52 protein-coding genes and 2 pseudogenes (2 of these 54 cut by a window edge) are annotated in these 57304 nt (G+C 69.4%); 34 read left to right on the top strand and 20 right to left on the bottom strand.

The genetic code is table 11. The features are described from left to right. Positions 1-1196: the 5' portion of a DEAD/DEAH box helicase gene (locus NRF20_RS07705; RefSeq protein ID WP_398630727.1), read on the bottom strand. 1018 nt of this gene lie to the left of the window's left edge; the window shows 1196 of its 2214 coding nt (coding positions 1-1196); its start codon is at positions 1194-1196; the stop codon falls past the left edge of the window. Between the two features lie 97 nt (positions 1197-1293). Continuing rightward, a pseudogene (locus NRF20_RS07700) lies at positions 1294-1437 on the bottom strand (IclR family transcriptional regulator); the annotation flags it as partial. Positions 1438-1876: 439 nt separating this feature from the next. Here NRF20_RS07700 and NRF20_RS07695 point away from each other — a divergent pair. The 3 genes from NRF20_RS07695 (at position 1877) to NRF20_RS07685 (ending at position 3619) form a co-directional block, all read left to right on the top strand. After that, on the top strand, positions 1877-2677 hold the full coding sequence (locus tag NRF20_RS07695) for a VOC family protein (protein ID WP_398630728.1): 801 nt from the start codon (positions 1877-1879) through the stop codon (positions 2675-2677). Positions 2678-2750: 73 nt separating this feature from the next. Then, positions 2751-3005, top strand: a complete 255-nt coding sequence (locus tag NRF20_RS07690; protein ID WP_266355898.1) for a WhiB family transcriptional regulator — start codon at positions 2751-2753, stop codon at positions 3003-3005. A 113-nt stretch (positions 3006-3118) separates the two neighbouring features. Continuing rightward, positions 3119-3619, top strand: coding sequence for a tetratricopeptide repeat protein (locus tag NRF20_RS07685; protein WP_398630729.1), 501 nt, complete (start codon positions 3119-3121; stop codon positions 3617-3619). A gap of 129 nt (positions 3620-3748) precedes the next feature. Here the strand turns inward: NRF20_RS07685 and NRF20_RS07680 are convergent, their stop codons facing one another. From NRF20_RS07680 to NRF20_RS07665, 4 genes are all read right to left on the bottom strand, one after another. Continuing rightward, the gene (locus NRF20_RS07680; protein WP_398630730.1) at positions 3749-4723 is read right to left on the bottom strand and encodes an acyl-ACP desaturase; all 975 of its coding nucleotides are present in this window, start codon (positions 4721-4723) and stop codon (positions 3749-3751) included. A 237-nt stretch (positions 4724-4960) separates the two neighbouring features. Next, positions 4961-7252 (bottom strand): ATP-binding cassette domain-containing protein, encoded by a 2292-nt coding sequence (locus tag NRF20_RS07675; RefSeq protein ID WP_398630731.1) that lies wholly within the window; start codon positions 7250-7252, stop codon positions 4961-4963. 157 nt (positions 7253-7409) lie between these two features. Beyond that, positions 7410-7601, bottom strand: coding sequence for a hypothetical protein (locus NRF20_RS07670; RefSeq protein ID WP_398630732.1), 192 nt, complete (start codon positions 7599-7601; stop codon positions 7410-7412). 11 nt (positions 7602-7612) lie between these two features. Continuing rightward, positions 7613-8464 carry a Scr1 family TA system antitoxin-like transcriptional regulator gene (locus tag NRF20_RS07665; RefSeq protein ID WP_398630733.1) on the bottom strand — a complete coding sequence of 284 codons (852 nt, stop codon included), beginning with the start codon at positions 8462-8464 and terminating at the stop codon, positions 7613-7615. 152 nt (positions 8465-8616) lie between these two features. Here NRF20_RS07665 and NRF20_RS07660 point away from each other — a divergent pair, with 152 nt between their 5' ends. Then, positions 8617-9090, top strand: a complete 474-nt coding sequence (locus tag NRF20_RS07660) for an ATP-binding protein (protein WP_398630734.1) — start codon at positions 8617-8619, stop codon at positions 9088-9090. Between the two features lie 130 nt (positions 9091-9220). Here NRF20_RS07660 and NRF20_RS07655 read toward each other — a convergent pair whose 3' ends face one another. Next, a complete protein-coding gene (locus NRF20_RS07655) occupies positions 9221-9637 on the bottom strand; it encodes an SsgA family sporulation/cell division regulator (protein ID WP_266355886.1) in 417 nt (138 codons plus the stop codon). 185 nt (positions 9638-9822) lie between these two features. On the opposite strand from NRF20_RS07655, the gene NRF20_RS07650 reads away from it, so the two are divergent. Further along, a complete protein-coding gene (locus NRF20_RS07650; RefSeq protein ID WP_398630735.1) occupies positions 9823-10923 on the top strand; it encodes a WD40/YVTN/BNR-like repeat-containing protein in 1101 nt (366 codons plus the stop codon). Between the two features lie 90 nt (positions 10924-11013). Here the strand turns inward: NRF20_RS07650 and NRF20_RS07645 are convergent, their stop codons facing one another. Beyond that, positions 11014-11313 carry a YciI family protein gene (locus NRF20_RS07645; protein ID WP_266355882.1) on the bottom strand — a complete coding sequence of 100 codons (300 nt, stop codon included), beginning with the start codon at positions 11311-11313 and terminating at the stop codon, positions 11014-11016. A 112-nt stretch (positions 11314-11425) separates the two neighbouring features. On the opposite strand from NRF20_RS07645, the gene NRF20_RS07640 reads away from it, so the two are divergent. Together NRF20_RS07640 and mmpA are read left to right on the top strand one after the other, a co-directional pair. Beyond that, positions 11426-12103, top strand: a complete 678-nt coding sequence (locus NRF20_RS07640) for an endonuclease V (protein ID WP_398630736.1) — start codon at positions 11426-11428, stop codon at positions 12101-12103. Between the two features lie 49 nt (positions 12104-12152). After that, positions 12153-12296: a morphogenic membrane protein MmpA gene (mmpA, locus tag NRF20_RS07635; protein WP_189279381.1), complete on the top strand. Its 144-nt coding sequence runs from the start codon at positions 12153-12155 to the stop codon at positions 12294-12296. A 31-nt stretch (positions 12297-12327) separates the two neighbouring features. Here mmpA and NRF20_RS07630 read toward each other — a convergent pair whose 3' ends face one another. Then, positions 12328-12441 carry a peptidoglycan-binding protein gene (locus tag NRF20_RS07630; RefSeq protein ID WP_398630737.1) on the bottom strand — a complete coding sequence of 38 codons (114 nt, stop codon included), beginning with the start codon at positions 12439-12441 and terminating at the stop codon, positions 12328-12330. Beyond that, positions 12429-12902, bottom strand: coding sequence for a helix-turn-helix domain-containing protein (locus NRF20_RS07625; protein WP_398630738.1), 474 nt, complete (start codon positions 12900-12902; stop codon positions 12429-12431). The genes NRF20_RS07630 and NRF20_RS07625 overlap by 13 nt, the downstream gene beginning before the upstream one ends. 303 nt (positions 12903-13205) lie before the next feature. Between NRF20_RS07625 and NRF20_RS07620 the strand changes: the two genes are divergently transcribed. The 7 genes from NRF20_RS07620 to NRF20_RS07590 all read left to right on the top strand — a co-directional run bounded on the left by NRF20_RS07620 (position 13206) and on the right by NRF20_RS07590 (position 17898). Further along, a complete protein-coding gene (locus NRF20_RS07620) occupies positions 13206-13433 on the top strand; it encodes a hypothetical protein (RefSeq protein WP_398630739.1) in 228 nt (75 codons plus the stop codon). After that, positions 13430-13783, top strand: coding sequence for a hypothetical protein (locus NRF20_RS07615; protein WP_398630740.1), 354 nt, complete (start codon positions 13430-13432; stop codon positions 13781-13783). Before NRF20_RS07620 ends, NRF20_RS07615 begins: the two co-directional genes overlap by 4 nt. Before the next feature lie 339 nt (positions 13784-14122). Next, positions 14123-14593 (top strand): hypothetical protein, encoded by a 471-nt coding sequence (locus tag NRF20_RS07610; protein WP_266355875.1) that lies wholly within the window; start codon positions 14123-14125, stop codon positions 14591-14593. Positions 14594-14847: 254 nt separating this feature from the next. Beyond that, positions 14848-15927, top strand: coding sequence for a tyrosine-type recombinase/integrase (locus NRF20_RS07605; RefSeq protein ID WP_398630741.1), 1080 nt, complete (start codon positions 14848-14850; stop codon positions 15925-15927). Further along, entirely contained in the window at positions 15924-16250 is a 327-nt protein-coding gene (locus tag NRF20_RS07600; RefSeq protein ID WP_398630742.1) for a helix-turn-helix domain-containing protein, read from the top strand. The genes NRF20_RS07605 and NRF20_RS07600 overlap by 4 nt, the downstream gene beginning before the upstream one ends. A gap of 458 nt (positions 16251-16708) precedes the next feature. After that, positions 16709-17611 (top strand): hypothetical protein, encoded by a 903-nt coding sequence (locus NRF20_RS07595; RefSeq protein ID WP_398630743.1) that lies wholly within the window; start codon positions 16709-16711, stop codon positions 17609-17611. Next, entirely contained in the window at positions 17608-17898 is a 291-nt protein-coding gene (locus tag NRF20_RS07590) for a hypothetical protein (protein WP_398630744.1), read from the top strand. The genes NRF20_RS07595 and NRF20_RS07590 overlap by 4 nt, the downstream gene beginning before the upstream one ends. A 90-nt stretch (positions 17899-17988) precedes the next feature. Here the strand turns inward: NRF20_RS07590 and NRF20_RS07585 are convergent, their stop codons facing one another. Further along, a complete protein-coding gene (locus NRF20_RS07585) occupies positions 17989-18378 on the bottom strand; it encodes a VOC family protein (RefSeq protein ID WP_331724135.1) in 390 nt (129 codons plus the stop codon). Between the two features lie 87 nt (positions 18379-18465). On the opposite strand from NRF20_RS07585, the gene NRF20_RS07580 reads away from it, so the two are divergent. Beyond that, positions 18466-19278, top strand: coding sequence for a TetR/AcrR family transcriptional regulator (locus NRF20_RS07580; RefSeq protein ID WP_072488693.1), 813 nt, complete (start codon positions 18466-18468; stop codon positions 19276-19278). A 298-nt stretch (positions 19279-19576) separates the two neighbouring features. After that, a complete protein-coding gene (locus NRF20_RS07575; RefSeq protein ID WP_413752272.1) occupies positions 19577-19816 on the top strand; it encodes a DUF6207 family protein in 240 nt (79 codons plus the stop codon). A 149-nt stretch (positions 19817-19965) separates the two neighbouring features. Here the strand turns inward: NRF20_RS07575 and NRF20_RS07570 are convergent, their stop codons facing one another. Then, a complete protein-coding gene (locus NRF20_RS07570; RefSeq protein WP_398635306.1) occupies positions 19966-20796 on the bottom strand; it encodes a M55 family metallopeptidase in 831 nt (276 codons plus the stop codon). 326 nt (positions 20797-21122) lie between these two features. On the opposite strand from NRF20_RS07570, the gene NRF20_RS07565 reads away from it, so the two are divergent. After that, positions 21123-21671 (top strand): GNAT family N-acetyltransferase, encoded by a 549-nt coding sequence (locus tag NRF20_RS07565; protein ID WP_398635305.1) that lies wholly within the window; start codon positions 21123-21125, stop codon positions 21669-21671. A 130-nt stretch (positions 21672-21801) separates the two neighbouring features. On the opposite strand, the pseudogene NRF20_RS07560 reads toward NRF20_RS07565, so the two are convergent. Both NRF20_RS07560 and NRF20_RS07555 read right to left on the bottom strand, forming a co-directional pair. Beyond that, positions 21802-23019, bottom strand: a pseudogene (locus NRF20_RS07560) (DUF4158 domain-containing protein); the annotation flags it as partial. Between the two features lie 241 nt (positions 23020-23260). After that, complete coding sequence (locus tag NRF20_RS07555; RefSeq protein ID WP_398633782.1) at positions 23261-23908, bottom strand: TetR/AcrR family transcriptional regulator; 648 nt, start codon at positions 23906-23908, stop codon at positions 23261-23263. Between the two features lie 155 nt (positions 23909-24063). On the opposite strand from NRF20_RS07555, the gene abc-f reads away from it, so the two are divergent. From abc-f to NRF20_RS07540, 3 genes are all read left to right on the top strand, one after another. Next, positions 24064-25683: a ribosomal protection-like ABC-F family protein gene (gene abc-f, locus NRF20_RS07550; protein WP_398633781.1), complete on the top strand. Its 1620-nt coding sequence runs from the start codon at positions 24064-24066 to the stop codon at positions 25681-25683. A gap of 46 nt (positions 25684-25729) precedes the next feature. Beyond that, the gene (locus NRF20_RS07545; protein WP_398633780.1) at positions 25730-26410 is read left to right on the top strand and encodes a CatB-related O-acetyltransferase; all 681 of its coding nucleotides are present in this window, start codon (positions 25730-25732) and stop codon (positions 26408-26410) included. A 185-nt stretch (positions 26411-26595) separates the two neighbouring features. Next, positions 26596-27894, top strand: coding sequence for an erythromycin esterase family protein (locus NRF20_RS07540; RefSeq protein ID WP_398633779.1), 1299 nt, complete (start codon positions 26596-26598; stop codon positions 27892-27894). Positions 27895-28174: 280 nt separating this feature from the next. Here NRF20_RS07540 and NRF20_RS07535 read toward each other — a convergent pair whose 3' ends face one another. Then, the gene (locus tag NRF20_RS07535; RefSeq protein ID WP_398633778.1) at positions 28175-29365 is read right to left on the bottom strand and encodes a saccharopine dehydrogenase family protein; all 1191 of its coding nucleotides are present in this window, start codon (positions 29363-29365) and stop codon (positions 28175-28177) included. 204 nt (positions 29366-29569) lie between these two features. Here NRF20_RS07535 and NRF20_RS07530 point away from each other — a divergent pair, with 204 nt between their 5' ends. The 5 genes from NRF20_RS07530 to NRF20_RS07510 are packed head-to-tail and all read left to right on the top strand — an operon-like array spanning position 29570 to position 36351. Further along, entirely contained in the window at positions 29570-30712 is a 1143-nt protein-coding gene (locus tag NRF20_RS07530; RefSeq protein WP_398633777.1) for a CaiB/BaiF CoA transferase family protein, read from the top strand. Further along, the gene (locus NRF20_RS07525; protein ID WP_398633776.1) at positions 30712-31737 is read left to right on the top strand and encodes an LLM class F420-dependent oxidoreductase; all 1026 of its coding nucleotides are present in this window, start codon (positions 30712-30714) and stop codon (positions 31735-31737) included. Before NRF20_RS07530 ends, NRF20_RS07525 begins: the two co-directional genes overlap by 1 nt. Positions 31738-31747: 10 nt before the next feature. Further along, entirely contained in the window at positions 31748-32890 is a 1143-nt protein-coding gene (locus tag NRF20_RS07520) for an acyl-CoA dehydrogenase family protein (protein WP_413752270.1), read from the top strand. A 36-nt stretch (positions 32891-32926) separates the two neighbouring features. Then, a complete protein-coding gene (locus NRF20_RS07515; protein WP_413752269.1) occupies positions 32927-34141 on the top strand; it encodes an acetyl-CoA C-acetyltransferase in 1215 nt (404 codons plus the stop codon). 38 nt (positions 34142-34179) lie between these two features. Beyond that, positions 34180-36351, top strand: a complete 2172-nt coding sequence (locus NRF20_RS07510) for a 3-hydroxyacyl-CoA dehydrogenase NAD-binding domain-containing protein (protein WP_413752268.1) — start codon at positions 34180-34182, stop codon at positions 36349-36351. A 21-nt stretch (positions 36352-36372) separates the two neighbouring features. On the opposite strand, the gene NRF20_RS07505 is transcribed toward NRF20_RS07510, so the two are convergent. Then, entirely contained in the window at positions 36373-37104 is a 732-nt protein-coding gene (locus tag NRF20_RS07505) for a MerR family transcriptional regulator (RefSeq protein WP_398633773.1), read from the bottom strand. A gap of 167 nt (positions 37105-37271) precedes the next feature. Between NRF20_RS07505 and NRF20_RS07500 the strand changes: the two genes are divergently transcribed. From NRF20_RS07500 to NRF20_RS07485, 4 genes are all read left to right on the top strand, one after another. Then, entirely contained in the window at positions 37272-39107 is a 1836-nt protein-coding gene (locus NRF20_RS07500; RefSeq protein ID WP_413752267.1) for an AMP-dependent synthetase/ligase, read from the top strand. A gap of 44 nt (positions 39108-39151) precedes the next feature. Further along, complete coding sequence (locus NRF20_RS07495) at positions 39152-39628, top strand: macro domain-containing protein (protein WP_413752266.1); 477 nt, start codon at positions 39152-39154, stop codon at positions 39626-39628. A 547-nt stretch (positions 39629-40175) separates the two neighbouring features. Then, positions 40176-41492, top strand: coding sequence for an MFS transporter (locus NRF20_RS07490; protein WP_413752265.1), 1317 nt, complete (start codon positions 40176-40178; stop codon positions 41490-41492). Between the two features lie 631 nt (positions 41493-42123). Further along, entirely contained in the window at positions 42124-42756 is a 633-nt protein-coding gene (locus NRF20_RS07485) for a TetR/AcrR family transcriptional regulator (RefSeq protein WP_398633768.1), read from the top strand. Positions 42757-42919: 163 nt separating this feature from the next. On the opposite strand, the gene NRF20_RS07480 is transcribed toward NRF20_RS07485, so the two are convergent. Next, positions 42920-43870, bottom strand: a complete 951-nt coding sequence (locus tag NRF20_RS07480; protein WP_413752264.1) for an oxygenase MpaB family protein — start codon at positions 43868-43870, stop codon at positions 42920-42922. A gap of 290 nt (positions 43871-44160) precedes the next feature. Between NRF20_RS07480 and NRF20_RS07475 the strand changes: the two genes are divergently transcribed. Further along, entirely contained in the window at positions 44161-45078 is a 918-nt protein-coding gene (locus NRF20_RS07475) for an oxygenase MpaB family protein (RefSeq protein WP_398633766.1), read from the top strand. Here NRF20_RS07475 and NRF20_RS07470 read toward each other — a convergent pair. Then, positions 45041-46090 carry a LacI family DNA-binding transcriptional regulator gene (locus tag NRF20_RS07470; protein WP_413752263.1) on the bottom strand — a complete coding sequence of 350 codons (1050 nt, stop codon included), beginning with the start codon at positions 46088-46090 and terminating at the stop codon, positions 45041-45043. The genes NRF20_RS07475 and NRF20_RS07470 overlap by 38 nt on opposite strands. 160 nt (positions 46091-46250) lie before the next feature. Continuing rightward, positions 46251-47753: a M1 family metallopeptidase gene (locus NRF20_RS07465; RefSeq protein WP_413752261.1), complete on the bottom strand. Its 1503-nt coding sequence runs from the start codon at positions 47751-47753 to the stop codon at positions 46251-46253. 211 nt (positions 47754-47964) lie between these two features. Between NRF20_RS07465 and NRF20_RS07460 the strand changes: the two genes are divergently transcribed. From NRF20_RS07460 to NRF20_RS07445, 4 genes are all read left to right on the top strand, one after another. Next, a complete protein-coding gene (locus NRF20_RS07460; RefSeq protein WP_398633763.1) occupies positions 47965-49977 on the top strand; it encodes a Xaa-Pro dipeptidyl-peptidase in 2013 nt (670 codons plus the stop codon). Next, positions 49974-51281, top strand: coding sequence for a M14 family metallocarboxypeptidase (locus NRF20_RS07455; RefSeq protein ID WP_413752260.1), 1308 nt, complete (start codon positions 49974-49976; stop codon positions 51279-51281). The genes NRF20_RS07460 and NRF20_RS07455 overlap by 4 nt, the downstream gene beginning before the upstream one ends. Before the next feature lie 74 nt (positions 51282-51355). Next, a complete protein-coding gene (locus NRF20_RS07450) occupies positions 51356-53122 on the top strand; it encodes a BCCT family transporter (RefSeq protein ID WP_413752259.1) in 1767 nt (588 codons plus the stop codon). 142 nt (positions 53123-53264) lie between these two features. Continuing rightward, positions 53265-54902 (top strand): ABC-F family ATP-binding cassette domain-containing protein, encoded by a 1638-nt coding sequence (locus tag NRF20_RS07445; RefSeq protein WP_413752258.1) that lies wholly within the window; start codon positions 53265-53267, stop codon positions 54900-54902. A gap of 186 nt (positions 54903-55088) precedes the next feature. Here NRF20_RS07445 and NRF20_RS07440 read toward each other — a convergent pair whose 3' ends face one another. After that, on the bottom strand, positions 55089-57304 hold the 3' portion of the coding sequence (locus NRF20_RS07440; RefSeq protein WP_413752257.1) for a Tex family protein. The gene runs 205 nt beyond the window's last position; 2216 of the gene's 2421 nt are visible here — the last part of the coding sequence; the start codon falls outside the window, past its right edge; its stop codon occupies positions 55089-55091.

Below are 57304 nucleotides of genomic sequence, written 5' to 3'. Positions count from 1 at the left end.
GCCGGCAGGGTGTGCAGGGCATCGAACGTGGTGAGGGCGACCCCGCCGGTCTCGCGCCACTCGGCGAAGGCGCCGTGCCGCTCGGGGCCGTGCACCGGCAGCGCGCGCAGGGTGGAGCGGGAACGGACCTCGCGCGCCCAGTTGATGAGCACGCTCGCCGGGCAGACCACCAGGAAGTGTGTCTCGCCCCGCGCCGAGAGGTGCGCGAGCGCGGCAATGGCCTGGACGGTCTTGCCGAGCCCCATCTCGTCGCCGAGGATCACCCGCTTCTGCGCGAGCGCGAACCGGGCGCCGAACGACTGGTAGCCGCGCAGGGAGACGCGCAGATGGGCGTCGTCCAGCCGCAGACCGCGTACCCGGTGCGCGATTCCGGACGGGAGGAACCCCTCGGCCGCGTCCCGGTCGGGGTTGGTGCCCGACATCTCGGCGAGCAGGCTGTAGTACTCGGCGGACCGCAGCTCGAAGTCGACCCACGCCGCGACGTCCGACTCCGTGTCCCGCAGCAGATCGACCGACACCTGCCCGAACAGCAGGGGAAACCCGCGCGCAGCCGCTTCGGCGACGGCGGCCCGTACCGAGGCGACGGCCTCCAGTGCCTGGGCGCGGGCGTGGCGCCGGGTGAACAGCATGCGCAGCCGCCCCCGCGCAGGCCCGGCCGCGGCGAGCAAGGGCTCAAGACGCCCGATGAGCCGGCCCGCCGCATCGACGGCCCGGCGGACGTCCGGACCGGCCTCGACCAGCCGGTGCAGTGCGGTGACCAGCGCGGTCGTGGATTCGTCCGGGGTGTCCACGTCTATCCGGACCGCGACGGTGTCCCGCACCGCGTGGGCGATCTGCCCGGCCGCGGCCAACGCCTGGTCGGCGGTCTGAGCACCGACCCCGGGGATCTGGCGGAGCTCGTAACGGTTCGCCTCGTGGACCTGGCCGACGGTCGTGAAGCCGGCCTGTTCGACCGCGCCGAGCCGCAGTCTGCCCTCGGTGACGTCCTTGAGTCTGGACACCGGGATGGCCGACAGTTCGCGACGGATGAGCGAGTCGAGCAGCGGAGTGAGCGCTGTGTGCACCGCATCGACGGCGCGGGCATGATCGGCCAGCACCGCGCGCGCCGTGTCCAGCAGCCGCTCGGCCTGCGCCAGCAGCTCCCGGGCGTCCCTTCCCGCGGGCGCCCCCGCCTCCGTCGGTCCGGCCTCTGTCATGTACGTTCCTCTGTCCGCGCAGCCCGGCTGCCGTCCTGCCCGGCACCTGCCCCGAGCGATTCATATCGTGCCACGCGGCGCCGACAGTGCCTTCGGTTCAGGGCGTGGGCGGTCGGCGTTCCGCCGGGGACAGCAGCAGGATCTCCAGGGCCCGCGCACAGGAGCGGGCCTGCGACAGGAACAACTCGGTGCGCGCTTTTGTGATCACCGACGGCGTGGCCCGGACCGCGAGAGCGAAGCGAGGTCTTCGATGCCGATGGCGGTGACACCGGCCTGTTTGGCCCAGTTGATGGGGCGGGTCAGGGCGTGGCGGATCTGTGCGTCGCGGTGCGTCCTCGGTCAGACGGACGGACTCCATGGTGCTCCTCGGCAGATTGCGTGAACGGAAGGCTGCGGACATCCGCAGGGACCGGCGGCGCGTTGGCCGAGGACCGGAGGAAGGGCCGCCTACGCGGCATGAGCCTTTCTGGTGGTCATGACGGAGATCATCCATGGGGGCCTGTGCTCGTACGCAATGCGGCGGCGGATACGGGCCATCCGTGTGCCGCCGTTGTACGGCGTACGGCAGCGCGGCCCGCCCGCAGGCCGCGGGCTGCGGTTGTCAGTGCCCGGTGCAAGACTCGGAACGTCAGGAAGGATCGCTGCCACCGCAAGAACGGGCCTCATCGAAGGAGCTCGCCATGCTCACCACCCGTTTTGCCACCGGAGCGCCCAACTGGATCGATCTGGGCACGCCCGACCTCGACGGGGCCATCGCGTTCTACACCGGTCTCTTCGGCTGGGAGTACCTGGCCGGAGGCCCGGAGTCCGGCGGCTACGGCATGTTCACGCTGGACGGGAAGACGGCCGGGGGCGCGATGACGGTCACCGAGGAGCAGGCGAAGCCGTCCTGGTCGGTGTACTTCCAGTCGCCGGACGCCGATGCCACGGCGAGGGCGGTCGAGCTGGCCGGCGGCAGTGTGCCGTTCGCCCCGATGGATGTCCTGGAGTTCGGCAGGATGGCCGGTTTCAAGGACCGGGCGGGGGCGTTCTTCGGCATCTGGGAGCCGAAGGAGAAACCGGGCCTCGGCGTGGTGGGAGTCGCGGGCTCCCTGTGCTGGGCCGAGTTGTACACCCCGGACGTCCCGGCGGCCGCCGCGTTCTACGACTCCGTATTCGGTTGGGAGACCGCGCAGACGCCGTTCCCGGGAGGCGGTGGGTCCTATACCGTGATCCGGACCAGGGACGGTGGCGAGGACGCGAGCTTCGGCGGTCTGGTGCCGCTCAACGCCGTTGCCACACGAGCGGTCGCCGGGCCGCACTGGCTGCCCTACTTCGAGGTCGACGACTGTGACGCCGCCGTCGCGGACGTGGAGCGGCTGGGCGGCAAACTGACGCTGGAACCGATGGAGATGGAAGGCGTGGGCAAGTTCGCCGACGTCGCCGATCCGGACGGGGCGGAATTTGCTCTGATCAAGAGCGCGCAGACGCCGGAAGGCTGACCGGAAGTTTTCGGCGCGCCGCATTGATGAGGCGTTGATCAGTCGTTTATCGCGACCGGGCACTGTGACTTCCATGCTGATCAACACCGCGGCCGACCCCGCGCTCGCCTGGCAGGAGACGGCGCTGTGCGCGCAGGCGGGGCCCGAGTTCTTCTTTCCTGCTCCCGGCAGCTCCACCCGTGAGGCCAAGCAGCTCTGCAACGCCTGCGAAGGGCGCGAGGCCTGCCTGGAGTACGCCCTCGCCAACGACGAGCGCTTCGGCGTATGGGGCGGCCTCTCCGAAAAGGAGCGGGACCGGTTGCGCAGAACCGGTCGCGAGCGGGCCTGAACTCACCCTGCCCGCAGGGCGATCCGGCCTGCCCGGGGCACCGGCCGCCCCCGCATCACCAGGCCGGAGCCCCCACGGCCGGACGGGCACTGCCGGCCTGGGACGATGTCCGCATGAATGATCACGACAGGGACGCTCTGCTCGCAGCGGCGGTGCGGCTGCGCACCGACGGACGGCCCGAGGAAGCCCGACAGCAGCTGCTGTCCCTCTCCGCCGCCTTCCCCGCCGATGCCGAAGTGGCCTACCAGACCGCCCGGGTCCACGATGTGCTCGGTCTGGAAGCCGAGGCCGTGCCGTTCTACGAACGCTGCCTGGACGGGACGGGGCTGACGGAGGAGGACCGCCGGGGTGCGCTGCTCGGCCTCGGAAGCACCCATCGGGTGCTCGGACAGTACGAGAGAGCCGTCGAGGTCCTGCGCAGCGGTGTCGAGCGGTTCCCCGATGACGGCGCACTGCGGACGTTCCTCGCCATGGCGCTCTTCAACACCGGCGAGCACTATGAATCCATGCAGCTGCTGCTGAGACTGCTCGCCGCCACCAGCGAGGACCCGCATGTGCGGGAGTATCGACGGGCGATCGAGCACTACGCTCAGGACCTGCACGAAACGATGTGAGCCCGGCGCGGGGCGCTGTGGCCCCGCCCCCGGCCCTTCCGGCGGATCAGGGTCGGACAGGCCCTCGGCCGCCGGACAGGACTGCGGAGCAGTGGCCCGGCCGGCGGCCGATGACAGCCGTGCGGGCCGTCAGGCCAGGGCGCGCGCCGCCAGCCGTGCCTTGCGGGCCGCCAGCTTCTCGTCGAACTTGGCAGCCTCGCTGTCCAGGCCGCCCATGTACAGGCCCAGCTCCTCCTGCGCCTTCAGGCCGTCGGGACCCAGGCCGTCGATGTCGAGGACCTTCAGGTAGCGCAGCACGGGCTGGATCACGTCGTCGTGGTGGATGCGCATGTTGTAGATCTCGCCGATCGCCATCTGCGCGGCGGCGCGCTCGAAGCCCGGCATGCCGTGACCAGGCATCCGGAAGTTGACGACGACATCGCGCACGGCCTGCATCGTCAGGTCCGGAGCGAGCTCGAAGGCCGCACCGAGGAGGTTGCGGTAGAAGATCATGTGCAGGTTCTCGTCGGTCGCGATCCGTGCCAGCATGCGGTCGCAGACCGGGTCGCCCGACTGGTGGCCGGTGTTGCGGTGCGAGACACGGGTGGCCAGCTCCTGGAAGGCGACGTACGCCACGGAGTGCAGCATCGAGTGACGGTTGTCGGACTCGAAGCCCTCCGCCATGTGCGCCATCCGGAACTGCTCCAGCTTGTCCGGGTCGACGGCGCGCGAGGTGAGCAGGTAGTCACGCATCACGATGCCGTGCCGCCCCTCCTCCGCGGTCCAGCGGTGCACCCAGGTGCCCCACGCGCCGTCGCGGCCGAAGAGGGATGCGATCTCGTGGTGGTAGCTGGGGAGGTTGTCCTCGGTCAGAAGATTCACGACCAGCGCGACCTTGCCGATGTCGGTGACCTTGGACTGATCGGCCTGCCAGGCCTCACCGTCCTCGAAGATGCCGGGGAAGTTCCGCCCGTCGGAGAACGGCACGTATTCGTGGGGCATCCAGTCCTTGGCGACCTTGAGATGGCGGTTGAGCTCCTTCTCCACCACCTCTTCCAGGGCGTACAGCAGTTGGGCGTCGGTCCACGCCTTCGGGCTGCCGAGGTGGGGAGCGCTGATCGTCACGGGGACTCCTGGGGACGGGAGAATTACCTACGGACACGTAGGTTACGAGACCGTAGGTTAAAGCGGCGGTAAGGCCATCGCCAAGCCCGCCCCCGCGATGCCCGATTACGTAACGTTATGTGCGCAGGTCGCGGGGGGTGGGGCGTCCAGAAGCCCGCTCGGCTGCCGGGTGTACCGAACTCGCTCATATCCACCAATACGTGGCTGTGTCGTGCTCTGTGGACTCGGAAAGTGCCCTCAAGTCCCGGCGCCGGGGCGCTCCAGGCCCAGATCCCGGCGCAGATACTCGGCCGTGAACGATGTGCGATGGCCGAGCAGCGCCGCCGGGGTCCCCTCGAAGACCAGCTCGCCGCCGTTTCTGCCGCCCTCGGGGCCGAGGTCGACCACCCAGTCTGCGCGCTTGAGCACCTCGAGGTTGTGCTCCACGCAGATCACACTGTTGCCCGCGTCGACCAGCCGGTCCAGCAGATCGACGAGCGTGCCGGTGTCCGCCATGTGCAGTCCGGTGGTCGGCTCGTCCAGCACGTACACGCTGCCTGTCCGGTGCAGCCGGGTGGCGAGCTTGATGCGCTGACGCTCACCACCGGAGAGCGTGCTGAGCGGTTGCCCCAGTGTCAGATAGGTCAGGCCGACGTCGTCGAGCGTGTGCAGCTTCCGCAGCAGTGCCCGGTCGTCGAAGAGCTCGGCCGCCTGAGTGGCCGTCATCTCCAGTACGTCGGCGATCGAGGCGCCACCCACTCGGTGCTTCAGCACGTCGTCGTGGAAGCGTCGCCCCTCGCACACCTGGCAGGTGGTGGTCACCGGGTCCATGAATGCGAGATCGGTGCAAATGATGCCGCGGCCCGAGCAATGCCCGCACGCCCCCGATGAGTTGAAGCTGAACAGGCCGGGCTCGACGCCGTTCTCCCTGGCGAAGGCCTTGCGGATGGAGTCCAGTGCACCGAGGTACGAGGCCGGGGTGGAGCGGGACGACGCGGTGATCGCCCCTTGGTCGATGACCACCGCGTCCGGGTACGCCGCCGTGAACACCTTGGAGACCAGCGTCGACTTGCCGGATCCGGCCACCCCGGTCACGACCGTCAGTACACCTTCGGGGAACGCCACGTCCACGCCCTTGAGGTTGTGCAGCGCGGCGCCCGTCACCGGCAGCTGCCCGGTGGGGGAGCGGAAGGTCTCCTTGAGCGGTGTCCGGTGGCGCAGGCATTGGCCGGTGAGGGTGTTCGCCTCGCGCAACCGGTCCACCGGGCCTTCGAACACGACATGTCCGCCGTCGGTGCCCGCTCTCGGGCCCATGTCGACGATGTGGTCCGCGACAGCCATCACATCCGGGTCGTGCTCGACGACGATGACGGTGTTGCCCCGGTCGCGCAGCCTTACCAGAAGATCGTTCAGCCTGCTGACATCACGCGGATGCAGGCCCACGCTCGGCTCGTCGAAGATGAACGTCAGCCCGGTCAGTGAACTGCCCAGATGCCGGACCATCTTGAGCCGCTGCCCTTCGCCGCCCGACAGCGTTGTGGTCTCCCGGTCCAGGCTGAGATAGCCGAGCCCGATGCCCACCAGGCGCTCCAGCCGTTCGCGGGCGGCCGAGGCGATCGGACCGGCCACCGGATCGTCGATCCCGGCCAGGACGCCCGCCAGATCGGCCACCTCCATCCGCCCGTAGTCGGCCACGGAGAGCCCGCCGACACGGGTGGCGAGCGCGGCCGCGTTCAGCCGGGCGCCGCCGCAGGACGCGCACACCGTTTCGGTCGTGAAACGCCGGGCGGCCTCGCGCCGCCGCTCGGAGAGCGCCTCGGTGTCCCGCTTCAGGAAGAGCCGGGTGAACCGCTCGGCGATCCCCTCGAACCGCATGTCCGCAGAGGTCGACTTCAGCTCCAGACGGACGGTGAACCCACCGCCGTACAGCAGGAGCTGGAGCTCTTCCTCGGTGAACTCCGCGAGCGGCTTGTCGTTGTCGAAGCGTCCCGAACCGGCGTACAGCTGCCACTCCCAGCTGCCCACCGAGAGCCCCGGCAGCAGCAGCGCACCCTCGTTGAGCGACTTCGTGACGTCGATCGCCCGGTCGATGTCGAGGCGGACCGTGCGCCCCACACCGTCGCACTCCGGACACATCCCGCCGGGGTCGTTGAAGGAGTACGAGGTCGCCGGGCCGGCACTCGGTGTCCCGTATCGCGAGAACAGCACCCGGATCACCGACCAGATGTCGGTCATCGTGCCGACGGTGGAGCGGGCATTGCCGCCCAGCGGCTTCTGGTCGACGACGATTGCGACGGAGAGGTCGTCGATGGCGTCGGCATGGGGCCGTTCGTACTTCGGCAGCCTGTTCCGGATGAACCAGGTGAAGGTCTCATTCAGCTGCCGCTGCGATTCCACGGCGATGGTGTCGAAGACGATCGACGACTTGCCCGACCCGGAGACTCCGGTGAAGACGGTGATCCGCCCCTTGGGGACGGTGAGGGAGACATCACGCAGATTGTTCGCGCGTGCCCCGGTGATGACGATGTTCCGGTCCGTGTTCCGATCCATGCCGCCGAAGCTAACCGCGATACCGGACAGCTTCTGTCTGGATTTTCCGGGCGATCGGGATCTTCTGCGGGGCCGGGCCGGCCCCCGTCGGCGGAGCACTCGGAGCTGTCGGCGTACTCGGAGCGGACGCGTACGGGGGCGCGGTGCGGTCGGGCGGTCAGAGCAGATGGTCCGCCGCGCCGGACTTCACCGCGGAGATCAGCGCCCGCAGCGCCTCGATGGAGTCGCTGACGTAGGCGGCGGTGTCCGTGGTGGAGCCGATGTACGCCCTGCCCTGGTCGTCGAGTCCGAAACGGAAGCAGTTGGCGCCCTCGCTGCAGAAGGCCTCGTCCCAGCAGATGTCGGTCATGATCTCTCTCCTCAGAGGTCCTGGGCTATGGCTCGGATGAAGTCGCGCGATTCCTCGACCGGCAGTGCGAGCGTGCGCAGACGCTCCAACAGGCCTCGGTACCGGCGCAGTTGCATATCGGAATCCAAAAGCATCGAGCCGTGCGAGGAATCGAGCTGCACGGTGTCGAGCTGGGGTACCGCAGCGCCCACATAGGTGAACGACTGTCCGGCGCCCGGGAAACCGCCGGCGGCGAACGGGATCACCAGGACCGTGATCCGGTCCCGCTCGGACTGGCCGACGATGTGGTCCAGTTGCGCCCTGGCCACCTTGGGGCCGCCGAACTGCATGCGCAGAGCCGCCTCGTGGATCACCGACTCGTAATGTGGTGGGCGGTCCCGGTTCAACACCTCCTGGCGGCGCAGCCGCAGGGAGAGCCTGGCCACCAGATCGGGCCCGGGCAGTTGCGGATCGGCGGTGTCGAAAACCGCCCGCGCATGCTCCTCGGTCTGCAGCAGGCCGGGGATGTGCGTGGTGGTCGCCGTTATCAACTCCAGTGCGTGGTACTCCAGTTCGGCGATGTCGAGCAGTCCCGGCAGCAGTAGTCCGCGATGTTCCTCCCACCAGCCCCTGGCCCGCTCCTGGGTCATCTCGGCGAGCAGATCGACCAGGCCGGTGTCCGGACAGCCGTAGTTGAAGGCAAGGGTGCGAACCCGCTCGGCGCTGATGCCGAACCGGCCCGACTCGATGTTCGGGATGCGGGTGCGGTCGACGCCCAGCAGCGCGGCGGCCTGCTGCGTCGACATCCCCGACTGCTTACGCAGCTTGCGCAGTTCGTACCCGAGACGCTGCTGCCGGGCGGTCGGGGTGCTTCTGGGCGGCACGGCAAATGTCCTTCCGAGGGCGGAGGTTGAGTGAAATGACCGGAACCACACAAGTAGTAGCACTGTGCTCCAGTATGCGCTACGGTCGGTAGCGCAAGTCTCACACGGGGCGACCGCGCCTTTGTGTGATCATTAACGCAATTACCGGAAATGTGAGCATCTTGATGAAGGGCGCACCGCGTTGTCTCCCGGCTCTCGCACCAGCCGGACCCCACCCGCCGGCGGCGGACAACCTCAGTTATTCGTTCGCACTGCCGGGCGGCGCCTTCTGCGCCAGCCTCGCGCGCAGCGCCGTGGGTGAACTCCTCACCCGGCACGGCCTCGCGGAACTCCGTGAAACAGCCGTACTCGCCGCCTCCGAACTGGTCGCGGCCGCCTACCGGTTCACCCCGGACCGGGAAATGCTGCTGCGGGTCCACTGGCAGTTCGATGCGCTGCGCATCATCCTCTACGACCAGCACCCGTCCCACGGCTCGGCCGAGAAGTCCGAGGAATGCCGCGAACGCCGTAGCGAAAGTATGTGGCTGCTGGCAGCAGCGGTCGATTCGCGCGGCGGGGACTGGGGGCTGACCCCCGCGCTGACCCAGTCCGGCGGCTGCAAGGCCTGGGCCTTACTCCACCGGTGACCCCGCACCGACCTCGTCCCCCACCGATCACACTCCCGCGCGTCCTTCCTCGGCCGCGATGTCACTCAATTCCCTGCCGGGCAACAGCGTCACCTGCGCCGTACGAAATCGCCTCCCGCCCGACGCGGGGTCAGCAGGCCCCGCCGAGCAGATCGGTCAGGCTCCGGTCGAGATCCAGGAACCGGTGCTCGTCGCCGGCCGGCACCAATTCCTGCGCCCGCTCGAGAAAACGGCGCAGCTCCGCGGTGCGGACGTGCACCATCGCGATTCCCTCGGTGGCATGGAACTCCAGGACAGTGCGGTCATATCCGAACGGCCTGATGCGCACGTCCCCGACACCGGCGGCCGAGTCCACTCCCGCCGCGAGCAACTCGCGGGAGAACTCCCAGGAGACATCGGTGCCTTCCAGGGTCGCCGTCGCGGGGAACGCCATGCGTACGGCGAACGGATCCCTCCGGTCATACTGCAGGGTGGCGGGAAGGGTCTCCATCCGCGGTGCGGATGCGACCATGCGGGCCTGCACGGACTGCTCGATAACGGTGGACAAGACCTGCTCCCTTTCTCGGCCAGATGAACGGTTCCCGGCACTGATGTAGACGACGGAACTGCCTCATCCGTGCATCGGAAGGTGGCGTGAGCTGTATCACCGCACGCCGCCGGTACCGATCGAGTGCCCACTTACCGCCGATGCGCCCTGGACGGAGCGCAGCTCGTGGGCTAGCTTCCAGCGCCATGAGGGCCAAGGGGAAGATGAGACGACTGATGTCATGGGGGCTCTGTGCGGCGGCGCTGACCGCAACACTGGCCACACCGGCAGCCGCGGCTGCACCGGGGGAGTGGCACCGGCCCGGCGAACGGCCGGCCTGGACGCTCACCGAGACAGGGGCCGACGCCCGCTTCCGCGGCCTTGCCGCCGTCAGCCGTCGCACCGCCTGGGTCGCGGGTTCGAAGGGCATGGTGCTGCGCACCTCGGACGGCGGCCGTCACTGGCGCGATGTGTCACCGCCCGGTGCGGCTCAGGAGGCGCTGGAGTTCCGTGACATCGAGGCATTCGACGCCCGGCGCGCGGTGGCACTGGCCATCGGGGAGGGCGAGGCCTCCAGGGTGTTCCGCACGGACGACGGGGGAGCGACCTGGACGGAGTCGTTCCGCAACACCGATGCCCGCGCCTTCTACGACTGCCTCACCTTCTTCGACAGCCGGCACGGACTTGCGATGAGCGATCCCGTCGACGGGAAGTACCGCATCCTGTCGACCGCTGACGGCGGCCGGAGCTGGCGGGTGCTGCCCAGTGCGGGCATGCCGGATGCCCTGGCCGGTGAGGCGGGGTTCGCCGCCAGCGGTCAGTGCCTGGTCGCATCGGGTCCCGAGGACGTATGGCTGGCGACCGGGGGCGCCGCCACCGCACGGGTGCTGCACTCCGCCGACCGAGGGCTGACCTGGACCGCGGCCGAATCCACGATCCCGGCCGGCGACCCGGCACGCGGCGTCTTCGGTCTGGCCTTCCGCGACCGCCACCACGGCATCGCGGTCGGCGGCGACTACCGGGCCGGCCTGCCGTCGCCGAACGCCGCGGCGGTGACGGGCAATGCCGGCCGCAGCTGGAAGCAGTCCGCCACCCCGCCGACCGCCTACCGCTCGGGCGTCGCCTGGCTCCCGCACAGCAGGTCGGGTGCGCTGGCGGTCGGCCCGACCGGCACGGACCTCACCGTGGACGGCGGCCGAACCTGGCGCACGGTCGACACGGGGTCGTACGACACGGTCCACTGCACACCGGACGGCGGCTGCTGGGCCGCGGGCGAGAAGGGACGAGTGGCGCGCGCGGGGTTCTAGCGCCCGGTGGATCAGGGCCGGGTGGGTCACCGCTCCGGCCCGTCCGGCGATCGAGGAGCGGTGCCTGGGTACCCGGGTGGCGGATACCCGCTACCCGGGCAACTGCTGCCGGTGCGGGGCGAGTTCGTCCGAGGTCTTCGTCGCGATGAACTCCGTGATCCGGTACGTGCACACGCCCTGTGCCGTGAACGGATCCTCCGCCGCGATCTTCTCGACCTGTGCGCGGTCGTCCCCGACGGCCAGGATCACCCCGCCGTCGCGCGGGTTCTTGCGGCCCGACGCGATGAACACCCCGGCCGCGTACTGCGTGTCCAGCCAGGCGACATGGTCCTGCAGCAGCGCGTCGATACGCTCGACCGGCGCGGTGTAGGTCAACTCGAGTACGAACATGATCTCCAGGCTACGGGACGAGGGCGCGCCGGCCCCGGGCCGTGTCCGCGAAGTCCCGACCGGCCCGCTGCCGAGCCGCCCGCCGTGCCCGTTGCCTAGACTCGACAGCACTATGACAACGCTCCCGATGCCCGCCGACGAGGCCGAAGCCCGAGCCCTTCAGGACGCCCTGCGCCCCCGGGTGGTGCTCGACGAACCCGGCCCGCCGCCCGGCAACGGCCGGGTCACGGGGGTCGACGTGGCCTACGACGACGAGCGCGATGTCGTCGTGGCGGCAGCGGTCGTCCTCGACGAGGCGACGCTCGACGTGGTCGCCGAGGCCACTGCCGTCGGCCGGGTCACCTTCCCGTACATCCCCGGACTGCTCGCCTTCCGGGAGATCCCGACCGTGCTGGCCGCGCTGGAATCCCTGCCGACCGACCCGGGACTCGTGGTCTGTGACGGCTACGGCCTGGCGCACCCGCGCCGCTTCGGACTCGCCAGTCACCTCGGGGTTCTCACCGGACTACCGGTGATCGGCGTCGCCAAGAACCCGTTCACCTTCTCGTACGAGCAACCGGGCCCCCGCCGGGGTGACTGGTCGCCGCTGCTCGACGGCGAGGAGGAGGTGGGCCGGGCGCTGCGCACCCAGGACGGCATCAAGCCGGTCTTCGTCTCTGTCGGGCACCGGATCGGCCTGGACAACGCGTGCGCCCACACCCTGCTGCTGGCCCGCGACTTCCGTCAGCCGGAGACCACCCGCAGGGCCGACGCGCTCTGCCGTCAGGCCCTGCGGGAAGCGACTGCCTGAGTATGTGTACGGATAACGTCCGTCGATCACGACGGGCAGACTGGTACGTATGACCGAACATCGAACGTCCACACGACCGGGAACCGTCTATCTTGCTCAGCGCCGGGTCGCGGTGGGGATGACTCTCGGCATTCTCGCGGGAGCGGTCTGGGCCGTCTCGATGGTCTGCACGCTGGTGTCCTGGGCACTCTGACCCGAGAGGGCGCGCCGCCCCGCCGCCGCGGCTACTTGTGCTGGTCCGGGCCCTGGGCGTTGAGCAGCGCGCGCCAGGTGTCCTCGTCCCCGATGCCTGTCACGGGCAGGTCCCGGGATGCCTGGAACTTCTTCAGCGACCGCATGGTCGAGGGGGTGTACGCGCCGGTGGGGAGTGGTCCCACCAACGGGCCGCCGGATTCGGCCCTGCGGTCGGATCTGCCGATACGGGCGTGCCGGTGACCGCCTCCACCGAATCGGTTGCGGCGGACGCCCGATCCGGCGACGCCGTGGGCGCCGGGCGGTTCCTGGCCGGCGGTGCCCCGGCTGCCGCATCGGCCAGGGCGCACGCCCGGACCAGGTCGTCGGCCGGCGCCCGCAGCACCGCGTGCAGCTGCTCGACGATCCTGCGCGGTGCGTTGGAGGCGTGAGCGGGATTCAGATAGCGCGACAGGGTGGTCTGGTCGACCCGCAGCCGTTTCGCGAGGGAATTCTGAGTGGGTTTCTCGCGGCCGCCGCGCACGGACGACTCCCACCAGTTCCTCAGCAACTCGGCCAGAGCCCGCCCCGGATGGTCCTCCCGGCTCGCCACAGTGCTGTCCGTCATCGTTGCTCCGCGACGACGGGGAACCAGCGGGAGGCGGCGATCGACTGGAACCGCGTGGCCGCCTCGAACAGCTTTGCCTTCCTCAAGGCCACGCAAGGGGTGCCCGGCAAGGACGGCTGGTTCGCCCGCGAGCAGGTGCCCGGCGCCTGGGCGGCACTGCTCTCCCGCCGATGAAGCCCGCACAGCCCGCACGGCCCGCACAGCTCATGTAGCTCATGAGGTTCATGGAGCTCATGTGCGAAACCCGCCCGCATTCCTCTTCCCAGCGGAATGATCACCACCACTCATGACGCGGAGTCACCCATGTCCGCATTGCCCACCCAGCCCCGCCGCTCCGCAGTCCGCCTCCTCGCCGGCATCGTCGCCTTCGGCGCACTGACCGGCCCGGCGGCCTCCCTCGCCGCCGCCGGTGAAATCCGGACGGCGGCCCCGACCACCGTCGAGCGGACTGCCCGGTACGTCGCAGCGGGCTGGCCGACCTTGGCGGCTACGCCCTTCAGTACGGGACGGGTGCGGACGCCGGGTGGGTGAGCATCCAGGCCGTTTTGAACCAGTCGTACGGACTTGGAGGGGAGTGCCCACTCGTCGCGGGCGCGGGCGGCTACCGGATCTCGTTCGATATGAAATTCAAGGCGTTGCCCTCAACGCTGACCGAGCACGCGGGCGTCTACCTCGGTAAGACCTCAGACGACGTGTACCGGTCCGGTACCGCGAACACCTCGGGCGGGTACCACGTCGTGATCAGGGCGAACGGGCAGATGCAGCTGAACCGCCACACAGCTGGTTACGCAGCTGTAGGCGACGACTGCGCCTCTGGATTCGCAGTCGGCGCGATCTCCTTGAGCGTCTCGATCAGGATCACCAGGGGGTGTGTCCTATAGAAATCCGTCGAAAGCAACGTGATCCAGCTCGCTGTGTGCGCCCCGAAGCCGTCACAGCCGCGCACACCGACTTCGCCGCCCTCCAGGCCGCCGGGGGCCTTCCGGGACAGGCGCCGGGAAGCGCGAAGGAGTCGGCCGGCCTCCACGGGCCAGTTCAGAGACCCTGATCAATCTCAGCGCTGCATCCTGTACCGCAACTACTCGCACCCGTGATCCTTCCCGTGCCGAGATCCGTGGAGCTCCGGCAGAAGCAGGTTCCCACCCTGCGCGAGGAGCCCAAGCGGCACCGAATCATCGGAAGGAATCCCTCCGCGGCGAACAGTGGTTAGTGTCCGTCGCATGACACATATGAGGAAGATCCAGGCGCGACGGATGACGGTGGCGCTGGTCGGCGCGGCCGCCGCGATGGTGCTGGGTGTGGGTGGGGCGATTGCCGTGGCCGACCAGGACGGCGGAGCGTCCGGCCCGACTCCTGTGTCCGCGGAGACGTCCGATACGGGAAGCGGCGGTCTCGCGGGCGGCGGGGACACCGGCGCTGGGGACAGTGGCTCCGTCAGTGGTTCAGGTGGCACTGACGGCGGCAGCTCCGGCGGTACGGATGCGGGAGGCTCGGGTGGTTCGGATGCGGGCCCGTCCGAGTCCCCATCTCCTACGGACGGACCGACATCGCATCCCACGGCTCCGGCAAGCCTGGACGACCTGGCGGAACGCATCGACGGTCTGGAGAAGAAGGTGGATGAGCTGCCCACCAAGAAAGAGTTGGCCGATGCCCTCCGCGCCTTCGCCGACGCGTTGGAGCAGCAGGACTGAGCCCACGGAACATGCTGCGGCGCACCCAGGGCGAGGCCGTACCGAAGGCTGATCCGGGCAGATCTGCTTCGTCGCGTGCTCGTGTGCGACATCCCGTGAGTTCCTCTGAGCCCCGCTGAGTCCCTGTCCCTGTGGCCAGGAGGTTCTTCCTCCTTCGAGTGCTCTGAGGCTCTGTGACGTAACTTCGTGATTCTTGAAGCGTTCTCACCACGTCCGACCGATCCGCAGTCGGGCCGAAGGCGAGGAGGCTCGGGTTGGCGGCGCTGGCAGTCGTACGGGACCTGCGTGAGCACTGGGCGCCGACGTCGGCGGAAGAGCTGGAGCGGTTCGAGACCGACGTACTGTCCGGGTTCGTCCTCGCGCGAGCCTCGGCGGGCCTGGCGGACGGCACCATCCGCGGGGACGTCGGGCACCTGGAACAGATCCGCGCGTGGTTCGGCCGGCCGCTGTGGGACATGGAGCCCGCCGACGCCGACGCGTACTTCGGGAAGGTCCTGCGGAACTCGCCGAGCGGCACCCGACTGGCCCGGTCACAGGCGCTGACCACCTACTTCATGTTCCTGGAGCTTCGGCACAAGGTCGAACTCCACCGCATGACCGGCCGGGTGGTCGAGTGCCCGATCGATGAGATGAACCGGCCGCGCGGGGCCAAGGACGCCCAGCTGCGGATCCCGCCGACCGAGCCGGAAGTCGGGACCCTGTTCACCGGCTGGGGTGGCGAGCTCGCCACTTGCCGCAATTTCGCCCCGACCGCCCGGAACTACACCGCCTCGAAGCTGATGTCCCAGGTCGGCCTGCGGGTGAGCGAGGCGTGCAAGCTCGACCTGGACGACATCAAGTGGGAGCTGGGCCGCTTCGGCAAGCTCCACGTCCGTCACGGCAAGGGCGCCCGCGGCTCCGGGCCGCGCGAGCGGATGGTACCGCTGATCAACGGCGCCGACCGCACACTGCGGTGGTTCATCGAGGACGTCTGGGGTCAGTTCGACGACGACCACACCCGCCCCGGCGCCCCGCTGTTCCCCTCCGAGCGCAAGAACGCCGACGGCTCTTCGCGTCGGGTGGGCGACGACGCTTTGCGTGGCGGGCTCAAGGAGGCAGCCAAGGCGCACCTGCCGGGGTGGGGCGAGAGGCTGACGCCGCATGTCATGCGGCATTTCTGTGCGTCCCAACTCTATGGGAATGGGCTGGACTTGCTCGCGATTCAGGAGGTTTTGGGACATTCCTGGATCGCTACAACGATGCGATACGTCCACGTCCAGCAGACCCGGGTCGAGGACGCCTGGGCCGCCGGGACCGAGCGAGCCGCGAAACGGCTGGAAGGGCTGATCCGATGAGGTGGAACCTGCGGCTGACGGCCGCGAACAAGGGTATCTGGAAGGCGTCCGAGCTCCAACGGGGCCTGGCCGAGCACGGGTTGGTGATCTCGGCGGGGAAGATGTCCGGGCTGTGGTCCGGCCAGCCGGTCTCCCTCAAGCTGGAGGACCTGGATGTCATCTGCGTCGTCCTCGGCTGCGAGATCGGCGACCTGCTGATCCCCGAGCCGGACAAGGTCCGCCGCCCGGGCGAGGAGACCGGCCAGCAGGCCGCCGCTGCGTCCGGTCCGGCCCCGGCGGTGGTGCCGCGTCGGCGGGACGGCCGGTCCCTGCCGCCGATGTGACGCAGTGAGTCCGCGCAAGGGCTACCGCAAGCCCGCTACCAGCTGTGACGGCTGCTTGGCCTGGGGCGTGTTCACGGGCAGGCTCTGCCCGGCGTGCTGGCAGTTTGCTCACAAGCACGCCGCCGACGAGTGCGGGGCCTGCTGTCGGTGACAGCCGCTGAAGTCCGGCTACTGCCGACTGTGCTGGTGCCAGGCCCGCCGCAATATCCGTCTGGCGACCGGCAAGCCGACTTCGGCCGGGCACGTGATGGCACCCTGGCTTCGTCAGGTCGGTGACCTTCAGCTGTTCTTCGTCGGCATGCACCACCACCGCGGCTCCTCCGCGGCCCCGTGGCCAGGCACGACGGGGGCGCCCACGCAAACCGCCACCGCCCGCTGCAGTCCGTCCGGTCAGCCGCTGGCGCCAGCCGGTCCTGTTCGACGGCGTCCCCCGCGACTACAGCCGCTTCGCTCACGATGTGCACGCGAATCCCGAGAACCCCTGGCTGGCCTGGGGACGCTACCTCGCGCACGGCCTGGCCGAGGCCCGCGGCTGGAGCCGCCGCGTGCGTCTCGACGTGGACCGGGCCCTGGTCGTGCTGCTGTCCCCGCACACCGAGGGCGACGTCATCCGCTACTCGGAGATCATCGCGCCGCTGCGGGCCCTCGACAGCAGCATCGAGCGAACCGCCGAGGTCCTGGAGGCGATGAGCATCCTGGTCGACGACCGTAGGCCGTCCTACGAGGACTGGCTGGAGAAGCGGCTCGACGGCCTCGCTGCCGGGATCCGCCGGGAGGCCGAGCGCTGGAACCGCACTCTGCGTGACGGCGGACCACGCACCCGCCCCCGCGACCAGGCCACCGTCTGGGCCTACCTCAACGCCGTACGTCCCGCCCTGCTGGAATGGTCCGCGGGCCACGACCACCTGCGCGAGGTCACCCGCGACGATGTTCTCGCCCACGTCAAGACTCTCCACGGGCACGAACAGCGCCCGACTCTCGTCGCCCTGCGGTCGCTGTTCGGCTGGGCGAAGAAGAACGGCATCGTCTTCCGCAACCCGACCGCCCGCATCAAGGTCGGTACGTTCGAGTACTCCGTCCTGCAGCCCCTGCTGCCCCAGCAGGTGACCCGGTCCGTCGAAGCGGTCCGCAGCCCAGCCGCCCGCCTCGCCCTCGCACTCGCGCCTCCCACGCCGCCCGGGCCGGAGCCATCCGCGCTCTCCAGTTGGACGACGTGGACTTGGGCAACCGCCGGCTCACCATCGCCGGACGCACCCGCCCCATGGACGACCTCACCCACCAGATGCTGCTGGCCTGGCTGGACTACCGGCGCCGGCGCTGGCCGAACACCGCCAACCCCCACCTGCTCATCAACCAGATGACCGCGCTGGAGACCGGGCCGGTCAGCGGCTGGTGGATCAAGCACGAACTCCACGGCCAGGACGCCACCCTGGAACGGCTCCGCGTCGACCGCCAGCTCGAAGAAGCCCTCGTCCACGGTCCCGACCCGCTCCACCTCGCCGAGGTCTTCGGCCTGGACGAGAAGACCGCGATCCGCTACGCGGTTTCCGCACGGGCCCTGCTGGAGCAGGCCGCCGAGGTCGGCCCTGTTGGGGCTCCTCGAAAATTCGAAAATCTCCAGGGCCGCTCGCGTTCTCTACTTGATTGAGGGGCTCAACAACAGGTCGGGGCCTCTCCTCGTGGCGCCCCTGTGACCCTAGCTGGGCGTCATCGTTTGGGGGCGGCGCCGCCGGTTGTCTCAGCGGCTGGTGGGTGCGTTCCAGTCGACCAGTTGGACGATGACGCCATTGGGGTCGCGGACCTGAAAGGCGCGCTCGCCCCACTCCTCGTCGGTCAGCGGCATGGTGATCGTGACGCCTTCGGAGCGCAGGCGCGCCAGCTCGCCTTCGAGGTCCTCGACGACGAAGGCAAGGATCAGACCTGCGGTGTGCTCGTCGCGCTGGTCTGCCGGGAGGGTGTCCAGCCCCCGCCGCAAAAAGATGACGTTCATGCCGACGTCGTCGCGCGTCAGGGACGCGAAGCCGTCGGCGGCCATCTCCTCGCGGAACCCGAAGTGCTCAACGAGGAAGGCGCTGGCTGCGGGGACATCGTCGACGTTGAGCGACACGGCGCTAGAGGTGATCTTCATGAAAACTCCTCCGAGATCCACTGAGCATATTCTCTGTACGACGTACAATGTACATTGTACAGAGTTTGGCTGGGAGAGGATGACTCCATGCCAACGGAACGAACCAGCTCGGGCGACCCGGCCCACACCCTGCAACTGCTGTGGCGCGGCTCCTCCTCTGACCGTCGCCGAGGACCGCGACGGGGGCTGAGCATCGACGCGGTGGTCGAGGCTGCCACCGCCATCGCCGACGCTGAAGGCCTGGACGCGGTGACCATGCGCCGGGTGGCCAAGGAACTCGGCGTGGTGCCGATGACGCTGTACACCTACGTCCCCGGCAAGGCCGAGCTCCTCGACCTCATGCTCGACGCCGCCTACGCCCGCATGCCCCGCACCGACACCACCGGACAGCCCTGGCGCCAACGCGTCACCGCTATCGCCGAGGAGAACAAAGCCCTCTTCGAACGCCACCCGTGGGCCGCGGCCGTCTCCACCGTCAGGCCTCCGCTGGGGCCGGGGCAGATGTCAAAGTACGAGCACGAACTGTCTGGGCTCGACGGCCTCGGCCTCAGCGACGTCGAGATGGATGACTGTCTGACCCACCTACTCACCTTCGTGCAGGCATGCGCCCGCACCGTCGCCGACGCCCGCGCCGCACAGCACGACAGTGCCCTGAACGACCAACAATGGTGGGAGCTGAACGCCCCGCTCCTCGCCCGGGTCCTCGACGAGAACGCCTACCCCACTGCCGTCCGCGTCGGCGCAGCCGCAGGCGCCGCACACAGCAGTGCCTACGACCCCGCCCACGCCTACTCCTTCGGCCTGCAACGAGTCCTCGACGCCTTCGCCGCTCTGATCGACCGAAGCGGAGACGCGAAGACATTGACTTCATCGCACCGGCACGACGCCATTGCCCCGTGAGCCTGCCTCGTGAGCCGGAGCACCTGTCGCCGATGCTCCGGCTGGGGAACTCGGGGAGGAGGTCTGGCTCTTCTCCGAGCACGGGGTGGTGCAATCAGCCTCATCACTCCAGCGAGTTGAGTACGAACCCGCGGGCTCATCGCCCAGAATCAGGGGGTCGCACCCGCGGGTTCGCGTTGAAGTACCTTCAGTTTCCATGAACCCGCGGGCTTCTCGGGGGTCGAGTAGGAACCAAGCAGAGAGTGCAGTTTGATGTCACATGATTTGACACTCCGTCATCTACTGGTCTTTCGATGCGGTGCATGTGTTTGAGCCGGGCCTGGTGGAGGTGGCGGCCTGCGATGAGGAGACGGCGCCGGCCGCGGTCGCGAAGATGGGTGAGCGGTGGGCGACGTCGGGGCCGTCGGAGGTGTGGCGGGTGCCGGGTGAACCGGGGGTGCGGGTACGGACGTACGCGACGGTGCGGCCGGTGCCGGCTCCATGCATGATGACAACGCCGCAGGCCCCAACGCTCTCGTTCTGCGGTGTCACGGTATAGAGGCTGAGTTGTTCACCGCCAGCGTGAACCGTTTTATGTATGACGGCACCCATTGCATCTCCCGACGTAGTGGTACAGCAGAAGTCCGACGCTCAGACGGCCACCGTGGGGCGAGGCGTGATGTGCGATCAGGCGTTGCCTCGTAACGGTCAGCAGTACGGTGGCTGGTTGGTCAGGGACGCCGCTACCCGCATCCACACCCCGAACAACCGGTAGAGGCTGGGCAGAGTACCCCGCGCCTGGACGGTCCGCGTGTCCTTCGATGTGACCCCTGGAATTCCCAGGAGGGTGGCGGCCACTGAAGCGGACTGCCAGCGGACGGTGAGGGTGGATGGATCCGAAAGGGGTGCTGTAGCCGTCCGTCGCGTAGAGAGACTGGCGGCGACCTCATCCTCAATTGCCGTGCGTGCCTCCTCGGTCGGGCGCAGATCTGCCGCGAATCGGTCCCGCGCATACTTCACGGCCACGGTGGATACAGAGGCATCCCATTCCTTCATCTCCGCGCAGGCGTAGTCGTCACCGGTGAGGACCACCACCCGAACACCGATGGCTGCCGCGGTCGTGTGAGCCAGACCGATCTCGCCCACCGGTCGGCCGTCCAGCCACATGTCCTCGATCTCGTGGCCCATAAAGCTGTGGCTCAGCACCCCGAGCGCGCCGGCCCGGGAGTGATAGCCGACGCAGACCATGGCATCGTGCTCCGACGTCAGGCCTTCCAGCATGCCCATGTGTTTGGGCTTGCCGCGGATGAGGCGGGCGGCCGGGTGCAGGGTCTCCGGAAGGATGTTGCGCATCGGGCCGTGCGCGTCGTTGACGGTGATGTCGGTGGCGCCGGCCGTGAGGGCGCCCCGGACGGCAGCGTTGACGTCCTGCGCCATCATCAATCGTCCACGTTCGTAGTCCCGGCCGCCGGGCTGGACATCGTCGGCGTCGACGAGCCCGGTGACGCCTTCCATGTCCGCGCTGATGTAGATCTGCACTGTTCAAACTCCTCAAGCTTGATCGCTTGGGAGACGTCAGCCGCACATCTCCGGTTCCCCGTCGGACAGACACCATCCGGCTTCGGTACGGATCCACACAGCAGCCTGATCGCTCAAAGCCACGCCCAGAAATCAGCCGTACCGCTGGAAGAGCGCGAGACAGTGGCCAGCGCGGCGCCGCCATGGCCACCTGAGGATCACATACCGAGGGGCCAGGGTGCTTCTTCCTGGCCCCTCGGTATCCCTCATGCCTTGAGGAGCCGTGGCTTTGTTCGTGAGTTGTGAGAGCGCGTGCCGCTCGGCGGGCGTGCGATAGGTTGCCCGCCATGACTGAGTTTGGACCCGTCGCCTGGCCACCTGCCCCGATAAGGACCGAGCGGCTCGTGCTCCGTGAGCCCGAGGCCCGGGACCGTGCGGCGTTCATCGAGCTGTTCGCCTCGCCAGAGGTGGGTACCTACATCGGTGGCCCTCGACCGCGTGATGAGCTCGAGCGCGCGGTGCCTGAGGTGCCCGGGCGGCGCCCTGGCCTTTTCGTGATCGATCTCGACGGAGCGATGATCGGCATGATCACGCTCGATCGGCGCGACGCAGAGCGTCCGGGGCACGTCCGTCCGGATGCCGGGGAGGCCGAGCTCGGCTACATGTTCCTGCCGGAGGCGTGGGGACGCGGGTACGCCGCCGAGGCGTGCACTGCGGCACTCGACTGGTTCGCCGACGCGCTTCCCAGCGAGCCGGTGGTGCTCTGCACCCAGACCGCCAACGACCGCGCGATGCGCCTCGCGGCGAAGCTGGGGTTCACCGAGGTGGAGCGGTTCGAGGAGTACGGCGCCGAGCAGTGGTTCGGCGTGTGGTCCTCCGTCACGCCGTCCGGTTGAACTCGTGCTCGACAGCGCGGATCTCCACGAGGCCACCGATCGGTCGTCGGCCTCGGCGCGCCGCTTGACCTCGTAGGGTGCCAGTCCGCCTCGGGTGTCCAGGGAAGGGGTGATGTGCCGGCAGTCAGGCGTCGATCTCGCGGGGCAGTAGCGGCCGGTCCTTGACCCGCCGACGCGAGAGCGCGGGCAGGCGGCGCACCGCCTTCAGGATGCGCCGCCCGGACGGGGCGGCGCCCAGCGCGTCCGACTCACCCAGCAGGGACAGGAACGGGCGCACGGTGTTGTAGCGCAGGGCCAGCTTCTCCCGCATGGCGGCCTCGGCCGACCCGTCATCCTCGGGCACCAGGGCCTCGACGGTCGCGACCGCCCCGGCCACCGCCGTATGCGGCAGCGCCTCCTCCACCGCTGCCCACAGCGCCGCGACGTCCAGGTCCGCCTCGTGCTCGGCGACCAGGTCCAGCTCCTCGGTGAGGATCTTCGACGCCTTCGCCAGGATGCGGGCCGCCTTCTCCAGCTGCGGCAGCATCGCCAGCCGCTCCCGGTCCGACGCCCGCCGAGCCGGGCTGATCAGCCGGTTCGCCATCAGCACCGCGAACAGGTCCAGCGCATCGTCGACCGCCTGCGCCTCCAGCTGACGCACCACCGCCGTCAGCAGCGCGTTCCGCCGCGGCTCCGGCGCCCGCTCGATCGTCTGCGCCTTGCTCAGCTGCGCGTACCGGGCCGGTGTGGACAGCCGGTTCACCGGCACCCGGGACAGGTTCACCCGCCCCAGCGCGAACGCGGAGATCTCCTCCACCCGCTCCATGGCCCGCATCATGGCGGTGCCCGTCGACTTCGTCGGCGGGGTACGCAGCCGCTCCAGCTCCGAGACGTGCTTGCCCTCCGGCACCGCCAGCCGCTCAGCCAGCGCCGGCGCGAGCGCGGGATCGGCCCGGTGCGCGGCGCGGGCCACTGCCTCGTACAGGCGCCGCTCCGCTGCCGTGCGGGCCTCCGACACCTGCCGGGCCAGCACGCTCACCCCGGGCAGCAGCACCCGGTTCTTGCGCAGCCACGCCACCGCGTGGTTGAACAGGGCCACCGGTCCCTCGGCGTGCGTCCACGCCCGCCCGTACAGGAAGCCACGGAACTCCCGGCCCCATCGCCGGTCGGTGAAGTCCCGGTACTGGAACCGCTTCTGGATCTCCGCCGCGTGCTCGTACACCGTCGAGCGCCGCTCCGGGTGCCGCTTCACGTATGAGGCATCGGCGATGCCGAGCTGCCCGGCCAGATACTCCACGGCCTCCCAAGGCACCGCGAGCGGGTCCTCGCCCAGGAACCGGCCGATGTGCCGGATCGTGCTTCTCTGCACTAAGTCAAGCGAGGCGATCACGGTTGTCGACCCCGCACCCCCAGCTCTGCCTCAGGAGCAAAGTAACCAACAGGTAACTTTCAGTTGGTCGGGCGCGCCGTTTCCCTCCCCTTGTCGCCTCATTGGGCTGTCCGGGTGAAGCCCGAGGCCGACGAGGAGAGCGAGCGTGCGGGTGGAGTGGTCGCCTGTGAATCGCACCGTGCGAGCCCTCGAAGGGGTGCTGGAACGGGCGAAGTCTCACTCAGGTGTCGCTTGCTGACGGGGGCTCGGCGAAGGCGCTGGCGGCTGCGGCGAAAGCGGCGGTTCTGGCCGCATGGCCGGGCAGTTGCGGGTCGGGGGGCGTGCGGAGGAGTACCAGCTGGTGGTACAGCGGCGCGGTGGCGGCGATGAGGAGTCGCCGAGCGTCGGTGTGCGGCAGAAGTTCACCGCGCCGGACCGCTCGGCTGACGATGATCTCGCAGCGGGCGTACCGGTTCTCCCAGAGCCGCTGTTGCGCGTGGGCGGCTTTCTCGGAGCGGAACGAGGCGGCGATCAGAGCCGCGACGATCGGCGGCTGTGCAGTCAGGGCTGCCTGGATCTCCTGGTTCAGCGCTGCCAGGTCCCCTTCCAATGAGCCGGTGTCCGGTGGCAGCCAGTCGTCGTCGCTCGCCGCGTCGAGAACGTCGGCGAGCAGGCCGCCGACGTCCCCCCAGCGCCGGTACACCGTTGTGCGGTGCACGCCCGCGCGGGCGGCGACGGCGTCCATGCTGAGCCCGTCATAACCGTGTTCGCCGAGCTCCGCGCGGACCGCGTCGAGCACCTGCGTACGAATACGGGCGGTGCGGCCCCCGGGTCGGCGTCGCGTCGGCGTTGGCCGGGTGCCTTCCGGCCCTGGGGCTTCGGGAGTCATAGCTGGTAATCCGTTGCTCAGGGGGACGGTGTTATGGCAGCATCTTAATGCATCAGTTGTCGAACTAGTGGGGTTATCGATGCTCTTCCGAAGCGTTCGCCCGGCCCTGCGGCCCTTGACTGCCGCCTCGTCCTCGAATGCTTTGGAGTCCCCCCATGCCTACACAGATCACCGCGCTCGCCGTCAGCAAGTCCTTCAACGGCAGGCTCGTCCTTGACTCGGTGACCTGCTCGCTCGCCGCGGGCGAGCGCACCGGGATCATCGGTGAGAACGGATCCGGCAAGACCACCTTGCTGCGCCTGCTCGCCGGGCGTGAACGGCCCGATCAGGGCGAGGTCGTCGTCCAGGCCGCCGGTGGCGTCAGCTATCTCGCGCAGGACGAGCGGCTGGCCCCGCAGGCGACCGTCCAGCAGATCATCGACCGGGCCCTGAGCGATCTACGCGCCGTCGAGCAGCGAATGCGCCGTCTGGAGGCCGCGATGGCCGATGGCGACGAGTCGGGCATGGCCGAGTACGGCGAACTGATGACAGTCTTCGAGCTGCGCGGCGGCTACGACGCCGACGCCCGTGTGGAACGTGCCCTGCACAGCCTGGGTCTGGGGCTGGTGAGCCGTGACCGTACCGTGGGCAGTCTGTCCGGCGGAGAACAGGTCCGGTTACGGCTGGCGGCCGTCCTGGCGGCCGCGCCGGAGGTGCTGCTGCTGGACGAGCCGACCAACCATCTCGACGAGGGTGCCCTGAGCTGGCTGGAAGAACACTTGCGCACCCGGCGGGGCACCACGGTGACGGTCTCCCACGACCGCGTCTTCCTCGAACGTGTCGCCACCAGCCTGCTGGAGGTGGACGCCGACCGGCGCCGCGTCGTCCGGTACGGCAACGGCTACACCGGCTACCTCGCCGAGAAGACGGCTGCCCGGCAGCGCTGGGCTCAGGCGTACGACCAGTGGCGGGAGGACGTCGACCGGCTCCGCGAGGCCGCCGCGACCACCGCCCGCCAGGTGGCCCCCGGCCGTCCGATGAAGGACGGCAACAAGATGGCCTACGACCGGGCGGGCGGCCGAGTGCAGCAGTCGCTGGCCAGCCGGGTGCGCAACGCCGAGGAACGGTTGCGCCGCCTGCTTGCCAACCCGGTCCCGCCCCCGCCGGAGCCGCTGCGCTTCACCCCCGTACTGCGGGCCCGCCGCCTGCAGGGCGTCGTACTCGACACCACAGACATCGCCGTCGCCGACCGGCTCGACAGCACGAGCCTCACCGTCACGGCGGGCGAACGCCTGCTGATCACGGGGCCGAACGGAGCGGGCAAGAGCACCCTGCTCCGTGTCCTGGCCGGGGAAGTCGCCCCCGACAGTGGGTGCGTCACCCGCCGTGGCAGGATCGGCTACCTCCCCCAAGAGCCGCAACCCGGGGAACCGGACGAGACCGTGCTGGCCGCCTTCGCCCGTGGACGGGCGGGGGAGGCCGCCGGGCACACCGAACGGCTGCTGTCCCTCGGCCTGTTCGACCGCGACCAGCTCACGGTGCCGGTCGGTCGGCTGTCCACCGGGCAGCTGCAGCGTCTCGCCCTGGCGCGATTGCTCAGCGAGCCGTCAGACGTCCTGTTGCTCGACGAACCCACCAACCATCTGTCGCCCGCCCTCGTCGAAGAGCTGGAAGCCGCTCTGACTGGGTACAACGGCGCCATCGTCATCGTCAGCCATGATCGCCGGCTGCGTCGGCGCTGGCGGGGCGCCCACCTGGCCATGCGCGCGACTTCGACGCCCGCCACCAAGTGCTGAGGTCCTCCAGACCCGCAGACATCCCTTCAGAAAGGAAGCATTCGTGATGCCACCTGTTCCCGCCGACCCGACCGTGGTCCATCCGATGCCCGAGCAGCCGCGGGTGGTACTGCTGAAGCCACTGGTCACCTCGCCGCTGATCGAGGTCGGAGAGTTCTCCTACTACGACGACCCCGATGATCCGACCGCCTTCGAGACTCGCAACGTGCTGTACCACTACGGACCGGAAAAACTGGTCATCGGGAAGTTCTGCGCGCTGGGAGAGGGCGTGCGGTTCATCATGAACGGCGCCAACCACCGCATGGACGGCCCCTCGACGTTCCCTTTCCCAATCATGGGCGGTTCCTGGTCCGAGCACTTCGACCTCACCACCGGCCTGACCGGACGGGGGGACACCGTGGTGGGCCATGACGTCTGGCTCGGTTACCGGGCCATGGTGATGCCCGGCGTCCGCATCGGGCACGGAGCGATCATCGCTTCCGGCTCCGTCGTCGTCGACGACGTCCCCGACTACGGCATCGTCGGCGGCAACCCCGCCCGTCTCATCCGCCGCCGCTACAGCGATGCGGACGTCAACCGCCTCCTGGCCCTGGCCTGGTGGGACTGGCCGCTCCAACGCATCACCGAACACATCCGCACGATCATGTCCGGCAGCATCGACGACCTGGAGAACGCAGCGGCCGCACAGGCGGCAGAGGTACCTCAAGACCCGCCGCCGGGCCGTTGAACGGTCCTGGCAGAGGACGACCGGCCCTGCGAAGGCCGGGCTCCTCTTGGGGAAACGCTACGTGCGGTGAGGCCGAGCGGATTCACCGCCATGTCGCCGAACGCCGATGGGCGCCCTATATACGGTGATCCGCTCCCGTATCGGCGATCCCTTCACATTCCAGCACCGAGAATCGAGCTGTCAGCATGCCTGCTACGTCCCACCACAACCCGTTCGCCGACTGGCTTCGCGCCCATGCCGTCCCGCTCACCCACCTCGACCCCGCGGCGCCGCTCGATGACCTGGAGCCGCTGCGCGACATCGCTGGCGAAGCCCGCGTGGTCGCGATCGGCGAGAGTTCCCACTTCATCAACGAGTTCGCAGCCATGCGCCGGCGCATCCTGCGGTTCCTGGTCGAGCGTTGCGGCTTCACCGTCCTGGCCTTCGAATACGGCTTCAGCGAAGGGTTCCTCCTTGACGCGTGGGCCCAGGGCGAGGGGATGGACGATGACCTGTCGGCCCACCTTGCCGCGGCGATCCCCGTGGGAGTCGATGAGCCGCTGCGCTGGATGCGCCGACACAACCGCACCGCCTCACCACCGGTGCGTTTCGCCGGCATCGACATCCCGGCGGCCGGTGGGTCCTTGCTTCCCGCCCTGGCCCCGGTCGCTGACTACCTGCGCCACACCGATCCCGAAACCCTGCCGGCGGTCCAGACGGCGATGCGGATCGCCGAATCGTTCGCCGGCGGGTCGGGGGCCGACACCGCGCCCGCGTGGGCACGCCTGTCCACTGCCGAACAGGACGCCCTCAGCGCTACCTTGGTGCGGCTGCTCATCCGCTTCCGCTCCGTTGAACCGCTGTACGTCTCCCGCGGCGGCCGGTCGAGCTATGACATCGCCCTGCGACGCCTCGAAGGCGCCTGCCACGCCGACTACACCTTCCGCGCCCTGGCTGACCTCTTCGCCGGCAAAGGGCTGACCGCCGACACCTCGGCCCGGGACATCTACATGGCCGAGTCGGTCCTGTGGCACCTGGAGCGCTTCGAACCCGGCACCCGAGTCGTTCTGGCGGCTCACAACGCCCACATCCAGAAAACACCGGTCTCCTTCAACGGCCACCTCACGGGGTTCCCGATGGGACAGCACCTGCACCGCGTGCTCGGCGACGAGTACGTCGCCCTCGGCCTGACGAGCACCACCGGACACACCGCGGACATGCCCCGCGACGAGAACGCACGCTTCGGTTTCACCATCGACACCACCGCGCTGGAGCCGCCCGAGCCGGGAAGTATCGAAGCGGCCTTCGCCGATGCCGGCCTCGGGCTCAGCATGGCCAATCTTCACCGGGCACCCTGCGAGGCCCCCGGCAGCGCCGACCTTGCCCCGGGCCCCGACCGCATCCGGATACAAAGCGCCTACCTGCACACCCCCGTCCTCGACGCGTTCGACGCCATCCTCAACACCCCGACCTCCACCGTGGCCGACAACCTCGAAAACACGTGAGATAGGCCAGTGACCAGGGCGGTGAGGCCGAGAAAGCACACCCGGCTGAGGTCAGAGACAGGAGCCCGGGCAAAGTCACGTGGATTGGGGGCGAATGGTCGAGATGACGGTGCCCAGGAGGTACTCGGCCAGGGCAACGCCGGACACAGCCGCCATGTGCACTGCGGCTGGACCCGCTGACCCCGATCCGCAGAAGGTAGGAGAGGCGTCCGGCCACCCCGCCCGGGGCGGCCGGACACCGGCATGACGGCCGCGCCGACCCAGCCGGGCGCCGGTCCGCTCAGCGGGCCGCCGCGACCCGGAAACGCAGCCCGGCCGCGCGCAGCCGCTCCAGCAGTGCGTCACCCATCGCGACGGCCGTGGTGATCTGCCCCGATGTCGAAGGAAGTTCGTCCAGGGCGAGGCAGAGCGCGGACTCGGCGAGCATCTTCGCCGTTTCGTCGTAGCCGGGGTCGCCGCCCGACACCTCGGTGAGGACCCGGTGCCCGCCGCCTCTGCCGACGAAGCGCACGGTGAACCAGCTGCGCCGCCTGCGCTCCGCGTCCGGGCCATCGCCCGGCTCGTACCGGTCCATCAGCCAGGACCGCGCCGCCGGTACCTGCGCGGCACCCAGGAGGGCGCCGATCGCGGCCGTGCCGCCCAGCGCCACGGGCAGATGCTTCACGGAGGCGAAGTGGCGGTAACGGAAGTCGGGGCCGTACCGGGCGAGCACCCGCGCCGAACGCTCGATGACCTGCGGGTCCAGCGTCGGAAGCGGCAGCGCCCAGGTGCCGGTCTCCGTACTGAAGTGCGGGGCGCCGAGCCGGGCGCGGGCGCGGCGGGCCACCAGACGGGGTTCATGGAGCCGGCGTTCCTGCGCGGCGCGCAGCATGTGAGGGCCGCGGCCCATCGCGGTGAGCGCGGAGGCGAACGTACCGCCGGAGAAGACGGCGTTGCTGCGGACGAACCCGTCGATCGTCAGCGGCACGTCCTGCGGCAGCTGCCGGACGGTGAAGTACGCCCCGAGGTCGTGCGGTACCGAGTCGAAACCGCAGGCGTGCACGAGCCGGGCTCCCGTCTCGCGGGCCCGCGCGTCGTGCTCCAGATACATCCGGTCCACGAACTCCGCCTCGCCGGTGAGGTCCGCATAGTCCGTCCCGGCCTCGGCGCAGGCCGCGACCAGCTGCTCGCCGTACCAGACGTAGGGGCCGACCGTCGTGGCCACCACATGGGTGGATTCGGTGAGTTCGCGCAGCGAGTGCTCGTCCTCGGCGTCGGCGTGCAGCAGTGGGAGATCCGCGCAGCGCGGGTCGATCGCGGTGAGGCGTTCGCGTAGTTGCTCCAGTTTGGCCCGATTGCGTCCAGCTGCGGCCCAGCGGCAGCCGGTGGGTGCGTGGGCGGCGAGATATTCGGCGGTGAGGGCGCCCACGAAGCCGGTGGCGCCGAAGAGGACTACGTCATAGGGGCGTTGTGCCCCGTTCTGCCTGTTCACGAGTGCCTCCGCAGGGGCCGGCGCCGATGTGGCAGGCAGAGGTTAGCGGAGGGGTTCGTGGCGCTGTGCGGCCGGGCGGCGATCGTGGGGGAGGATCCAGGGGAAAGAACTAAGCGCTTGCTCGGCCCAAAGGGTTGTGCGGAGCGCGGTGCGTTCTTAGCATCATCGCTGTTACATCAGTTGTGTCACACCGCTGGGGGTTTGATGGCAACGACAGAGCACGGCCCGCTGGCAGGCGTGCGCGTGGTCGAGCTGGCAGGCATCGGCCCCGGCCCGTTCGCCGCGATGCTCCTGGCCGACCTCGGCGCCGATGTCGTCAGGGTCGACCGGCCCGGCGGCCCGGGGCTCGGCATCGACCCCGCGTACGACCTCACCAACCGCAACAAACGCTCCGTGCTCGTCGACCTCAAGGCCGAGGACGGGGCCGCCAAGGTGCTCGATCTGGTCGAGCGCGCCGACATCCTGATCGAGGGCTACCGGCCGGGCGTCGCCGAACGCCTGGGTGTCGGGCCGGCCGCGGCGCTGGCCCGTAATCCGCAGCTCGTCTACGGACGGATGACCGGCTGGGGCCAGGACGGACCGCTCGCCGAACGAGCCGGACACGACATCGCCTACATTGCCCTCACCGGCACCCTCTCCATGATCGGCAAACCCTGTGAGCCGCCCACCGTCCCGGCCAATCTGGTCGGCGACTACGCGGGCGGCTCGCTCTATCTCGTCGTCGGTGTCCTTGCCGCCCTCCAGTACGCCCGCACCCCCGGCGGCGGAGGCCAGGTCGTGGACGCGGCGATCGTCGACGGCGCCGCCCATCTCGCCACGATGATCCACGGCATGCTGGCGGCCGGCGGCTGGCAGGACCGGCGCGGTTCCAACCTCCTGGACGGCGGCTGCCCGTTCTACGGTTCGTACGAGACCGCCGACGGCCAGTACATGGCGGTCGGCCCGCTGGAGCAGCGGTTCTACGACGAGTTCAGCAAGCTCCTCGGCATCGAGGACGAGGCCCCGGACCGGGCGGACATCGCCCGCTGGGAGGAGCTGCGCACGCTCGTCGCCGACCGGTTCAGGACCCGAACGCGCGCGGAGTGGACCGAGGTGTTCGAGGGCACGGACGCCTGCGTCGCCCCCGTCCTCTCACTCCGTGAGGCGCCCCGCCATCCGCACATCGCCGCCCGCTCGACCTTCGTCGAGCACGGCGGACTCACCCAGCCCGCCCCCGCACCCCGCTTCTCCGCCACCCCCGCATCCGTACGCAGCGGGCCCGCGCGGCCCGGCACGGACACCGAGGCCGTCGCCGCCGACTGGGACGTACCCAGCATCACGAGGACCCGGAAGGACACCACCGACTGATGGAACTCTCCCTGCCGCTGAACTACGCGGGCGACCCGCGCGAAGCCTGTGACCAGGTCGCCGCGCTGGAGCCCGCCGGACTCGACGCCGTCTGGGTCGCGGAGGCGTACGGCTTCGACTCGCCCACGATCATGGGCTATCTGGCCGCCCGTACCGAACGCATGAAGATCGGTGCGGCCATCCTCAACGTCTACTCCCGAACCCCCGCCCTCATCGCCCAGACCGGTGCGGGACTCGACGCGATCTCCGGCGGCCGGGCGCTGCTCGGGCTCGGCGCGTCCGGGCCGCAGGTCGTGGAGGGATGGCACGGCAAGGCGTACGACAAGCCGCTCGGCCGGACCCGCGAGACCGTCGAACTCTGCCGCCGGATCTGGCGCCGCGAGATCATCGATCACCACGGCATCACCGACATGCCGCTGCCGAAGGAGAAGGGCGGCCGGCTCGGCAAGCCGCTGAAGATCCTCACCCGACCGGTGCGCGAGGAGATCCCGCTCTACATCGCCTCCCTGGGCCCCGCCAATGTCCGGCTGACCGCCGAGATCGCCGACGGCTGGCTGCCGACGCTCTACATCCCGGAGAAGGCCCGGCAGGTGTGGGGCACGGCTCTCGCCGAAGGCGCGGCGAAGCGCGACCCGGCACGAGGCCCCCTCCGGACCGTCGCGGGCGGACTCCTCGCCATCGGCGACGACGCCGCCGCGCTCCGGGATCTGGCACGCCCGCAGATCGCGCTCTACGTCGGCGGCATGGGCGCCAGGGGCAAGAATTTCTACAACGACCTGGCCGTCGCCTACGGATACGAGAAGGAAGCCGCACTCATCCAGGAGCTCTACCTCTCCGGGAAGAAGAAGGAGGCCGAGGCAGCCGTCCCGGACGAATTCTGCGAGCTCATGTCGCTCTGCGGCCCCGAGGGTTACGTACGCGACCGCATCGAGGCCTTCCGCGAGGCCGGCGTGACGATGCTCAACGTCACCCCCGTCGGCGCCGAACCGGCCCGGCTGATCTCCACCGTCAAGAACTGGCTCTAGGAGGCTCGCAGTGCAGCGGCAGATCTTCACCGAAGAGCACGACGCGTTCCGCGAGACCGTCCGCACCTTCCTCACCAAGGAGGTCCTCCCCCACTACGAACAGTGGGAGAAGGACGGCATCGTCTCGCGCGAGGCCTGGCTCGCGGCCGGCCGGCAGGGACTGCTCGGCCTCGCCGTACCCGAGGAGTACGGAGGCGGCGGCAACACCGACTACCGCTACAGCGCCGTCCTCGCCGAGGAGTTCACCCGGGCCGGCGCCCCCGGACTCGCACTCGGGCTGCACAACGACATCATCGGCCCCTACCTCACCGGCCTCGGCACCGACGAGCAGAAGCGGCGCTGGCTGCCCGGCTTCTGCAGCGGCGGGATCATCACCGCCATCGCCATGACCGAACCCGGCGCGGGCTCCGACCTCCAGGGAATCCGCACCACCGCTAAGGACAAGGGCGACCACTGGCTGCTCAACGGCTCCAAGACGTTCATCTCCAACGGCATCCTCGCCGACCTGGTGGTCGTCGTGGCGAAGACAACTCCGGAGGGAGGCGCGAAGGGGCTCTCGCTGATCGTTGTCGAACGCGGCGCGGAGGGTTTCGAGCGGGGCCGCAATCTCGACAAGATCGGCCAGAAGGCCCAGGACACCGCCGAGTTGTTCTTCAACGACGTCCGTGTTCCCAAGGAGAATCTGCTCGGCGAGCGGGACGGCGCCTTCATCCATCTGATGACCAACCTGGCGCAGGAGCGCATCGGCATAGCGGTCGCCGGAATCGCCGCCGCCGAACATCTGCTCGAGATCACCACGCAGTACGTCAAGGAGCGCGAGGCCTTCGGGCGGCCGCTCTCCAAGCTCCAGCACATCCGGTTCGAGATCGCCGAGATGGCCACCGAGTGCACCGTCACCCGCACCTTCATCGACCGGTGCATCGTCGAACACTCCGACGGTGGGCTCGACGCCGTACACGCCTCGATGGCCAAGTGGTGGGCCACCGAGCTGCAGAAGCGCGTCGCCGACCGCTGCCTCCAACTCCATGGCGGTTACGGCTACATGACGGAATATCCGGTCGCGAAGGCGTTCACCGACGGCCGTATCCAGACCATCTACGGCGGCACGACCGAGATCATGAAGGAGATCATCGGCCGCTCGCTGCTCGCCTGACCTCTGACGCACAACCACCCTCGAAAGGCTGCTGTCTTGAGTACCGAAGCGTTTGTCTACGACGCGATCCGCACCCCGCGCGGCCGCGGCAAGGCCAATGGCGCCCTGCACGGCACCAAGCCGATCGACCTCGTCGTCGGCCTCATCCACGAAATCCGCAGCCGTTTCCCCGGCCTGGACCCGGCGGCCATCGACGACATCGTCCTCGGCGTGGTCAGCCCGCTCGGCGACCAGGGCTCCGACATCGCACGGATCGCCGCCATCGCGGCCGGCCTCCCGGACTCCGTCGCAGGCGTCCAGGAGAACCGCTTCTGCGCCTCGGGCCTGGAGGCCGTCAACCTGGCCGCCGCCAAGGTCCGTTCGGGCTGGGAGGACCTGATCCTCGCGGGCGGCGTCGAGTCGATGTCCCGCGTCCCGATGGGCTCCGACGGCGGTGCCTGGGCGATGGACCCGATGACCAACTTCGACACCGGATTCGCCCCGCAGGGCGTCGGCGCCGACCTCATCGCCACCATCGAGGGCTTCTCCCGCCGTGACGTCGACGAGTTCGCCGCGCTCTCCCAGGAGCGCGCCGCCGAAGCGTGGAAGGACGGCCGCTTCGCGCGCTCCGTCGTCCCCGTCAAGGACCGCAACGGCCTCGTCATCCTCGACCACGACGAGCACATGCGGCCGGGCACCACCGCCGACTCGCTCGCCGCGCTCAAGCCGTCCTTCGCCGCGATCGGTGAGATGGGCGGCTTCGACGCGGTCGCGCTGCAGAAGTACCACTGGGTCGAGAAGATCGACCACGTCCACCACGCGGGCAACTCCTCCGGCATCGTCGACGGCGCCGCGCTCGTCGCGATCGGCAACAAGGAGATCGGTGAGCGGTACGGACTCACACCGCGCGCCCGGATCGTCTCCGCCGCCGTCTCCGGCTCCGAGCCCACCATCATGCTGACCGGCCCCGCGCCGGCCACCCGCAAGGCCCTCGCCAAGGCCGGGCTGACCATCGACGACATCGACCTCGTCGAGATCAACGAGGCATTCGCCGGCGTCGTGCTGCGCTTCGCCAAGGACATGGGGCTCTCCCTCGACAAGATCAACGTCAACGGCGGCGCGATCGCGCTCGGCCACCCGCTCGGCGCCACCGGCGCGATGATCCTCGGCACCCTCATCGACGAACTGGAACGGCGAGAGAAGCGATACGGCCTCGCCACCCTCTGCGTCGGCGGCGGCATGGGCATCGCCACCGTCGTCGAGCGTCTCTGACCGTCCCCGGCCACCCCTGCTTACGGAGAAGAAAAGCAATGACCGAGAGCACGACCATCCGCTGGGAACAGGACGAGACCGGCGTCGTCACCCTCGTACTCGACGACCCGAACCAGTCCGCCAACACGATGAACCAGGCCTTCAAGGACTCCATCGCGGCCATCGCCGACCGCGCCGAGGCCGAGAAGGACTCCATCCGCGGCATCATCTACACCTCCGCCAAGAAGACCTTCTTCGCGGGCGGCGACCTCAAGGACATGATCAAGGTCGGTCCGGAGAACGCCCAGCGGGCCTTCGACACCGGCACCGCCATCAAGAACTCGCTGCGCCGCATCGAGACCCTCGGCATCCCCGTCGTCGCCGCCATCAACGGCGCGGCGCTCGGCGGCGGTTACGAGATCGCGCTCGCCTCCCACCACCGCGTCGCCCTCGACGCACCCGGCTCCCGGATCGGCCTGCCCGAGGTCACCCTCGGCCTGCTGCCCGCGGGCGGTGGTGTCACCCGCACCGTACGCCTCATGGGCATCGCCGACGCACTGCTGAAGGTCCTCCTCCAGGGCACCCAGTACACCCCCCGGCGCGCCCTGGAGAACGGCCTGGTCCACGAGGTCGCCACCACCCGTGAGGAGATGCTCGACAAGGCCCGCGCCTTCATCGACGCCCACCCCGAATCCCAGCAGCCCTGGGACGTCAAGGGCTACAAGATCCCCGGCGGCACCCCGTCCCACCCGAAGTTCGCCGCCAACCTGCCCGCTTTCCCGGCCAACCTGAAGAAGCAGCTCGCGGGCGCCCCGATGCCCGCACCCCGCAACATCCTGGCCGCCGCCGTCGAGGGCTCGCAGGTCGACTTCGAAACCGCGCTGACCATCGAGGCCCGCTACTTCACCGAGTTGGTCACCGGCCAGGTCTCGAAGAACATGATCCAGGCGTTCTTCTTCGACCTCCAGGCCGTCAACTCCGGTGCCAGCCGTCCCAAGGGCATCGAGGAGCGCCAGGTCCGCAAGGTGGCCGTGCTCGGCGCCGGGATGATGGGCGCGGGCATCGCGTACTCCTGCGCCCGCGCGGGCATCGACGTCGTCCTCAAGGACATCTCCGCCCAGGCCGCGGCCAAGGGCAAGGCGTACAGCGAGAAGCTCCTCGACAAGGCGCTCTCCCGGGGCCGTACCACCGAGGCCGAGCGCGACGAGCTGCTGGCCCGCATCACCCCGACCGGCGACCCGGCCGAACTGGCGGGCTGCGACGCCGTCATCGAGGCGGTCTTCGAGGACACCGCGCTCAAGCACAAGGTGTTCCAGGAGATCCAGGACATCATCGAGCCGGACGCCCTGCTCTGCTCCAACACCTCGACCCTGCCCATCACCGTCCTCGCCGAGGGGGTCTCGCGCCCCGCCGACTTCATCGGGCTGCACTTCTTCTCGCCCGTGGACAAGATGCCGCTGGTCGAGATCATCAAGGGCGAGCAGACCGGCGACGAGGCCCTGGCCCGCGCCTTCGACCTGGTCCGCCGGATCAAGAAGACGCCGATCGTCGTCAACGACTCCCGCGGCTTCTTCACCTCGCGCGTCATCGGCCAGTTCATCAACGAGGGCGTCGCCATGGTCGGCGAGGGCGTCGAGCCCGCATCGGTCGAGCAGGCCGCGGCACAGTCCGGCTACCCGGCCAAGGTGCTCTCCCTGATGGACGAGCTGACCCTCACCCTGCCCCGCAAGATCCGCAACGAGACCAGGCGGGCCGTCGAGGAGGCCGGCGGCACCTGGGCCGGGCACCCGGCGGACGCGGTCATCGACCGGATGGTCGACGAGTTCGGCCGCCCGGGACGCAGCGGCGGCGCGGGCTTCTACGAGTACGACGAGGCCGGCAAGCGCACCCGTCTCTGGCCCGGGCTGCGTGAGCACTTCACGAGGCCCGACACCGGCATCCCCTTCATCGACATGAAGGAGCGGATGCTGTTCTCCGAGGCACTGGACAGCGTCCGCTGCCTGGAGGAGAACGTCCTCATCTCCGTCGCCGACGCCAACATCGGCTCCATCATGGGCATCGGCTTCCCGCCGTGGACCGGCGGCGTACTCCAGTACATCAACGGTTACGAGGGCGGCCTGCCCGGCTTCGTGGCACGCGCCCGGGAGCTCGCGGAGCGGTACGGCGAGCGCTTCCTGCCGCCCGCGCTGCTCGTGGAGAAGGCGGAGAAGGGCGAGACCTTCCACGACTGACGCCGACCCTGCGGGCCGCGTTCACCGAGCCGTGAACGCGGCCCGCAGCTCCTCCTTCAGCGACCGCTGGAACGCGGTCACCAGCGCCTGCACCACCATCGGCTGCATATCGGCCGACAGCGACTTCATCGCCGCCACATGCTCCGGGTCCGACTCCCGCTCCCCGTACGGATTCCACACCTCGTCCCGGAACAGCCGGGTCAGCTCCTGCGCGGCGGACCGGGAGTGCTCCAGCAGGACCGTGCGCGCGGCCAGAATCGTCTCGTGCGCGATCGGTACACCGAGCAGCTCGACCCCGAGCCGCAGCAGCCCCGGGTCCACCCGGTAGCTGCCATCGGCCGGCTCCGCACGCTCCAGCACCCCCATGGCTGCCAGCCGCGCTATGTCCTGTTCGGTCAGCGCCCGCCCCGCACGCCGCTCCAGCTCCGCCCGCGTCGCGTCCTCCGCCGAATCCGGCGCCCAGGACGCCACCAGCGCCCGGTGGATCGCCAGATCGTGTGCGCTCACATCCGGCGGCAGCTGCTCCAGATAGCGTTCGATCGCGGCCAGCGTCATGCCCTGGTGCTGGAGCTCCTCGATGAGCGCGAGCCGGGACAGATGCTCATGCCCGTAGTGCCCGACGCGACGCGGCCCGATCACCGGAGGCGGCAGCAGACCCCGAGTGCTGTAGAAACGCACGGTGCGTACGGTGACACCGGCGCGCGCCGCCAGTTCGTCGACGGTGAGCGTCGGGTCCTCGGTCCCGGTCGCCATGTCTGCTCCTCGCGTTCCGACCCAGCGGCGAACTGCTGCGTCTGCACCAATCAGGTTCAACAGTATTGCTGTCTCACCACTGTTGTGAAAGTGTCCGGCAGCATCCAAGCGCAGTCCCACTCCGGTACGGACCCGCACGGTCCGGCCGATGGTGACAGGAGGCGGCCGTGACCACGATCCTGCGACTCCCCGCGGAACCCGGGCAACTCACCCTGCCCGCTCTGCTCCTGCGCAACGCCGAGGACCACGGCGACCGTCCGGCGCTCTCCTGGCGCGCCGGCGGCGACGGAACGGAATGGACGACCCTCACCTGGCAGGAGGTATGGCGCAGGACCGCCGTACTCGCCACCGGGTACAGCGCACTCGGTGTGGAGCGCGGCGAACAGGTCCTCATGATGATGGGCAACCGGCCCGAACACTGGCTGTCCGACCTGGCCCTCACCCACCTGGGGGCAGTCCCCGTCAGTGTGTACGGCACCGCGGCCCCCGAACAGATCGCACACATCGCCCGGCACAGCCGCGCCCGGTTCGCGATCGTCGAGGGCAGCCGCGAACGGGAACGCTGGGAGCCGCTGCTCGCGGAGGACACCGTACGGCTGGAGAAGCTGGTCGTCGTGGAGGCGGCCGAGGCCGGACCCCACCGTGCCTACGGATCATTGCAGGCCACGGGCGCCCGCCTGCACCGGCCCGACGTGTTCGAGAAGGCCTGGCGGGAGTCCCGCGCCGACGACCTGCTCACCGTCGTCTACACGTCCGGCACGACCGGCGATCCCAAGGCGGTCCCGATCACCCACCGCAGCGTGGTCCTCAATGCCCTCGCACTGGACCGGGTCGTCGAGCTCCCCGACCACGTCGAGCACATCTGCTACCTTCCCTTCGCCCATATCGCGGAGCGGATGCTCGGCATCTATCTGCCGGTCTTCCGCGCCTCGCACGTCCACCTCTGCTCCGACCCGGCAGCCGTCGCGGCCACGGCACGAGCCCTGCACCCGGCCCAGTTCTTCGGCGTACCGAGAGTCTGGGAGAAGCTCGCAGCCTCCCTGCAGGCCGCCCTCGCCGCCCTGCCGCAGGAGCAGCGTGCGGCGATCGACGCGGCGGGCGGGACGGCCCGGCAGCATGTTGCGTACCGGGAGCGCGGCGAACAACCACCGGCGGCGCTCGAAGCCGCGTACCAGCATGCCAAGTCCACGATCCTGGACCCGCTGCTGGCGCCGGCCGGATTGGACCGGCTGGCGTGGGCGGCGAGCGCATCGGCACCGATGCCACTCGACGTGGTCCGCTTCTGGACCGGCTTCGGCATCGTGATCATGGATGCGTGGGGGCTGACCGAGACGGTCGGGGTCTGCACCTGCAACAGCCCGTCCGCCTTCCGGCTCGGCTCGGTGGGGCGGCCCCTGGAAGGCCTGGAACTGAAGATCGCGCAGGACGGCGAGATCCTGGTGCGCGGGCAGACGGTCTTCACGGGCTATCTGCGTGCCGACGGGACGGTGGACGACGCCCGCGACAAGGACGGCTGGTTCGCGACCGGGGACATCGGCCGGATCGACGAGGACGGTTATCTCTGGCTCAAGGACCGCAAGAAGGAAATGATCGTCACCTCGACGGGCAAGAACGTCTCACCGGCCCTGGTCGAGAACACCCTCAAGGAACATCCCCTGATCGGCCAGGCCCTCGTCCACGGCGACGGCCGCTCCTACCTGGTCGCGCTGTTGGTCCTGGACTCCGAAACGGCGCCTGCCTGGGCGGCGGCCCACGGCATCGACGCCGACCCGTCCGCGCAGGCCGGCCATCCGGCCGTACGGGAGGAGATCGCCCGAGCGGTCGAGGCGGCCAATGCCCGGCTCAACAGCACGGAACAGATCAAGCGCTACCGGCTGCTCTCGGAGGAATGGGGCCCCGAGACAGGCGAACTGACCCCCTCGCTGAAACTGCGCCGACGGGTGATCCACGACAAGTACGGCGCGTTGATCGACGCGCTGTACGGGGAGGGCGGCCGGGACTGACCGGGCCCGGGGCGCTTGTCAGTGGTGGCTCCTACGCTGGTGTCATGTCAGGGATCACGTATGTACGGGGGGACGCCACCGCCCCGCAGGGCAAGGGCGTCAAGCTGATCGCGCATGTCTGCAACGACCTGGGCGGCTGGGGCAAGGGCTTCGTCCTGGCCGTCTCGCGCCGCTGGCCCGAACCGGAGACGGCCTACCGCCGCTGGCACCGGGAGCGCGCGGGCAACGACTTCGCCCTGGGGGCGACGCAGTTCGTCCAGGTGAGTCCATACCTCTGGGTGGCGAACATGGTGGGCCAGCGGGGGATGCGCACGGGCAGCAAGGGGGTACCCGTGCGCTACGAGGCGATCGACACGGCGTTGGGGGCCGTGGCCGACCGGGCCGTCGAGCTGGGGGCTTCGGTCCATATGCCGCGGATCGGCTGCGGGCTGGCGGGCGGAAAGTGGTCCCGGATCGAGCCGCTGATAGAGAAGCGGCTGCTGAGCCGGGGAGTAGCGGTGACGGTGTACGACTTCGACTAGTGCACTGTTCGCTCGGATGCGGAGGCGAGCTCTGCCGACTGCTGGGGGACCGCACCGGTCCGCTCAGCGCAATTGCTCGGTTCCGGTCCCTGCCGGTTCTTCGTGTGCTCCGCGCCTGCGAGGAGTCCTGAGCGCACATCTCGCGGTGGAGGACGCAGGCTGCGTAGCGGTCGACTTCTCGGGACGTTCCCGCAGAGCGGGTCGGTTGCAGTGGGGTGACGGCCTGGCGGCGCCCAGGGGCTTCGGTCATCGTGTCCGGGCTGTGGTGAGCCCGGCGTGCGAGTCACTTGGCCGTCCGCCCCGGCATCTATCGTCTTTCCTGCCTGGCCGCCGAAGGCTAGTGTTCGGGTTCGGAGAGTGACCCACGAGGAGCTGAGACATGCCCGGTCGTCCGAGCGCGCGTTGACGTTGTAGGCCGTGATCGGCCTGTCATCGCGTGCTGCCCTTGATGTTGCGGCACAGCGAGCCTTTCCCCCTGCCTGAGCCATCGGTGCGCCTGTTGTGCGCCGGGTGACGGGCCTCGTTGTCGGCAATCCAAGGGATCCCCGTGCCGTCCGCTTCCTCCGCTGTATCCGATTCCAGTCGACCTGTCCCTTCAAGTCTGTGGCGGGATGGCGACTTCCGCAGACTCTGGGTGGGTCAGACCGCCTCCCAACTCGGCGAACACGCATGTCTGTTGGTGTTGCCGCTCTTCGCCGTCCTGACACTCGACGCCGGTGCCGGCCAGCTGGGCGTCCTCCGCGCGGTGGGGCAGGCGCCGATCCTGTTGCTCTCGCTCTTCGTCGGCGCGTGGGTGGACAGATGGCGGACCCGCACGGTGATGGTGCTGACGGACGTCGGCCGGACCCTGGCACTGGGCGTCGCCGCGCTGGCCGGCCTCCTCGGTTGGCTCGGCCTGCCCGCGCTGCTCGTGGTCGCCTTCACCGTCGGGGGCCTGTCAGTGTTCTTCGATGTGGCATACCAGGCGTCTGTCGTACGGCTGGTGAAACGCGATCAGTTGGTGCGAGGTAACAGCGCGCTCGAGGGCAGCCGGTCCGCGGCGCAGATCGGCGGTCCCGCCCTCGGCGGTGCGTTGGTGTCACTACTGTCGGCGCCCATCGCTGCCGCCTCCGGCGCGCTGTTCTTCGCGTTGTCGTTCCTGTCGATCCGACGGATCCGTCGCCGCGAATCGGTCCCGGAGCGCTCGGAACGTCCCCCTCGCATATGGCGGCGGATTCATGAGGGCCTCCGTTTTGTCGTCAGCGATACCTCGCTGCGGACCGTGTGCCTCGCCTCGGCCGCCTTCCAGTTCTCCTTCGCGGCCATGATGACCGTCTATCTGCTTTTCCTGCCGCGGGAACTGCACCTGTCGGGCACCGCCGTCGGGCTGTCCCTCGCGGCGACGGGGCCGGGCGCGCTCCTGGGCTCGCTGCTGGCCGCCCGCCTGCCGAGCCGGTTCGGTCATGGCACGGTGCTCGTGTCCGCGGCGGCACTCGGCGACGGCGCGTTCCTGTGTGTGCCCGCGCTGCACCGCTCCTCTGTGGTGACGGTTCCCGCGCTCCTTGCGGTCAACTTCGTGTTCGGGACTGGCGGCCAGTTGGTGACTGTCACGGTCATGGCCGTCCGGCAGGCGGTCACTCCGGACGGGATGCAAGGCCGTGCGGCCGCGACGATCACGTTTGTCGGCATGGGGCTCACCCCACTCGGCTCTCTGCTCGGCGGATTCCTCGCGGAGGAGTGGGGGTTGCGTACCAGCCTCCTGGTGACGGCCGCAGGCATGATGCTGTCCCCAGTGCTGATGGCCCTATCACCGCTTGCACGCCTGGGACGGGCGCTTCCGGCTCTCGCAGGAGGCGCCGCCGACCCACGATCTCCTGAATGTTGATCAGATTCCCTCTTGAGGGGAGAGCCCTGGAGCGGGAGAGAGTTACAGAGAAACGGGGCAGGCCACTGTGTATCGGATTTTATGGTGGGGGTTGTGAGCTGCTGTCGGTTTGCTGAGCTGAAGTGCGTTGTAGTGAGCAGGGGTGGGTCCTGTCGGCGGCTTTGCGGGGCGGGAACGGTAGTTCTGGGGCCGAATGGGTGACCTTGGCGGCTGGTGCTCGTTGGGCTGGGTAGTGGTTGTCCGGTCTTGGGGGAGGGGGTGTTGCGGTGGGTGGTGTGCGGGAGCTGGCCGCGCCCTTCGTGGTGCCCGGGCCGTGCGGGGTGGCGGTCCGGGACCGTCTGAAGCACCTCACGCCCCAGGACGAGCGTCGGACGGCACCGCCCCCACACGACCGGAGTGAACGTGCGGGGCATCGGACCGCCCAGGCCCCACCAGGCACCCGAGGACGTGACGGAACCCGCCCACCCGCAACGGACCACGCCCCCAGAGACGTGCCGCCGAACGGGACGCGAAAGCGGCAACCCAGCGCATCCAACACCGTTCGGGATGCGCCCAGCACGCAGCAGTGGGTCCAGGACTCACTCATGCACACTGGCTAGGAACGGTGGAAGCGGCGGAACGGGGAGGGCCCATGGCGGCACGGAGAACGAGCGAGACGCTGCTGGCTCGGGCGCTCAGCGAGACGCCGCCGTCCGACGCGCTGAGCGAGCAGATCCTCGACGCCGCGCGTGAGCAGTTCATGACCTTCGGGCTGCGCCGTTCGACCGTCGATGACGTCGCCAAACGCGCCAGGGTCTCGCGGGTCACCGTGTACCGGCGGATCGGCAACAAGGACAGCTTGGTCTCGGCCTGTCTGCTGCGCGAGTACCGGCGCTTCGTCGTGGAAGTCGACGATGCGGTTGCCGCACTGCCCACGACGGAGGACCGACTGGTCGAGGGTTTCGCCGCCGTCCTCGGGCACATTCGTGAACATCCGCTCATCGGCGGGCTGTTGAGGCTGGAGCCCGAGATCATGCTTCCCTTTCTGACCCTGGAGAGCGGGCCGGCCTTCCTCGCCATCCGTGAGTACCTGGCCGACCGGCTGCGCCATGCCCGGCGTGCGGAAGGCCGGCCGGTGAGCGATCCGACACCGATTGCCGAGCTGATGGTGCGGATCACGGTCTCTTTCCTCCTCAACCCCGTCAGCTGTTTCGAGCTCGACGACGACGCGCAGGTGCGGGCGTTCGCACGCCGATATCTGGTGCCGCTGCTTGCCGCGGGCTAGGCCGCTTCGTCCGGATCACAGCCGGAACCGGCTGATCACGTGGCGCTTTGTGCCTGCGTATCCTGACGTGCGGGGAGGAATGCAACTCCGGATCCACCGCGGTCTCCGCGCGCGCGGTACCAGCGCCGCCCCCGGGTCGACCGCCGAGCGGGTCTCGGCGGCCTTACGCGTCCGTCGTCGGCCGGGCCCTCGGATGATCCGAAAGAATCGTTCTGGAGTCGTCGGTGGTGGGGAAGGGGCCCGCCTCGTCGGGCAGGGGCTCCAGGGGACGGCTGCGCGCCCAGTGCGGGCCGAGATCGTCGAGCCGCCAGCCGAAGGGGTACGAACGAGGCTGCGGGCGCGAGGGAAGCCAGTGCGGCCGGGCCGGCAGCCACCGTATGCAACGCGCACGCAGCCGCAGAGCTGCCGCGGCCGACGACCGCACCCAGTGCGGCTGCGGACGGAAGCCCAGCGCCGCGAGCAGCCGCTTGTCCAGCACGGCGAGTGAGAACCGCGCCACGAGGGGGCGCAACGGTCGCGGATACCAGCCGGCCATGATCCGGAACGTGGCGTTCGCAACCCTTCGGTTGGCCGGGTCGTACGCGAACATCCGCTCCTCGTACGAGTCGAGGAGCCGCTCGAACCCGTCGTACGACTCGGGAGCCCCCTCGATGCCCATCATCGCTGCCATCTTCCGGCCGACCTCCGCCAGTGCCTGGACCTCCTGCGTGCACAGCCGGCGCCAGCCGAACCGGTCGATCCAGCGTTTCGGGCCCACGACCGTCGTCGCGAGGACATAGAGGAAGTCCTCGTTCGGGATGCGGTACTTGCCGTGGATCCGATTGAGATGACGTGCCGCGGCCCGGCCGCGCTCCGAGTCGAAGCCGTCCGCGGCCATCTCGTACCCGAACAGCACCGTGTCGTCGTACCGCTTCTGCCCGGACCGCTCGAACTCCTGGGTGCGGTCGAGGAGCACGGAGATCCGGGGGACTCCGTAGTCGCGCAGGAATGCGACGCTCACGCCCTGCCGGTAGTCCCAGGGGAACTCGTACTGCGAGATCAGCCGGAGGATCTCGGCGTAATCGCGCGCGGGATCCATCCGGCGGATCTCGCGCAGACGGCTGTAGCGGCCCATGGTGCGCCCTCCTGTCCGTGTGCCGATTTCGTGCGAGCCCTGCCTCTTTCGTCTCCCCTTTTGTTCAACTGCCTTGATCTCCAAGGAATCTGACGGTTCATCGCATCCAAGGAATCAAAGATACAAATACTATCGACTTGTTTCATCGGTTGCGTCAACACCGTCAACGCGCAAGCGACGAAGAAGGCATCCCGGGGGCCTGTGCGCACCGGACCGGAAGCGATCGCATACTGGATCACACAAGGGTCGGGCATCGAGCCGCACGCCCCGCCGACCGCCGGGAGCACCGCATGAACACCGAAGCAGCCAGAGGTGACACTCCCGTCCCGCCGCCGCCCGGCGGTGTGCTCTGGAGCCTCTCCGGCGACATCCGCGCCCTCCTGATGCTGCCCGCCGCCCTCACTCTCCAGGTCGCACACCCGGCCGTCGGTGCGGGCGTCGACGAACACTCCGTCTTCCGTACGGACCCGTGGGGGCGCGGCGAGAGGTCCCTGAGATCGCTCCAGCTATGGGTGTACGGGGGTGAGGCGGCCGCCGAGGAAGGCCGCAGGCTCCGCACGCTGCACCGCACCATCCAGGGCACCGACACCCGGGGGCGCCGTTACCATGCGTTGTCCCCCGCGAACTATGCGTGGGTGCACGCCACGGGCTTCCCCGTCTACCAGCACGCCGCGCGCTATCTCGTCCGGCCGCTCACCGACGCCCAGGAACGGGCCCTGTACCGGGAGTGGCTCCAGGTGGGCAGGATTCTCGGCATTCACGACCGGGACATGCCGCAGACGATCGAGGAGTTCTGGCCGTACTTCCGAAAGGTGCTGGCCGACGAGATCGAGCTGACCGTCGTCGTCGAGGACCTGATCGCCACCGACCGCCCCGTACCGCCGCCGGACCGTGGGGCGCTGCCCGTCCGGCTGCTGCTGAAGGCGCTGTGGCCGGTGCTGCTCCCGCCGCTGGCCCGGTTCCGCCGCTTCGTGACCATCGGGCTGATGCCGCCGGACGCACGGGCGGCGATCGGGCTGGAGTGGACGGATGCGCAGGAGCGGAAGCTGCGGCGGCTGTGCGGGGTGGTGCGGCGCGTCGTGCCCGTGCTGCCCGAGCGGCTGCGCTATCTGCCGTACGCGCGCAGGGCACGGGCGGCGCATCGCGAGGCCGTCCGGGGCGACGGGAAGCTCAGGCGGAAGCCCGGTGCACCAGCCGGGTCGGCGTGATCACCGATTCGACCTCGTCACCCTCGTCCTCGCCGTTCAGCCGCCGCATCAGCATCCGCACCATCAACCTTCCCATTCCCTCGATGTCCTGACGGACCGTCGTCAGTGGGGGCTCGGTGGTCTCGGCTATCGACACCATGTCGTCGAAGCCGACCAGGGCCACCTCCTCCGGCACCCTGCGGCCACGCTCACGCAGCACCCGCAGGGCGCCCGACGCCATCAGGTCGTTGGCGGCGAAGACCGCGTCCAGATCGGGGTGGCGCTCAAGGAGTTGCGTCATCGCCCGTGCGCCGCCCTCGACGGTGAAGTCGCCTTCCGCGAGCAGTGCCGGATCGCCTTCGGGCAGCACATCGCGGTAGCCGTCGATCCGGTCGAGTGCCGAAGTCTGGTCGCCCGGTCCGGCGATGTGCGCGATCCGCCGACGGCCGAGGGAGACGAGATGGCGTACGGCCTCGGCTGCGCCGCCCCGGTTGTCGCAGTCGACGTAGGGAACGGCCAGTTCGGACGCAGCACCCGGCCGGCCGGGGCGGCCGCCGTAGACCGTGGGCACCCGGAACCGGCGGATGATGGAAGGGAGCTCGTCGTCCATGTGCAGCGAGAACGCCAGTACGCCGTCCACATGGCCGCCCGCCAGGTAGCGGGCGACCCGGTCGAAGTCCCCGCTGCCCTCCACCAGGAGCAGTACCAACTGGGCGTCGTACACGTTCAGTTCACGGCTGATGCCGCGGACCTGCTGGGAGAAGAACGGGTCGGAGAAGATCCGGAACTCCGGCTCGTCGATGATCACGGCGACCGCGCCGTTGCGCCGGGTGACCAGGGTCCGCGCGGCGTGGTTCGGAACGTAGCCGAGCTCGTCGACCGCCTTGCGTACCTGTTCCACGAGCGGCTTCCGCACCCCCGCCCCGCCGTTCACCACCCGGGAGGCCGTCGCCCGTGAGACCCCGGCGAGGGCCGCCACGGCTTCCAGTGTGGGGCGGACATCGCGAGAGGAATCGGGGGTCGGGCCGGGCAAGGGACGCTCCTCGTACGCGCGGGATCGGGCCGGATGCGGCCGGGGCCGGCCGGACAGCACCGACGCCATCAGCCTAACCGTCCGCCCCGGCCGTCCGCCGGGCTCCGTCGCCCCGCCGAGGAGAGCGTGGCGACGGAGCCCGGAGCTGATCCGCGGACCGTCAGCGGTGGTCGTGAATCGTGTTCGTGGCCGCTATCTGCTTCCATGAAGCGGGCTGAGCGGGCTGAGCGGGCTGCGTGGACGCGCGCAAGGAGTGCGCCGCGGCCTCCGCCGGGGCCTGCGGCCGCGTCGGCTGGAACAGCCAGGTGTCGAAGAAGTCGGCGAGCGGCCGGCCCGAGACCCGTTCCGCGTACGTCACAAAGTCCCCCACGCTCGCGTTCCCGTAGGCATGCTCGGCCGGCCAGCCCTTCAGCAGCTCGAAGAACGTCTCGTCGCCCACCTTGTTGCGCAGCGCCTGGATCGCCAGTGCACCCCGGTCGTAGACGGCCGCGTCGAACTGGTTGTCGGGGCCCGGGTCGCCCGGCTTCACCGTCCAGAAGGCGTCGTCCGCCGGATGCTGGGCGTAGGTGTAGTCCGCCAGTTCCTGCGTGGTGCCCTCGCCCTCCTTCTCCGACCACAGCCACTGGCTGTAGCGGGCAAAGCCCTCGTTGATCCAGATGTCCTTCCAGCCCTTGACGGACACGCTGTCGCCGTACCACTGGTGCGCCAGCTCATGGACGACGACCGAGACGTTCGCACCGTTCGCGAACTGCTTCGGGCTGTAGAAGGGCCTGGTCTGTGTCTCCAGCGCGAACCCGCTCTTCACATTGGGGGAGTAACCGCCGAGCGCATCGAAGGGATACGGTCCGAAGACCTCTGTCAGCCACTCGGCGACCTCGGTGGTCCGCTCGATGCTGGCGCGTGCCGCACCGCCGTTGGCGCCGAGGTCCTTGCTGTACGCGTTGACGACCGGCAGCCCGTCCGACGTGGTGTCCGTGGTGATGTCGAACCTGCCGATCGCCAGCGTCGTCAGATACGTCGCCTGCGGCTTGCCGGCACGCCAGTTGAAACGGGTCCAGCCGAGCTTCGAACTCTGCGACTGGAGCACGCCGTTGCTGATCGCCTGGGTGCCGTCGGGCACGGACACCGAGATGTCGTACGTGGCCTTGTCCAGCGGGTGGTCATTGCTGGGGAACCACCACACGGCCGAGTCCGGCTCCTGCGCGGCCACCGCGCCGTCCGGGGTACGGGCCCAGGAGGTCCAGCCGTTGATCTTCAGCTCCGACGGTTTCCCGGCGTACCGCACGACCACCGAGACGGCCTTGCCCTTCGCCAGGGCTGCAGCAGGGGTGATCTCCAGTTCCTGGTCGCCACTCCTGGCGTATCCGGCCTTCTTGCCGTTCACCCGCACCTCGGAGACGTCCAGCCCGAAGTCGAGGTCGAAACGGGAGAGTTCCTGGGTGGTCGTGGCGAGGATCGTCGCCGTGCCCTCCAGCAGGTCGGTCGCGGGCTGATACTTCAGCCGCAGGTCGTAGTGGGAAACGTCGTAGCCGCCATTTCCACTGGCCGGGTAATAGGGGTCGCCGATGCCCGGGGCGCCCGCGGTGCCTTCGGCGGCCGAGGCCGGGATCGCCAGCAGCAGGGAGGCCGCAAGTGCGCTCGGGACGATGAATCTGCGGTGCACGAATGCTCCAAGTCGTCGGGGCGAATGATCTTTCGAACCGTCACGTCGACACTATTCAGCGACTGTCACATCAGTCGTGTCCATGGCCACAACTGTCACACGATCGCCATTCGGCCGACATGGCACGCGGTGAGCGATACGTCATGGGCACGTAATGTTCACGGTTGATCGCCCCCTGTTGCCCAGGAGTTGACCGGGGTACCTTCCGCCCATGCCGATACGTGCGCGGGGCACCCGCTTGACGTACAGATCGCTGGTGGTGGCGGCTGTCGCCGCCCTGATGACCGTCCTGCTCTCACCGGCAGGTGCACAGGGCGCCGCACGGCCCCCGGAGAGCAGCGCCCAGCAATCCAGACCCCTGGAGAGCAGGCCCGTCTACTCGTACGAGAACGCCGTCCGCGAATCAGTCTGGGTCGACACCGGGCTGGACGGCGACGGAAACGGGAGGAGCGACCGCGTCGCCGTCGACATCGTCCGGCCGCGTGAACCCGCCCGACAGGGCCGGAAAATCCCCGTGATCATGGATGCCAGCCCGTACTACTCATGCTGCGGCCGCGGCAACGAGAGCCAGCTCAAGACGTACGACACCGACGGCCGGCCCGTCCAGTTCCCCCTCTACTACGACAACTACTTCGTGCCGCGCGGCTACGCCTTCGTCGCCGTCGATCTGGCCGGTACCAATCGCTCCGACGGCTGTATCGACGTCGGCGGCCGCTCCGATGTGCAGTCCGCCAAGGCCGTCATCGACTGGCTGAACGGCCGCGCCCGCGGCTACACCACGCGTACCGGCGGCGACCGCGCCACGGCCGGCTGGTCCAACGGCCGCACCGGAATGATCGGCAAGAGCTATGACGGCACCATCGCCAACGGAGTCGCGGCGACCGGAGTGGACGGGCTGCGGACCATCGTGCCGATCGGCGCCATCTCCTCCTGGTACGACTACTACTTCGCCCAGGGTGCCCCTCTCTACAACAGCGGCCCCGACTGGCTCTCCGACTATGTCGAGAGCCCCGAGGCGCGCGGGCGCTGCGCCGCCGTCCAGCAGCAGCTCGTCGACCAGGCGCCGCGCACCGGCGACCTGACGAAGCTGTGGAGCGACCGCGACTACGTGAAGGACGCCCGCAACGTGCGGGCCAGCGTCTTCGCCGTACACGGCATGCAGGACCTCAACGTCCGCACCAAGCAACTCGGCCAGTGGTGGGACGCCCTCGCGGACCAGGGCGTGGAGCGCAAGATCTGGCTCTCGCAGACCGGACACGTCGACCCGTTCGACTTCCGGCGCGCCGAGTGGGTCGAGACGCTGCACCGCTGGTTCGACCACTACCTCCTCGGATACGACAACGGCATCGACCGTGAACCGATGGCCGACGTCGAACACCGTCCCGACCAGTGGTCCACCGACAAGGTCTGGCCGCCCCGCACCACGCACACCACCACCGTGCGCCCCGGCTCCGGCAGCGCGCCCGGCGTCGGCACCCTCGCCCTGAAGCCCGCCCGCCCCGGCGCCACCGAGACGTTCACCGACGATCCGGCGCAGAGCGAGACGGAGTGGGCCGCCGACCTGGACCGGACCACGGGCGCCAAGGCCGGATTCCGCACCGCGCCGCTCACCCGGGACCTTCGGCTCTCCGGATCGTCCACGGTGACCGTCACCGCCACCCCGACCACATCGACCGCCCATCTCTCCGCGGTCCTCGTGGACATCGGCCCGGACACCGTCCGCGACTACGGATCGTCCGGCGAAGGCATCACCACCCTCGACGACCGCACCTGCTGGGGCGCGAGCAGGACCGGGGACAGCTCCTGCTTCAAGGACACCCGGGCCGACACGGTCATGGTCGACCGGACCGTCATCAGCCGCGGCTGGGCAGACCTCGGCACCTACGCCTCCGCCGGACACGGCCGCCCCCTCACTCCGGGCAGGGCCTACACGATCACCATCGATCTGGCGGCCACCGACCATGTCGTCCCGGCCGGACACCGCCTCGCTCTGATCGTCGCCGGCACCGACCGGGACCTCATCGACCCGCCTGACTCCAAGCCCACGCTCACCCTCGACCTGGCCCGTACGTCCGCGAAGCTGCCGTTCGTCGGCGGCGCCGGAGCCTTCGTACGTGCCACCGCGGGTTCCGCACCCGCGACAGCCACCCCCCGCGCAATCCACTCCGAGGGCGTGGCGCCGCCGCGTCCCGCCCATCGCATCCCGGGAGGCAGCCGCACATGACACCCCGTATCCCGACCGCCCATCGGCCCGTCCGCCGCAAGCTGATCCTGACGGCCGTGGCCGCCGTTCTGGCCGTACCCCTGGTCACCGTGCCCGCCGAGGCCGCGCACGCCCAGCCCCGTACCGGCTTCGAGATCAGCAACGGGGCCCGCTGGACCGGCCAGCCGGAGGAGCAGTCCTTCCTGGCAACCGTCGACCGGGCCAGCGACCGGGTCTCCGTCGACCGGATCGGCACGACGAAGCAGGGCCGCCCGCTCCAGCTCGTCCGCATCGGCAACCACCGACCCACCGCCGGCACGATGCTGCTGATCTGCAGTCAGCACGGCAACGAACCGTCCGGCCGCGAAGCGTGTCTGACGACCATTCGCGATCTGGCCTACGCCCAGGACCGGTCGACCCGCGCCTTCCTCTCCCGCACCAATGTCCTCGTCGTGCCCACCGCCAACCCCGACGGGCGCGCCGCGAACACCCGCGGTAACTCCGACGGCGTCGACATCAATCGCGACCACATCGCGCTGCAGACCGCCGAGGCCCGTGCCATGGCGGCGGTCATCCGCGACCGGAAGCCCGATGTGATCTACGACCTGCACGAGTACGGGGCCACCCCGCCGTACTACGACAAGGACCTCTTCGTCCTGTGGCCCCGGAACCTCAACGCCTCCGACCGGGTGCACGGTGAATCGCAGACCCTCGCCGAGAGGTATGTACGCCCCACCGCCAAGGAGGCCGGCTACAGCAGCGGCCTCTACGGCATCTGGACCGACCCGGTCACCGGCGACCCGATCAAACAGACCGCGGGCGACGGACAGGAGCGCATCCTGCGCAACACCTCCGGTGTCAAGCACGCCGTCGGCCTGCTCATAGAATCCCGCGTCGACGCGCTCACCGATGCCGAGAAGGCCGACCCGGCACTCAACAGCCGACGCCGCGTGAACTCGCAACTCGTCGCACTGGACGGCCTGTTCACCTTCACCGACGAGCGGCGCGGCCGGATCGAGGCCGCCACCGCCGCATCCCGCGCCGCGGGGCTCAAGGACCGCGGTCCCATCTATCTCGGCGGCGCCGACAACGAGTCACCCCAAGCCGGTCAGGTCCTGCAGGACCCGCCGTGCGGATACCGGCTCACCAAGGCCCAGTTCGACGACATCAAGGACGAACTCGCCCTGCACGGCGTCACCTCCCGGCCCGACGGCGACGGAGCGTACGTACCGCTGCGGCAGTCGGCCCGGAATCTGATCCCGCTCCTCCTGGACGAGCGGGCGACATATCACCTCACAAACGGTCAAGCCGATACCGCTTGTTGATCCCATGAGATGAGCGCCGCGTGTGGTACTGCCTACGGAGAGTGAAATCACAGCTTCCGTGAAAGGTGCCCTTCGTGTCGCAGGACGAACAGAGAGCGGGTGGCCGGGGGGATCTGCCGGTGACGGCGGACCTCCCCGGTGACCCGGACCGGGACCGGCACCCCACGACCGACCGGGTGGTGTTCTCGGTCACCGCCGTCCTCACTCTCGCCTTCGTGGTCTGGGGAGCCACCGCCACCGACTCGCTGGAGGACGTCTCCAGCTCCATGCTCAACGCTCTGATCCACAATGGTGGCTGGGCCTTCATGTTCGCCGCGTCCGGCTTCGTGGTCTTCGCCCTGTGGCTCGCCGTCAGCCGCTACGGGAAGATCGCACTCGGGCAGGAAGGGGAGGAGCCCGAATTCCACACCGTGTCCTGGGTCGCCATGATGTTCAGCGCCGGTATGGGCATCGGCCTGATGTTCTACGGAGTCGGCGAGCCGCTCGCCCACTTCACCAGCCCGCCGCCCGGCACCCACCCCACCGACGCCGCCGAGGCGATGCAGACGGCGATGGCCACCACCCTGTTCCACTGGACGCTCCACCCCTGGGCGATCTACGCAGTGGTCGGCCTTGCCATCGCGTACAGCACCTTCCGGCGCCGCAGAAGGCAGACGGTCAGCGCCGTCTTCGAGCCGCTCATCGGTTCCCGGCACGCCCATGGCGGTCTCGGCCGGCTGATCGACATCCTCGCCATCTTCGCCACCCTCTTCGGCTCGGCCGCATCGCTGGGTCTCGGCGCCCTCCAGATCGGCAGCGGATTCCATGAGCTGCACTGGAGGGAGAAGACCGGCACCGGACTTCTGGTGCTGATCATCGGGGCGCTGACCGTCGCCTTCGTGGCCTCGGCGATCTCCGGCGTGGAGAAGGGCATCCAGTGGCTCTCCAACACCAATATGGTGCTCGCCCTGACCCTTGCCGTCTTCGTCTTCATCGCGGGCCCCACCATCATCGTGCTCGACCTGCTGCCCACCTCGATCGCCGCCTACTTCGGCAATCTGGCCCAGCTCGCCGGGCGTACCGAGGTGACCGGCAAGGGCGAGGTGGCCGAGTGGCTCGGCAACTGGACCGTGTTCTACTGGGCCTGGTGGATCTCCTGGACACCCTTCGTGGGCATGTTCATCGCCCGCATCAGCCGCGGCCGCACCATCCGCCAGTTCATCGGCGGAGTCATCCTGGTGCCCAGCACCGTCAGCCTGGTCTGGTTCGCGATCTTCGGCGGTACGGCGATCAGCCTGCAGGAGGCCGGCAAGCTCGGTACCGCCGTCACCCAGGAGGCCCAGCTCTTCGGAGTGCTCCAGCAGTTCCCGATCGCAACGGCGATGAGCCTGCTGGTCATGATCCTGGTCGGCATCTTCTTCGTCTCGGGCGCGGACGCCGCGTCCATCGTGATGGGCACGCTCTCCCAGAAGGGCATCCTTGAACCGGCCAAGTGGATCGTCGTCTTCTGGGGCGTGGTCACCGGAGCGGTGGCGGCGATCATGCTGCTCGTCGGCAACGGCAAGGGCGATGCGCTCGCCGGACTCCAGAACCTGACGATCCTGGTGGCCGCACCGTTCACCTTCGTGATGATCGGTATGTGCGTTGCGCTGATGCGGGACCTGCGCCAGGACCCGCTGATCGTACGACGTGAGTTCGGCGTGGAGGCCGTCGAATCAGCGGTCATCGAAGGGCATGCGAAGTATGCCGGTGACTTCGAGATCCGGATCGGCCCGGGCGGCAGCCGGATCACCACCGGGCTCCACGAGGACCGGGGCCCGGGACCGGGCCCCGCAGGCCCACCGAGCCCGCAGGACGAGTGACGACGCCCACTGTCCGACCAGCAGCCCGGCGGTCCGCCCGCCCCGCCCCCACTGTCCGCGCCCGCACCTGTACCTGCTCTGCGAACCGTGACCGGCCGGGCTGCTCCGCCCTCCCCGGCCTCCGATTAGGATCGACACCCTGATGACTGCCACTCTCGTCGCCAAAGACCTCGCCGCCGGACACGGCGACCGCACCCTCTTCGCCGGACTCGACCTCGTCGTCGCGCCCGGTGATGTGATCGGTCTCGTCGGTGTCAACGGCGCCGGTAAATCGTCCCTGCTCCGGCTGCTCGCCGGACTCGACCGGCCGGAGGAGGGTGAGCTGCGGCTCTCCCCGCCCACCGCCACCGTCGGCCACCTCCCGCAGGAGCCGGAGCGGCGTCCGCAGGAGACCGTGCGGGAGTTCCTGGCACGCCGCACCGGCGTCGCCGACGCCCAGACCGCGATGGACGAGGCGACTCAGGCCCTCGTCGACGGGGCGCCGGGCGCGGACGACGCGTACTCCGAAACGCTGGAACGCTGGCTGGCTCTCGGCGGCGCGGACCTGGACGAGCGCGCCGAGGAGGTGGCCGCCGACCTCGGACTGACCGTCGGCCTCGACCTGCCGATGACCGCACTCTCCGGAGGCCAGGCAGCCCGCGCGGGCCTGGCTTCCCTCCTGCTCTCCCGCTACGACATCTTCCTGCTCGACGAGCCCACCAACGACCTCGACCTGGACGGCCTGGAGCGGCTGGAGCGTTACGTCTCCGGGCTGCGCGCAGGCACGGTCGTCATCAGCCACGACCGCGAATTCCTGATGCGTACGGTCACCAAGGTCCTCGAACTGGACCTGGCCCAGCAGCAGATCAACGTGTACGGCGGCGGATACGCGGCCTATCTGGAGGAGCGCGAGCGGGCTCGCAGGCATGCCCGTGAGGAGTTCGAGGAGTACACCGACAAGCGCTCCGCCCTCGAAGGCCGCGCGCAGATGCAGCGAGGCTGGATGGACAAGGGCGTCAAGAACGCCCGCCGCAAGGCCACCGACAACGACAAGATCGGCCGCAAGTTCCGCAGCGAATCGAGCGAGAAGCAGGCCGCGAAGGCCAGGCAGACCCAGCGCATGATCGAACGGCTCGATGTCGTCGAGGAGCCGCGCAAGGAGTGGGAACTGCGGATGGAGATCGCCGCCGCACCCCGTTCCGGCTCGGTCGTGGCAACTCTCCGCGAAGCGCAGGTCGTACGTGGCGACTTCGGCTTCGGCCCGGCATCCCTGCAGATCGACTGGGCGGACCGGGTCGCCATCACCGGTGCCAACGGAGCGGGCAAGTCCACCCTCCTCGCGGCGCTTCTGGGCCGCCTCCCGCTGGATGCCGGGCATGCGACGCTCGGCTCGGGAGTGGTGGTCGGAGAGGTCGACCAGGCGCGCAAGCTGTTCCACGGCTCGGAGTCGCTCCTGGAGGCGTTCTGCGCGGCCGTCCCCGACACCGAACCGGCTGAAGTCCGTACGCTGCTCGCCAAGTTCGGCCTGCGTGCGGACCATGTGATGCGTCCCGCGACGACACTCTCGCCGGGCGAACGCACAAGGGCGGCGCTCGCTCTGCTCCAGGGCAGGGGCGTCAACCTCCTCGTCCTGGACGAGCCGACGAACCACCTCGATCTGCCCGCGATCGAGCAGCTGGAATCGGCGCTGGAGTCGTACACGGGGACGCTGCTGCTGGTCACGCACGACCGCCGAATGCTGGAAGCGGTACGGACGACGCGGCGCGTCGAGGTGGTGGACGGCAAGGTGAAGGAGCTGTGAGGGGCTCCTCAGGCATTTTCGGCCCGTCCGCCGTTCGAGGACATCCTTTGAGCCCCTCCGGCATTTGAGGAGCGGGGTCCGGGGCAGAGCCCCCACGCGGCGGAGCCGCATATCGGTACTGCCGGGAAGGGGCGGGTGGAGAGGGCCCCGCGCAGCGGACCGCACCCCACCCCCCCGCCCCCGACGTCAGCCCCTCTTACCGCCCTGTTTCGGATCCGTCAGCCCGGCCCGCCGCAACGCATCCGCCATCGCGCTGTTCACCGGCGCCGGCGCCGGACGGGCAGAGCCGCCACCACCGCCACCGCGCCGGTCACGGTCCTGACCGCCCTGCCCCTGCCGCTGCCGCGGCGGCCGGCCACCCTGGCCACCACCCTGGCCGCCTCGCTCGCCCCGCTCCCGCCTGGGCCCGCCGCCCTGGGACGTGCCCCCCGCCGACGCCTCGTCGTCCAGCCGCAGCGTCAGCGAGATCCGCTTTCGCGGAATGTCGACATCCATGACCTTGACCTTCACGATGTCGCCCGGCTTCACGACATCCCGCGGGTCCTTCACGAAGGTGCGCGACATCGCCGACACATGCACCAGGCCGTCCTGGTGCACACCGATGTCCACGAATGCACCGAACGCCGCGACATTGGTCACGACGCCCTCCAGCACCATCCCGGACGCCAGATCACCGATCTTCTCGACGCCCTCCTTGAAGGTGGCCGTCTTGAACGCCGGACGCGGGTCACGCCCCGGCTTCTCCAGCTCCTTGAGGATGTCGGTGACGGTCGGCAGACCGAACTTCTCGTCCACGAAGTCGTCGGCCCGCAGTGACCGCAGCACACCCGTGTTGCCGATCAGCGAGGCGACATCACTGCCTGTCCGCTTCACCATCGCCCGCACCACCGGGTACGCCTCCGGGTGCACGCTCGACGCGTCCAGCGGATCGTCGCCCCGGATGCGCAGGAAGCCCGCGCACTGCTCGTACGCCTTCGGGCCCAGCCGCGCCACGTCCTTGAGCGCCTTGCGGGACCGGAACGGCCCGTTCGCATCACGGTGCGCGACGATGTTCTCGGCGAGCCCCGAGCCGATCCCCGAGACCCGTGAAAGCAACGGCGCCGACGCGGTGTTGACGTCGACACCGACACCGTTCACACAGTCCTCGACGACCGCGTCCAGCGAGCGCGACAGCTTCACCTCGGACAGATCGTGCTGGTACTGGCCGACACCGATCGACTTCGGGTCGATCTTCACCAGCTCAGCGAGGGGGTCCTGCAGCCGCCGCGCGATCGAGACGGCGCCGCGCAACGACACGTCCATGTCGGGGAGCTCCTGCGAGGCGAAGGCCGACGCCGAATACACCGACGCGCCCGCCTCCGACACCATCACCTTGGTGAGCTTCAACTCGGGGTGCTTGTCGATGAGTTCACCGGCGAGCTTGTCGGTCTCGCGGGACGCCGTACCGTTGCCGATCGCGATCAGGTCGACGGCGTGGGCCTTCGCCAGCTGCTCCAGCTTGGCCAGCGACTGGTCCCACTTGTTCGCCGGGACGTGCGGGTGGATGACATCCGTCGCGACGACCTTGCCGGTCGCGTCGACGACGGCGACCTTCACGCCCGTACGGAAACCGGGGTCGAGCCCCAGCGTGGCCCGAGTCCCGGCCGGCGCGGCAAGCAGCAGATCGCGCAGGTTCGACGCGAAGACGCGTACCGCCTCGTCCTCCGCCGCCGTGCGCAGCCGCAGCCGCAGATCGATACCGAGGTGCACCAGGATCCGGGTCCGCCAGGCCCAGCGCACGGTGTCGCCGAGCCACTTGTCGCCGGGGCGGCCGCGGTCGCCGACCCCGAAGCGCCGGGCGACCATGTTCTCGTACGTCGAAGGGCCGGGCGTCTCGGAGGGCTCCTCCGGCTCCATGACCAGGTCGAGCACGTCCTCCTTCTCGCCCCGCAGCATCGCGAGCACCCGGTGCGAGGGCAGCGCGGTGAACGGCTCCGTGAAGTCGAAGTAGTCGGCGAACTTCGCCCCCGCCTCCTCCTTGCCGTCCCGCACCTTGGCGGCCAGCCGCCCGCGCGACCACATGCGCTCACGCAGCTCACCGATCAGATCGGCGTCCTCCGAGAACCGCTCGGTGAGAATGGCGCGGGCCCCCTCCAGCGCGGCCGCACCGTCCGCGACGCCCTTGTCGGCATCGACGAAGGCGGCTGCGGCGGCGAGCGGTTCCACCGACGGGTCGCCGAGCAGGCCGTCGGCGAGCGGTTCGAGCCCCGCCTCCCTGGCGATCTGCGCCTTCGTGCGCCGCTTGGGCTTGAACGGCAGATAGATGTCCTCAAGGCGCGCCTTGGTGTCGGCGGTCCGGATCTGCGCCTCCAGCGCCTCGTCCAGCTTGCCCTGTTCGCGCACCGAGTCGAGGATCGCCGTAC

The organism is Streptomyces sp. R-74717, from assembly GCF_047305335.1.
GTDB lineage: Bacteria > Actinomycetota > Actinomycetes > Streptomycetales > Streptomycetaceae > Streptomyces > Streptomyces atratus.
The sequence above is the reverse complement of the archived record's forward strand: the minus strand, read 5'-3'. Positions and strand labels throughout refer to the sequence as shown.

Bases quoted from the DNA above. Each gene is read 5' to 3' on its own strand.
- NRF20_RS07525 (WP_398633776.1), top strand. From the start codon at position 30,712: ATGGAACTCTCCCTGCCGCTGAACTACGCGGGCGACCCGCGCGAAGCC.
- NRF20_RS07445 (WP_413752258.1), top strand. From the start codon at position 53,265: ATGACTGCCACTCTCGTCGCCAAAGACCTCGCCGCCGGACACGGCGAC.
- mmpA (WP_189279381.1), top strand. From the start codon at position 12,153: ATGACCGAACATCGAACGTCCACACGACCGGGAACCGTCTATCTTGCT.
- NRF20_RS07495 (WP_413752266.1), top strand. From the start codon at position 39,152: ATGTCAGGGATCACGTATGTACGGGGGGACGCCACCGCCCCGCAGGGC.
- NRF20_RS07455 (WP_413752260.1), top strand. From the start codon at position 49,974: ATGACACCCCGTATCCCGACCGCCCATCGGCCCGTCCGCCGCAAGCTG.
- NRF20_RS07590 (WP_398630744.1), top strand. From the start codon at position 17,608: ATGACCGCGCTGGAGACCGGGCCGGTCAGCGGCTGGTGGATCAAGCAC.
- NRF20_RS07645 (WP_266355882.1), bottom strand. From the start codon at position 11,313: ATGTTCGTACTCGAGTTGACCTACACCGCGCCGGTCGAGCGTATCGAC.
- NRF20_RS07610 (WP_266355875.1), top strand. From the start codon at position 14,123: ATGACACATATGAGGAAGATCCAGGCGCGACGGATGACGGTGGCGCTG.
- NRF20_RS07530 (WP_398633777.1), top strand. From the start codon at position 29,570: ATGGCAACGACAGAGCACGGCCCGCTGGCAGGCGTGCGCGTGGTCGAG.
- NRF20_RS07565 (WP_398635305.1), top strand. From the start codon at position 21,123: ATGACTGAGTTTGGACCCGTCGCCTGGCCACCTGCCCCGATAAGGACC.
- NRF20_RS07545 (WP_398633780.1), top strand. From the start codon at position 25,730: ATGCCACCTGTTCCCGCCGACCCGACCGTGGTCCATCCGATGCCCGAG.
- NRF20_RS07510 (WP_413752268.1), top strand. From the start codon at position 34,180: ATGACCGAGAGCACGACCATCCGCTGGGAACAGGACGAGACCGGCGTC.
- NRF20_RS07685 (WP_398630729.1), top strand. From the start codon at position 3,119: ATGAATGATCACGACAGGGACGCTCTGCTCGCAGCGGCGGTGCGGCTG.
- NRF20_RS07620 (WP_398630739.1), top strand. From the start codon at position 13,206: ATGTCCGCATTGCCCACCCAGCCCCGCCGCTCCGCAGTCCGCCTCCTC.
- NRF20_RS07630 (WP_398630737.1), bottom strand. From the start codon at position 12,441: ATGCGGTCGCTGAAGAAGTTCCAGGCATCCCGGGACCTGCCCGTGACA.
- NRF20_RS07625 (WP_398630738.1), bottom strand. From the start codon at position 12,902: ATGACGGACAGCACTGTGGCGAGCCGGGAGGACCATCCGGGGCGGGCT.
- NRF20_RS07485 (WP_398633768.1), top strand. From the start codon at position 42,124: ATGGCGGCACGGAGAACGAGCGAGACGCTGCTGGCTCGGGCGCTCAGC.
- NRF20_RS07600 (WP_398630742.1), top strand. From the start codon at position 15,924: ATGAGGTGGAACCTGCGGCTGACGGCCGCGAACAAGGGTATCTGGAAG.
- NRF20_RS07585 (WP_331724135.1), bottom strand. From the start codon at position 18,378: ATGAAGATCACCTCTAGCGCCGTGTCGCTCAACGTCGACGATGTCCCC.
- NRF20_RS07650 (WP_398630735.1), top strand. From the start codon at position 9,823: ATGAGGGCCAAGGGGAAGATGAGACGACTGATGTCATGGGGGCTCTGT.
- NRF20_RS07640 (WP_398630736.1), top strand. From the start codon at position 11,426: ATGACAACGCTCCCGATGCCCGCCGACGAGGCCGAAGCCCGAGCCCTT.
- NRF20_RS07460 (WP_398633763.1), top strand. From the start codon at position 47,965: ATGCCGATACGTGCGCGGGGCACCCGCTTGACGTACAGATCGCTGGTG.
- NRF20_RS07480 (WP_413752264.1), bottom strand. From the start codon at position 43,870: ATGGGCCGCTACAGCCGTCTGCGCGAGATCCGCCGGATGGATCCCGCG.
- NRF20_RS07695 (WP_398630728.1), top strand. From the start codon at position 1,877: ATGCTCACCACCCGTTTTGCCACCGGAGCGCCCAACTGGATCGATCTG.
- abc-f (WP_398633781.1), top strand. From the start codon at position 24,064: ATGCCTACACAGATCACCGCGCTCGCCGTCAGCAAGTCCTTCAACGGC.
- NRF20_RS07675 (WP_398630731.1), bottom strand. From the start codon at position 7,252: ATGGATCGGAACACGGACCGGAACATCGTCATCACCGGGGCACGCGCG.
- NRF20_RS07670 (WP_398630732.1), bottom strand. From the start codon at position 7,601: ATGACCGACATCTGCTGGGACGAGGCCTTCTGCAGCGAGGGCGCCAAC.
- NRF20_RS07505 (WP_398633773.1), bottom strand. From the start codon at position 37,104: ATGGCGACCGGGACCGAGGACCCGACGCTCACCGTCGACGAACTGGCG.
- NRF20_RS07475 (WP_398633766.1), top strand. From the start codon at position 44,161: ATGAACACCGAAGCAGCCAGAGGTGACACTCCCGTCCCGCCGCCGCCC.
- NRF20_RS07690 (WP_266355898.1), top strand. From the start codon at position 2,751: ATGCTGATCAACACCGCGGCCGACCCCGCGCTCGCCTGGCAGGAGACG.
- NRF20_RS07555 (WP_398633782.1), bottom strand. From the start codon at position 23,908: ATGACTCCCGAAGCCCCAGGGCCGGAAGGCACCCGGCCAACGCCGACG.
- NRF20_RS07540 (WP_398633779.1), top strand. From the start codon at position 26,596: ATGCCTGCTACGTCCCACCACAACCCGTTCGCCGACTGGCTTCGCGCC.
- NRF20_RS07580 (WP_072488693.1), top strand. From the start codon at position 18,466: ATGCCAACGGAACGAACCAGCTCGGGCGACCCGGCCCACACCCTGCAA.